Below are 57,245 nucleotides of genomic sequence, written 5' to 3'. Positions count from 1 at the left end.
AGGACCGCAGAATAGTTCCCGGAGAATCCAGCGATTCGGTTGCCGGGCCGTGGCCGCGTGGCGATAATCACGCGGTATGGGAGTTCGAGCCTTTTACCGCGTGATTGACCAGCCGCTGCAGGAGCAGATCCGTGGCGGTGGACTGAGCTACGAGGACATTGACCGGGCGCCGCATGCCGGGGAGTTTGACCTGGACCAGTGCTTCCAGGGGCTGCACTGGGTGCTCACCGAGGGCCTGGAGGCCGGGGAGCACGATGATTCCCCGGCCAGTTCCCTGATCCTGGGCGATGAGTGGTACCCGGAGGATGAGTCAGCGGCCTGGCATCTGGTGCCGGCGGAACGCCTGCCGTCGATCCACCGGGAGCTGTGCGCCTGGGACCGCGACATGATGGTGGACTTCGCCGTGATGAATCACCTGGAGGAACAGTGTCTCTACGCCTTTGACGGTGGGGACCCGGGCGAGCTGGTGCGCCGGGACATCTGGCCGTTCTTCACCCGCTTACGCGAGCGGGTCGGCGACGCCGCCGAGGAGGGGCGGGCGTTGATCATGCGGCTGCTCTGACCCGGGCTCAGCGGGTCCGCCGGGGCAGGGTGGTCACCGCCAGGCACAGAAAGGCCGCGCCGAAGATGAGACAGATCGCGATGTCGGTGATGACGGGTTGGTCCAGTCCCTGCGCGGCGGCGGTGAGGATCGCGTCGACCGCGTAGGACAGCGGGAGCACGTCGGAGACCCAGCGCAGCACGGCAGGCAGCTCCTCGCGGGGTGCCAGGAGTCCGCACAGCAGTATCTGGGGGATGATCAGCACCGGCATGAACTGCACGGCCTGGAACTCGGTGCGGGCGAAGGCGGAACTGAACAGCCCGAGGGCCACACCGGTCACGCCGGTGATCGCCGCCAGCAGGGTGGTCAGCCACCAGGGTGACTGATTGCTCACCCCCAGCGCGTAGTGGAGGACCAGGACGAGGATCACCGACTGCAGGACCGCCATGAGCGCGAAGGCCGCGGCGTAGCCGAGGATCAGGTCGGCGCGGTGCAGCCGGGTGGTCCAGAGCCGCTCCAGGGACCCGGTGGAGCGCTCCCGCTGCATGGTCACCGACGTGATGATGAACATCAACGCCATCGGGAAGACCACCGCCATCACCGGGGCGATCCGGGTGAACAGGGGCTGGTTGCCCTCGTAGATATAGTACATCAGGGCCAGCAGCAGCGTGGGCAGCACGAGGATCAGGGCGACCGACCGGGGATCGGCACGCAGTTGCCGGAGCACACGGCCGGCGGTCAGGAGAGCCAGCCGGGGATTCACGGTGTCCGCCTTTCCGCGGTCGGGCCATCGGCGGGATCGACTTCCCCGACCGCGGCCAGGAAGGCGTCCTCATAGGATCGTGCCCCGGTTTCGCCCAGCAGCTCGGCAGGGGCCCCCGACCAGATGATCCGTCCGGCGCGCAGCAGGAGGAGCCGGTCGCAGCGCGCGGCCTCGTCCATCACGTGGCTGGAGACCACCAGGGTGATGCCGTGGTCGGCGATCCGTCGGAACTGCTGCCACAGGGAGCGCCGGGTGGCCGGGTCAAGCCCCACGGTCGGCTCATCCATCACCAGAAGCTCGGGGGTTCCGACGAGGGCGCAGCCGAGGGAGGTCCGGCCCCGCTGACCGCCGGAGAGCGTGCGCACCGCCCGGTCGGCCACCTCGGTCAACGACAACTGCTCCAGAACCAGCTCAGAGTCCCCGCCACTGCCCAGCCGCGCGAAGTAGTCCAGGTTCTGCCGCACCGTGAGGTCCGGATAGACACTCGGAGACTGGGTGACGTATCCGATCCGGCCGCGCAGGGTGCGTGCCGAGGCCGGCTGCCCCAGGACCTCGAGTTCCCCCTCGTGGTGCTGGACCCCGACGAGGGCACGCATCAGCGTGGTCTTGCCGCTGCCGGAGGGGCCGATCAGCCCGGTGATCTCGCCGGCGGGCAGCTGGAAGTCAAGGCTCTCCAACACCGCTGAACGGTCTCGGCGGTGACCCAGGTGAACGGTGAGGGACCGGGCCCGCACCGCGGATGGCGCAGTGTTCATGTATCCATTGAACGCCCGGTCAGGTGACCTGCGCAACACTACGGTCCCGGCGCACACCGGGACCTGGGACGCCGGGACCTGGGGCACCGGGACCTGGGGCACCGACGAGACCGTCCGGACGTGGCCCGAGGTTCTGATCGTGGGCAGCCACGACACCGCGGAGCTGCACGGCAGCAACCCGAACCTCAGCGGTGGAACCTGCACTCAGTGCCGGGAACACGTGGCCGCCGAACAGGTCGTGGCGGAGCAGGCCCGGCGCACCGCCTGAAGCGGGCACCATCGGATTCTGATTCAGGGGCCGGAGAAGGTCGCCTGGACGGGGCCGGATGGCGTCGGAAAGACCCGGCTGCTGGAACCCCTGGTCCACGCTCTGCCCGGGCCGGTACCCGCCCGCAGGCACATCGACCGGATCGGCTACCTGCCGCAGCGGCTCAGCCACCCGGATGATCAAGCCACTGCCCCGGACTGTGTCTGCGCGGAAGTCCCGGTAGCGGGGCCGCAGCAGGTGCGGTCCCACCCGCCCAGTTCCTGTTCACCGGGGACGCGGTCAACCGGAAGGTTGCCGACCTCTCGGGTGGGGGACGCTTCCGTGTGGCGCTCGCTCAGATCCTGCTCGCTGAGCCACTCGATCAACTCCTGGTCCTTGACGGGCCGACGAATAATCTGGAACTGACCGCGGAAGGGGTGACACACCGGGAGGAGCCGGAGAGCTGAGCCGGCGGCCTAACCCTGCATGGGCCAGGAGGTGCTGACATCCGAGGCATCACGGCCCCGGCCCTCCAGATACTTCCGGAAGCCCACCCGGTCCTCGTAGTAACCCACGGCCTGGAACTCCATCAGCTCCTCGGCGGACATCTGTGTCAGCTCCGGCCACAGCTTCACCTGTTTCCAGGCGATCCGGGCCGCCGCCAGGGCATCGGAGGTGGCCTCGTGGGCGTTGTCGAGCCGTACCCCGTAGTGCTCGCACAGGTCCGTCAGGGTGCGCTTGCCCTTGCGGTAGCGGTCCTTGATCTTGTCGATGACGAACGGGTCGTAGACCGGACCGGTGACGGTGAAATCGCCGGTCTGGGCCCGCAGGATGGTCAGGTCATAGGAGGCGTTGTAGACGATCAGGGTCAACCCGTCCTCCCAGCCGCGGCGGATGCGTTGCACCGTCTCCGCCAGCACCTCATCGTGTGGTCTGCCGTGCTCCCGCGCGTACTCCGTGCTGATGCCGTGGATCTTCGTCGTCTCCTCCGGGATCTCGATGCCGGGATCGGCGAGCAGTTCCAGGGGATCGACCTCGCGGCCGTCGATACGCACCATCGCCGAGGTGACGATGCGGGCTTCTCTGGGGTTGCGGGAGGTGGTCTCGAGATCGAAGGTGAGCATGCGGGTGGCATCAAAGTTCGTCATGCCCCAAACCTTAGCGGCGACCCCGGACATCGCCCCGGCAGGCCAGCCCCCGGGCATACACCGACGGCGTGGCCGACGGCTCGTTAGAATCGGGGATCGTGACTGACAAAGACGTGGACCTGCGACGCAAGTGGAACGAGCTGGCCGAGGAGGTCCGCCACCACCGCGACCTCTACTACAACCAGCAGCCCGTCATCGCTGACGCCGAGTTCGACCAGCTGTTCACCAGCCTGCAGCGGCTGGAGGCCGAGCACCCGGAACTCGCGGTGCCGGACAGCCCGACGATGGAGGTCGGCGCACCGGTGGCGGCGGCCTCGACCTTTGAAAATGTCGAGCACCTCGAGCGCATGATGAGCCTGGACAATGTCTTCGACACCGAGGAACTGGCCGAGTGGTTGCAGCGCACCCCCGCGGAGCGCTACCTGACGGAGCTGAAGATCGACGGCCTGTCCATCGACCTGGTGTACCGGCAGGGCCGGTTGGACCGCGCCGCCACCCGCGGGGACGGCCGGGTGGGCGAGGACGTCACCGCGAATGCCCGGGTGATCGAGGACATCCCGCACGAGCTGACCGGCACCGGCGAGTATCCCGTCCCGGAGCTGCTGGAGGTCCGCGGCGAGGTGTTCATCGCCATCGAGGACTTCGCCGAGGTCAACGAGCAGCGCATCAACGCAGGCGGCAAACCCTTCGCCAACCCGCGCAACGCGGCGGCGGGATCCCTGCGGCAGAAGAACACCGAGGACGTGAAGAAGCGACGGCTGAAGATGATCTGCCACGGGCTCGGCGCCACCGAAGGTTTTACCCCGCAGTCCCAGTGGGACGTCTACCAGGCCCTGGGTGCCTGGGGGCTGCCGGTCTCGCCCTACACCGAGGCCGTGACCACCGCCGCTGAGGTCCAGGAGAGGGTCGCCTACTGGGCCGAGCACCGCCACGACGCCGCCCACGAGATGGACGGCGTGGTGATCAAGGTGGACGCGCGCTCCGAGCAGCGGGCGCTCGGCTCCACCAGCCGGGCCCCGCGGTGGGCGATCGCCTACAAGTACCCGCCGGAGGAGGTCACCACCACGCTGCTGGACATCCAGGTCGGGGTGGGGCGGACCGGGCGGGTGACCCCCTTCGCCATCATGGACCCGGTCTTCGTCGCCGGATCCACCGTCTCCATGGCCACCCTGCACAATCAGACCGAGGTCAAGCGCAAGGGCGTGCTGATCGGGGACACGGTGGTCATTCGCAAGGCCGGGGAGATCATCCCGGAGGTGCTGGGCCCCGTCGTGGAGAAGCGGGACGGCAGCGAGTACGAGTTCATCTTCCCGACCCTGTGCCCGTCCTGCGGCACCCGGCTGGCACCGCAGAAGGAGGGCGACGCCGACTGGCGGTGCCCGAACACCCGCAGCTGTCCGGCGCAGTTGTCCTCCCGACTGACCTATCTGGCCGGCCGCGGGGCCTTCGACATCGAAGCACTCGGTGAGAAGGGCGCCCAGGACCTCATCCGGCGCGGGATCCTCAGCGACGAGTCCGAGCTCTTCGACCTGACTGAGGAGAAGCTGCAGGACAGCAAGGTCTACACCACCAACACCGGCAAGGTGAATGCGTCGGGCAAGAAGCTGCTCGAGCACCTCGCGCAGGCCCGGGAGACTGACCTCTGGCGGGTGCTCGTGGCGTTGTCGATCCGGCATGTCGGGCCGACCGCCGCCCGCGCCCTGGCCTCGCGCTACCACGCCATGGACGCGCTCCGCGACGCCGAGGTGGAAGACATCGCGGACACCGACGGAGTGGGCATGGTCATCGCGCAGTCCTTCAAGGACTGGTTCGAGGTGGACTGGCACCGGCAGATCGTCGAGCGCTGGGCCGCCGCCGGTGTGACCATGGCGGAGGACGTCTCGGAGCAGGCCCCGCAGACGCTCGAAGGGCTGACGCTCGTGGTCACCGGCTCCCTGGAGGGGTTCACCCGGGACTCGGTCAAGGAGGCCATCATCTCCCGCGGCGGCAAGGCCTCGGGGTCCGTGTCCAAGAAGACCGACTACGTGGTGGTGGGCGAGAACGCCGGTTCCAAGGAGACCAAGGCCCGGGACCTGGGGCTGAAGATCCTCGACGAAGAAGGGTTTGTGCAGCTGCTGGCGCAGGGTCCGCAGGAGACCGCGGAGTCCTGACCCCGGGGCCCTGGTGTGCAGGACGGCGCTGCGGAGGCAGCGTTCCGGGGCCGGCGTCCCGCGGCGTCGATAAGTGGCAGGGGCCCCGCCTGACCTGGGGCCGTCAGTTCAGGATCGTGCCGACGATCTTCCCGAGGTTGCCGAGGTGCTCCACTTCGCTGGCCAGGAAATTCGGCCCGCCGGTGCGGCCGACGATGAGCACCATGTCCGTTCCCGTCAAGGGGGCGGCCGCCAGGGTCGAGTCCAGCAGCGCCCAGCTCTCCGGGATCCAGTCCTCGGTCTCCGGATCCAGCACCCGCGCCTGATCGACGTCGATGCTGGCGGGGGCGGAGCCGTCATCCGCCGGGGCCGCCAGCGACGCCGCCACCCGGGTCGTGTCGCTGTGGATGTCCAGAACGATGACCCAGGTCGCGGTCATCGAACGCGGCATCACCTTGACCAGCTCGCCCATGGCCTTGGTGACGTTGCGGCGGCGGGCGGCGACGTCGGCGAGCATGGTGATCTGGCCGCGGCGGTCGACCGTGCCCGTGAAGGGGCGGATGGAGTCGACCTCCGAGCCCTCCACGGTCCGGATCGCCGTGATGAGGGTGTCCGCCATCGCGGATTTCGGCAGGTGCACCACGATGTCATCGACCACCGTCTGGTCGGGTAACTGCTCGATGACGTCGACCGACTGGATATTGCCGTCCACCAGCCCGATGGCTTCCGCGAGTTCGCCCAGGCTACCTGGGGAATCGGGAAGCTGAACACGGATCAGGTAGGACATCGTGGGTTCCATTGTTCCTCGGCCATTCATTGTGGGGTCTACAACAGTTTTCATCGTATCCACTTTCGAAAGCCGGCGAGGCAACCACGGCCCACTGACCGTCCCGGTGCGGTGGCGGGCGGTCCCGGCAGGTGCAGTAGGATATGCAGGGATCGGGCCCCGTGCCCCGAACACCCCCGGAAGTCCACGATGCGAAAGAGGAAGTAGTACACGTGCCTGAGATTTCGCGTGACGAGGTCGCCCACCTCGCGAAACTATCCCGCCTGGCTCTGAGTGAGGAGGAACTCAAGGAGTTCGCCTCCCAGATCGACGACATCATCGGTTACGTCTCGGACGTGCAGCAGGTTGATGCGGCAGGTGTCGAGCCCATGAGCCACCCGCACGCCATCCAGACCAGCATGCGCGAGGACGTCGAGGAAAAGACGCTCACCGCGGAGCAGGCCCTGGACCAGGCGCCCGCCGTGGAGGACCAGCGTTTCGTCGTACCGCAGATTCTGGGGGAGCAGGACTAAGATGAGCACCAACTACGTGGTCGGCGATGCCGGCCTGACCAGCCTTTCCGCCGCAGAGCTCGCGGAGAAGATCCACTCCCGCGAGGTCACCTCCCGGGAAGTCGTCCAGGCGCACCTGGACCGCATCGCCGAGACCGACGACAAGCTCCACGCCTTCCTGCACGTGGGCGCGGAGGAGGCCCTCGCCGTCGCCGACGCCGTGGACGCGTCCCTGGACGCCGGCGAGGCCCCGGCCTCCCCACTGGCCGGGGTGCCACTGGCGTTGAAGGACCTGTTCACCACCACCGACGCCCCGACCACCGCCGGTTCGAAGATGCTCGACGGGTGGACCAGCCCCTATGACGCCACCGTCACCGCCAAGATCCGCGCGGCCGGTATCCCCATCCTGGGCAAGACCAACCTCGACGAGTTCGCGATGGGTTCCTCCACCGAGAACTCCGCGTTCGGCCCCACCCACAACCCCTATGACCTGGAGCGCACCGCCGGCGGTTCGGGTGGCGGCACCTCCGCGGCACTGGCCTCGGGCCAGGCTCCGCTGGGCATCGGCACCGACACCGGCGGCTCCATCCGCCAGCCCGCCGCGCTGACCAACACCGTCGGCGTGAAGCCGACCTACGGCACCGTCTCCCGCTACGGCATGATCGCCTGTGCCTCCTCCCTGGACCAGGGGGGCCCGACCGGTCGCACGGTGCTGGACACCGCCCTGTTGCACGAGGTCATCGCCGGCCACGACCACTTCGACGCCACCTCGGTCAACCGCGAGGTCGCCCCGGTCGTCGCCGCTGCCCGGGAGGGCGCCTCCGGCGACCTGTCCGGTGTGAAGGTCGGTGTGGTCAAGCAATTCAACCGCGATGGTTTCCAGGATGGCGTGGTGGACAACTTCCGTGCCGCCGTCAAGCAGCTGGAGAGCCAGGGCGCCGAGGTCGTGGAGGTGGACTGCCCGCACTTCAACGATGCGCTGTCCGCCTACTACCTGATTCTGCCCTGCGAGGTCTCCTCCAACCTGGCCCGCTTCGACGGCATGCGCTACGGTCTGCGCGCCGGGGATGACGGCAGCCACTCCGCCGACGACGTCATGGCCATCTCCCGCGCCGAGGGCTTCGGACCGGAGGTCAAGCGCCGCATCATGCTGGGCACCTACGCCCTGTCCGTGGGCTACTACGACGCCTACTACCTGCAGGCCCAGCGGGTGCGCACCCTGATCGCCCAGGACTTCGCCAGGGCCTATGAGCAGGTCGACGTCCTGATCTCCCCGGCCACCCCGACCACCGCCTTCAAGCTGGGGGAGAAGGTCGATGATCCGCTGGCGATGTACAACTTCGACCTGTGCACCCTGCCGCTGAACCTGGCCGGCCTGTGCGGCATGTCCGTGCCCGCCGGCTTCGCCGAGGACACCCAGCTGCCCGTCGGCCTGCAGATCATGGCCCCGGCATTCCAGGATGACCGCCTGTACAAGGTCGGCGCCGCCTTCGAGGCGGGCCGGAAGTAGTCCAGCCGACCTCCGGGAGCCCCGCCTTTCGTTCCCGGCCGACTGATTGCTGGTGGCCCAGCTGAACCCCTGCTCCCCGGAAGTTTCTTCCCGGGAGCAGGGGTTTTCGCTCGCCTGGGACGGGGTGTCGGGTAGGTAGCGGATACCGCGGGTTTGTGGCTTCCCGCGAGGGACAATTGCCCGGTTTCCGCTACCTACCCGACAGGGTGGCGCCGGATCCGTCCCCTGCGGAAAAAGAGCTGGGAAACAGCGGCGGGAAGACGCCGAGTGTCCCTACCTCCTTGGCGGGTCAGAAAATATAGGATAGCCTAACTAGTGTTGGTCCGGTGGGGACACCGGACCTGTTCTACCGCTGGCATCCAGCCACCTGTTTTTCAAAGAAGTGAGGACTTAGATGAGCAAGCCCGCACCGGGACGCACCGGTAATGACAAGGTCAAGAAGCGTCGCGCGCGTGAGGCGACAGTCACCGATGTCACCCGCCTCACGGAGGATCTGGTCCGGATCAGCTTCGACTGTCCGGGCATCCGGGGCGAGGAGCTGCCCCACACCGACCACTACATCAAGCTGCTCTTCGTGCCGGAGGAGGCGGACTACGCCTGGCCCTTCGACCTCGGTGAGATCCGGGACAACTATCCGCGTCACCTGCACCCGGTGACCCGTACCTATACCTTCCGCCGGGTGGACACCGAGACCGGCACCTTCGAGGTGGACTTTGTCACCCATGGCGCGGCCGGCCTGGCCGGCCCCTGGGCAAAGCAGGCGAAAGTGGGGGACACGATCATCTTCGGGGGCCCCGGGGGCGCCTGGCACCCGGAAGCCGATTACGGGCACTTCGTACTGGTCGGGGATGAGTCCGCCGCCCCGGCGATCGCCGCGGCCATCGAGAACCTGCCCGCCGGCGCCACCGCCGCCGCCTATGTGGAGGTGGCCGATGAAAACTCCCACTTCGAGATGCCCACCGGGGACGGGGTGGAGCTGACCTGGGTGCACCGCGACGGGGCGACCCACGGCCATCAGCTCTCGGAAGCGGTCCGGGCGGCCGGCATCCCGGAGCAGCGCACCAGCTGGTTCGTGCACGGGGTTGCGGAGATGCTCAAGGAGGTCCGCCGCTTCCTCTTCTTCGACAATGAGGTGGACAAGAAGGACGTGTCCATCTCCGGCTACTGGCGCATCGGGATGACCGAGGACCAGTGGCAGGCATCCAAGCGCGACTTCAACGCCGAGATCGAGGCCGAGGAAGAACGCCTCGCAGTGAAGTAGCCCGGACGAGCTAATGGCCGGCGCGAGGCAGCGCCGGGCATTCAGTACTACTTCATCGGGTGGGGCTATTTGGCGTCGGAGAGGACATAGGCGGCACCGGAGGCCACGGCGGTCACCGTCAGCACGGCCGGCCAGGAGCCGATCTTCTTCGCCAGCGGGTGGCTGAGCCCGAAACCGCCGACATATGTTGCGGCCAGGGCCGCAGTGGTGGCCGGGTTCGTCTTGGCCAACCAGGAGCGGCCGGCCCAGACGCCGGCGGCGGCGAGCACTGCGCCACCGAGCGGACGCATGCCGGTCTCCCGGGCCGACAGCCAGCCGCCGAGCAGGCCGGTGCCGATCACGAGGGCGGTATTTACTTCGGAAGGCTTCTTGATGTCCATCATTCCCATGCCCCATAGACTACCCGTGCGCCCCCGGAGCGCCATGGGCACCCGGCTCCGGCCGACCCCGCCCCGGACGCACCGTCACCACCTAGAATTGCTCCAATGACCCAGTCACAGCAGCAGTCCCTCGTCCTGCCGGAGCCCCAGGCCTGGCGGGCGCTGGTCGCGTTGTGCATCGGCTTCTTCATGATTCTGCTGGACCAGACCATCGTGGCGGTGGCCACCCCGGCCTTCCAGCAGGAGCTGGGCGCGTCGATGAACCAGGTGGTGTGGGTGACCTCCATCTACCTGTTGTTCGTCCTGGTGCCGATGCTCTTCACCGGCCGGCTGGGGGACCGGTTCGGGCAGCGCAATCTCTACCGCGTGGGCATGACGGTGTTCATCCTGGCCTCCCTGGCGTGTGGACTCGCGCCGACGGTTGAGGTGCTCATCGCCGCCCGTGCCGTCCAGGGAATCGGCGCGGCCATTCTGACCCCGCAGACCATGAGCGTGATCAACCGGGTCTTCGCCCGGGAGCGCCGCGGTGCGGCCCTGGGGGCGTGGGGCGCGGTCGGCGGCCTGGCGGGGGTGGTCTCGCCGACGTTGGGCGGGATGATCGTGGACTCGGTGGGGTGGCAGTGGATCTTCCTCATCAACATCCCGATCGGTATTGTCTCTCTGGTGCTGGTGACGCTGTGGGTACCGCATCTGCCCCGGCACGTCCGGCGTATCGACGCCCCGAGCGTGCTGGTGTCGCTGGTGGCGATGGGTGCGCTGGTCTTCGGTATCCAGCAGGGACCGGAACTGGGCTGGCCCTGGTGGATCTGGGTGTTGCTGGTGGCCGGTGGCGCGGGCCTGTTCGGGTTCCTGCGCCTGCAGCGCACCGCCGCCGCCCGCGGATCCGAGCCGCTGATCCCACTGTCGATCTTCCGCAACCGCAACTTCTCCCTCGGCGCGTTCTCGATCGCCACCATGGGCTTCACGGTGTCGTCGATGATGCTGCCGATCATGTTCTACCTCCAGGACGGCCAGGGTCTCAGCGCGCTGCAGGCGGGGTTGATGATGCTGCCCATGGCGGGACTGTCGATCGTCCTCTCCCCGCTGGTGGGCCCGCTCGCCGACAAGCTGCACCCCCGGATCCTGTCCATGGCGGGCTTCGGGGCGATGGCGGCGTCCCTGCTCGGGGTGTCGTTGGTCATGCGGGCCGGGGAGAGCATGTGGTGGTTCCTGGTTCCGGTGGTGGTCATGGGTTTCGGCCAGTCCCTCGTGTGGGCGCCGAACTCGGCGACGGCCATGCGGACGGTGGACACCACGCACATGGGCGCGGCGTCGGGGGTGTACAACACCGCCCGCCAGGTAGGGGCGGTCGCCGGCGCTGCGGCCGTCGGTGCCGCCATGCAGGCCGGAAGCATGGCCGCCGGGGTCAACGTCACGATGGCCAACGCCGTGCTGCTGCCCGGCCTCGCCCTGCTCGCCGGGTTCGTGGCGGTTTCCCGGTTCCGGGCCGAGGAGTACCCCGGGGAACCGGTTCCGGGCCGAGCGTGAAACCCCGGCCCCGACTACGATGAACGCCATGCGTATTGCGACTCTGACATCGGGTGGTGACTGTCCCGGATTGAACGCGGTCATCCGGGGAATCGTGCGGACCGCCAACGTGGAATTCGGTTCCACCGTCGTCGGCTACCAGGACGGCTGGGCCGGCCTGATGGAGGACAAACGCGTCCAGCTCTACGACGACGAGACCATCGACCGCATCCTGCTCCGTGGCGGCACCATCCTGGGGACCGGCCGGCTGCACCCGGACAAGTTCAAGGCCGGCCTGGACCAGATCAAACGCAATCTCGAGGCCGCGGAGATCGACGCCCTGATCCCGATCGGCGGCGAAGGCACCCTCAAGGGCGCGAAATGGCTCGCGGACAACGGCGTCCCCATCGTCGGGGTCCCCAAGACCATCGACAATGACGTCAACGGCACCGATTACACGTTCGGCTTCGACACCGCCGTCGCCGTGGCCACCGACGCCATCGACCGGCTCCACACCACCGCGGAATCGCATAACCGGGTGATGATCGTGGAGGTCATGGGGCGCCACGTCGGCTGGATCGCGCTGCACGCCGGGATGGCCGGCGGCGCGCACTACACCGTCATCCCGGAGTTCCCCTTCGACATCAACGAGATCTGCAAGAAGATGGAACGCCGCTTCCAGATGGGGGAGAAGTACGGCATCATCGTCGTCGCCGAGGGGGCAGAGCCCAAGGAAGGCACCCTGCAGTTCAGCGAGGGGGAGGAAGACCAGTTCGGCCACCGGACCTTCACCGGCATGGGACAGGTCATCGCCGATGAGGTGCACAAGCGGCTGGGGCAGGATGTGCGCACCACCGTGCTCGGCCACATCCAGCGCGGCGGTACCCCGACCGCCTTCGACCGCGTCCTGGCCACCCGCTACGGCGTGCGCGCCGCCCGGGCCTGCCACGAGGAACAGTTCGGCAAGGTGGTCGCCCTGCACGGCGAGAGAATCGAGATGATCACCCTGCAGGAGGCCGTCGGCGAGCTCAAACGGGTTCCTGAACGCCGTTACAACACCGCCCAGGCCGTCTTCGGCTGATCCCCGTCGTGCTCCACCACCGCGCCGCCGACTAGAGTTTCCGGCAGGAAACTGCGCGGTAGCCCCGACCCTCCGGTCAGTCCCACCCCGCGCCGACCCGGCGAGGCACCGCCGCCACCTTTCCGGCCTCCTGCCCGTCACCGTCCGCCGCCAGTTTTCCCTCGTGACCCGACAACTGACACTGCACGGAAAGACGACACACATGAGTGACACAACAACACGGACGGCCGCGGCACCGTCCCCCACCTCGCGTGATGACCGCGCCGCCTACATCGCGGCCCTGGGATTCCCGGTCCTGGTCATCCTCGGGGGCCTGATCGGCTTCGGCGCCTCAGCGGCGGTGCTCAACCTCTCCGGGTGGGTGAACCCGCTGCTCGGGGTGGTGATGTTCGGCATGGGACTGACCCTGAAACCGGTCGATTTCGCCCTGGTGGCCAAACGCCCGCTGCCGGTCATTCTAGGCGTCATCGCCCAGTATGTGATCATGCCGCTGACCGCCCTGCTGGTGGTCTGGGTCCTCCAGCTGCCCGCGGAGATCGCCGCCGGCGTCATCCTGGTCGGGTGTGCACCGGGTGGCACCTCCTCCAACGTCGTGTCCTACCTGGCCCGCGGCGACGTCGCCCTGTCTGTGACGATGACCTCGGTCTCCACATTGCTGGCGCCGATTTTCACGCCGCTGCTGACCCTGTGGCTGGCCGGACAGTACATGCCGCTGGACGCGGGGTCGATGGCGCTGTCCATCGTCCAGGTGGTGCTCATCCCGGTGATCGCCGGTCTGGCGGTGCGGGTGTTCCTGCCCCGTCTCGTCGAGGCGATACTGCCGGCCCTGCCCTGGATCTCCGTGATCGCGATCTCCATGATCGTGGCCATCGTCGTGGCCGGTTCCCGGGACAGCATCGTGGAGGCCGGACTGCTGGTGCTCGTCGCCGTCATCCTCCACAACGGTTTCGGCTACCTGTTGGGGTACCTCACCGGCCGGATCACCGGTCAGCCGGTCCCGTCCCGGCGCACCCTCGCCATCGAGGTGGGCATGCAGAACTCCGGGCTGGCCGCGGGCCTGGCCGCCCAGTACATGTCCCCGATGTCCGCCCTGCCGGGCGCCATCTTCTCCGTCTGCCACAACCTCTCCGGCGCCATTCTCGCCGCCCTGTGCCGTGGGGCCGACCGGCGCCGCGCCGCCCGCGGTTCTGTGGGCCAGGATGACTGAAAGCCCTGGCCAGCGGGCAGTAGGCTGACGGGAAAAGAACGGCCCGCGGGCGTCGGGCAGTCGACCGGCGGGAACACCTCCGACGGGAAGGCCCGGGGCAATGAACCGGATGGCCTGTCAACGAGGTCCAGGAACACTTCGCGTTCATGGGCTCCTTCACCGGGAAGCTGCGGAAGACCGGGGAATACGTGGACCGCCGCGCCCTGGCTCCCGCAGCCGAGCTCGTCTGCACCGGCGTGGGCGGCACGGCGCGGGGCCCGCGAAGTGGCCGCGGAACTGTCCGCCGCGCCAGGGGCGGGCGGGTCCCCTGTCGGGGAGGGGCTGGAGCTGCGGCCCTTTCTGGGCGGGGGCTGACACCGCGGCAACCCGATGACGGCGCTGCCCGGGCAGTCGGGTTAGAATCTGGCACATGACTGCCGCCACGTATGACCTGATGGACTTCGATGAGGTCCTCGAGAAATTTGATCCCGTCCTGGGCCTTGAGGTCCACGTCGAACTGGGCACGGAGACCAAGATGTTCTCCGCCAGTTCCGCTCACTTCGGTGCGGCACCGAACAGCAACGTCGATCCGGTCTCCCTCGGCCTGCCCGGGGCGCTGCCGGTGGTCAACGCCAAGGGCGTCGAATGGGCCATCAAGATCGGCCTGGCCCTGAACTGCTCCATCGCCGAGTCCTCCCGCTTCGCCCGGAAGAACTACTTCTACCCGGACCAGCCGAAGAACTACCAGATCTCCCAGTACGATGAGCCGATCGCCTATGACGGTTACCTGGACGTCGTCCTCGATGACGGCACCGAGTGGCGCGTGGAGATCGAGCGCGCGCACATGGAGGAGGACACCGGGAAGCTGACCCACCTGGGGGGCACCTCCGGCCGCATCCACGGCGCCACCGCCTCCCTGGTGGACTGCAACCGTGCGGGGATCCCGCTGATCGAGATCGTCACCAAGCCCATCGAGGGTGCCGGCGAGCGCGCTCCCGAGGTCGCGCGGGCCTATGTGACCGCGCTGCGTGAGCTGGTCAAGGCCCTCGGTGTCTCCGATGCCCGCATGGACCAGGGCTCCATGCGCGTGGATTCCAACGTCTCCCTGCGCCCGGTGGGCACCGAGCCCTTCGGCACCCGCACCGAGACCAAGAACATCAACTCCCTGAAGTCCGTGGAGCAGGCCGTCCGCTTCGAGATGCAGCGCCAGGCGCAGGTGCTCACCGACGGCGGCACGATCGACCAGGAGACCCGCCACTACCAGGAGACGGACGGCTCGACCTCCAAGGGGCGGCCGAAGGAGACCGCCGAGGACTACCGTTACTTCAACGATCCGGACCTGCCGCCCGTGATCGCACCGAAGGAGTGGGTCGAGGAGATCCGCGAGACCCTGCCGGAACTGCCGTGGATCCGCCGCGCGCGCATCCAGGAGGAATGGCAGCTGGGCGACGCCGAGATGCGCGACCTGGTCAACGCCGGTGCCCTCGAGTTGATCATCGCGACCGTCGAGGAGGGGGTCACCCCGGACGAGGCCCGTGCCTGGTGGGGCAACTACCTCGCGGCGAAGGCCAAGGAAGACGGCCGGGAGCTCGACACCCTGCCGATCACCCCGGCACAGGTCGCCGAGGTCGTGGGACTGGTCAAGGACGGCAAGCTGACCACCAAGCTGGCCCGCAAGGCAGTCGACGGCGTGCTCGCCGGTGAGGGCGATGTGGCCACGGTGGTCCGGGACCGCGGCCTGGAGGTCGTGCGTGACGACGGCGCGATCGAGGCCGCCGTGGACGAGGCGCTGGCCGCCAACCCGGACATCATTGAGAAGTACCGGGCCGGCAACAAGAAGGTCACCGGGGCCATCGTCGGTGCCGTGATGAAGTCGACCAAGGGCAAGGCCGATCCGGCCCAGGTCAACAAGCTGATCGCGGAGAAGCTGAAGTAACTGCGGAGAGCGCTACGGCGCCCCGGGGCCACGTGCCCCGGGGCGCCGTTTTCCGTGGGGCACCGGATCCCCGAAGCACCACATGGCCGGGAGGGGAGACACGCTTCCAGGGCCACATTAGTTGACGTGGCAACTAATGTCCCCTGGGGTGGAGGCTGTAGAAAGTTGAAGCTGAAAGTAAAGGGGCAAGACATGATTCTCTCGGAAGATCAGCAGCTCGGGCAGGCCACCAAGCTGGGGAGCGGTACCGGCATGGACGCGGTCACGCTGCGCGTGGGGGACCTGGAGAACATGTCCTCCTACTACACGCAGGCCCTGGCTCTGGAGCCGATGGCGGAAAAAGTCGCCAACAATGCCACCAGCGAGGTTCACCGGGTGCTCGGGCGCGGCGGGGTACCGTTCATCCGCCTGATCGCGACGCCGGATCTGCCGCCGGTTGATCGCCGCCAACCGGGTCTGTACCACACCGCGTGGTTGTTCCCGGACCGCGCGGGGCTGGCCGCCACCGTCTACCACGCCGCCCGGGGCCCGCGGAGCCGCTATGTGGGAGCCTCCGACCACCTGGTCAGCGAGGCCTTCTACTTCACGGACCCGGAGGGCAACGGCATCGAGCTCTACATCGACCGCGACCGCAGCGAGTGGATCTACAGGAACGGCGAAGTGGCGATGGACACCATCGGCATCGATCCGAACGCATTCCTTTCCGAGCACCTGACGGAGGATGCCGTCGACCATGCGGGCCGGTTGCCCGGAATGGTCGGCCACGTCCATCTCCAGGTCGGGGACATCGGTCGGGCCCGGGAATTTTACGTGGACGCCCTCGGTTTCGAGGCGACCCTGACGGGTCTTCGTGGCGCGCTGTTCGCTTCCGCGGGCGGCTACCACCACCACGTGGCCATGAATACCTGGCACAGCCGCGGGGCCGGGCCCCGGGCGGCCACGCTCGGCCTCGGCAATGTCGCCGTGAGCGTGTCCGGCCGGGACGAGCTCGACGCCCTGGGCACGCGGTTGCGCGACCGCGGCCTGCAGTTCCGGGACCACGGCAACACCATCAGCGTCGATGACCCGTGGGGCACGGTAGTGGATCTCTCGGTCACCGGCGCGGATGCGAGCGAGCTGCTGGCACGCTGACCGCCGGCGGGGAATCGCCGCCCGGGGCGTCGATAAGCCTCAGAACAGCGGGCGGAGTGAGGCCCCTACCTGAACCAGAGTGCCACGGAGCCGACGGCAAGCACGACCGCGACCACCAGCTGCACCAGGGCCCATCCGCGGGCCAGGAAGGGCTGCGGTGGGACGTGTCCGGACACCTCCCCGTTCCCAGGGGTCGATACGACCTTCCCCGGGAGCAGGATGTGGGGCATGAGCAGCACGCTGACCACGGTGAACACCGCGATGATGACGAAGGTGTTGCCCCAGGGCTGCATCCACAACGCCCAGTCGAGCTCCCGGTCCTGCGTATTCGGCAGGTTCCAGTGGGGCTGCAGGAGGCTGCAGGAGACCGTCAGAACGAGCACCCCACCCGCCAGGGCCCGGGCCACCCGGTCACCGCTGGCCCTGGTCCGCCAGACCGCTGCCCCCAGCACAATCGCGAGGGGGACCAGCCACACCCAGTGGTGCGACCAGGACACCGGGGAGCAGACCAGTGCCACGAGTGAATTGAGCACGACGAGGCCGACGGCGGACCCGCCTGGGGTCGCGGCGGCGCGGTGCACACGCACCATCGCCGCGATGATGCCGGCGAGTGCCAGCACCACCAGGACCAGCCACACCGGATCCACGACGTCCTCGGGTAGCACCCGGAACAGCAGCCCCTGGATGGACTGGTTCGCCGTGTAGGCGAGACCACCGATGCGCCCGGTGTCGCTGAGCGTGTCCAGCCAGTAGGTCCACGACAGGGCGGGGTTGACGGCAGCGGCCGCGAGGGTGAAAGCCACGCCGGAACCCACGGCGGTGGCCGCACCGCGCCAATCGCGGCGGACCAGGAAATAGAGGATGAACACCGCTGGCGTCAGCTTGACCGCGGCAGCCAGTCCGATGAACACCCCCCGCGGGAGCCATGGCCGGCGCGTCAGGGTGTCCACCAGTACAACTGTCATCAACAGCACATTGATCTGGCCGAAACTGAGGGTTTCCCGCACCGGTTCAAAGAGCAGCGCGACCGGCAGCAGCCAGGTGGCCAGGGTCCGGTGATCGGCGGCGGATCGTCCCGGGGTGCAGTGGCGCAGGACGATGACCATGCACCACCACAGAAGGGCGGCGGTGACCAGGGTCCACAATGCCGCGCCGACCATCAGCGGAAGCCACGTCAGGGGAATGAACAGGATCGCGGCCAGCGGCGGGTAGGTGAAGGGCAGCGTGATCCCGCGGACTTCATAGCTGCGCGTGTAGAGGTTGTCCCCGGCGAGCAGCGCCTGCGCGCCTTCCCGGTACACGTGGAAATCAATGTGATAGCGCAGTACCTCTCCGGCGGTGCCGGGGAAGATCCCCGCGCCAAAAACCCAGGGTGCCAGCACCGCAAGGGCGGCGATCACCGCCACCATCGTGCCTGCCCGGTGGCGGGGGCTGCTTAACCGTGGCTTCGGGGTGCCGGCGGTGCCGATGGTCGGGGAGAGGTTCACACGCACAGGACGAAACTATACCGGGGTGGGGTCAACACGCGGTCACTGAGAGGCGGTGGGGACCAGTGCCGCCCGGAACCAGGCCGGGGCGGTACCGGATCCGCAGCGTGGACAGTCCCCGGCGGGGTGTCGCTGAGTGCGGTGCTCCCGCGCGATCGGGCGTGTCCGGGCACAATGGGGCCCATGACCTACACACCTGCTGATGACCGATACGACTCCATGCAGTACCGCCGGGTGGGCCGCGCCGGGCTGAAACTGCCCGCCATCTCCCTGGGGCTCTGGCACAACTTCGGCGACGACAAGCCCCTGGCCACCCAGCGCGCGATCATCCGCCGCGCCTTCGACCGCGGAGTCACCCACTTCGACCTCGCCAACAATTACGGGCCCCCGCCCGGATCCGCGGAGCGCAACTTCGGCCGGATCCTCCGGGAGGACTTCTCCGGCCACCGCGACGAAATGATCATCTCCTCCAAGGCGGGCTGGGATATGTGGCCCGGCCCCTACGGCTTCGGTGGATCACGGAAGTACCTGATGGCCTCCCTCGACCAGTCACTGGAACGACTCGGCGTGGACTACGTGGACATCTTCTACCACCACCGGCCGGATCCGGACACCCCGCTGGAGGAGACGATGTACGCGCTGCGTGACATCGTGGCCTCCGGCAAGGCCCTGCACGTGGGCATCTCCTCCTATGGCCCGGAGTTGACCACCGAGGCGGCGGAACTGATGGCGGAGGAGGGCTGCCCGCTGCTGATTCACCAGCCCAGCTATTCGATCCTCAACCGCTGGGTCGAGGAGCCCGGAGAGGGCGGGGACTCCCTGCTGACCGCGGCCGCCGACAACGGCCTCGGCGTCATCGCCTTCTCCCCGCTCGCGCAGGGGCTGCTGACCGACCGCTACCTGAACGGCGTGCCGGGGGATTCCCGCGCCGCCGCGGGAAAGTCACTGCATGAGAGCATGCTCAGCGAGGCCAACCTGGAGATGGTGCGCCGGCTCAACGACATCGCGCAACAGCGCGACCAGTCCCTGGCACAGCTGGCCCTGGCCTGGGTGCTCCGTGAGCAGGGGGAGTACGGCGGAGAGACCGTGACCAGCGCGCTGATCGGAGCGTCCTCCGTGGCGCAGCTGAACACCAATCTGGACGCTCTGAACAATCTGGAGTTCAGCGCGGCAGAGCTGGCGGAGATCGAGCAGATCGCCCATGACGGCAACATCAACATCTGGGCCGGGGCCACGGCCTCGAAGCGGCGCGAGCAGAACTGACGCGGCAGCTCGTGGGCGTGGCGCGGGGAGCGTGAAACCGCCGGACTTCGGTGTGCTACATGGTCACCAGCTTGACCACCAGACCCACGAGGATCACGCCGAAGCAGAGATTGAGCACGCGCCAGACCTTGGGGTTGGACAGTGGCCGGGACAGCGCACCGGCGCCGTATCCCACACCGGTGAACCAGACCAGACTGGCGAGCAGGCAGCCGCCGATGAACAGCCACCGGCCCATGTCACCGTACTGGCTGGCGATTCCGCCGACCATGACCAGGGAATCCAGGTACGCGCCGGGGTTGAGCCAGGTGAGCGTGACCGCCGCAAGCATCGGCTTGACCCAGGTGTGGCGGGTGCGTAGCTGCGGGAGCTGCAACCGCGGCAGCGTCCGTTCCCGGGTCTTGAGGGCGACGCCGCCACCGCCCGCACCGCCGTCCACTTCCGGCCGTTCCCGCTCGCGCGGCTCACTGTCCTCGATGACGGTGGCACCCCCGGAGCGGGGGCGGAGCGCGTCCCGGAGGGATCTGAGAGCGAACCAGGCGAGATAGACCGCTCCGGCCCACCGCAGGATGTCGAGGAAGAGGGGGAAGGACTCGGTCAACACTCCGACCCCCAGGACCCCGGCGGTGAACAGGATGACGTCAGAGATGAGGCACACCAGAATCACCGCCGTAATACCCTCACGACGGATTCCCTGCTTGATCAGCAGAATATTCTGTGGCCCCATCGCAACGATCAGGGACATACCGAGAAGAAAACCCGCGAGCACAATGGACATGACCCCACTCTCTCGCTGCGCCCGGTTTAAGTAAACATAAACCATCTAACCTCGGTGAAGGAGAGCTTCATTTTTCCGCCGCGGCACGCCGTTCCCTCGGGCTCCGCCGTGTGCTCTGAGGAAACGGGTGGGAAAGATCATATGTTCCGCGGTGAGGAGCTGACCGCATGGGGTGTGAAGATCCCCCGGTCCCCGCCTCGGAATGCGTCAGCAGACCGGTGCTCCAGTCCTTGGCGCATAAGAAATGCTTCATTAATTTTGAGTGCGGTAGCCTGGCTTCATGAATCCGCATCACCTGCAGACTCTGCTCGCTATCCTGGATGAGGGAAGCTTCGAGGGGGCGGCCGGAGCGCTCGGGATTTCACCCTCGGCCGTCAGCCAGCGGGTCAAGGCGATGGAGAAGGAGGCCGGCCGCGTGCTGGTACGGCGCACCACTCCCGTGGGGGTGACGGAGGCGGGGGAGATCCTGGTTCAGTCGGCCCGGCGGATGTCACTGCTGCAGGCCGAGACGGATGCCCAGCTGCGCGGCCGCCTGGGGAGGGTGCCGCTCGCGGTGGCCGTCAACGCCGACTCCCTGGCCACCTGGTTCCGGCCGGTGCTCGCAGCCGCGGCCCACTGGGGCGAGGCGGCGCTGCGGTTGCGCCTGGAGGATGAGGCCCACACCCAGATCCTGCTGCGCCGCGGCGATGTGCTCGGTGCCGTCACCCGGGATGCCACGCCGGTGTCCGGCTGCGAGGTCATTGAGCTGGGGCGGATGCGTTATCTCGCGGTCGCCACCGCGGAGTTGCGCAGCCGCTACAGCACGGTCGAGGGGGTGGACTGGGCCCGGTTACCGGCCCTGCGCTTCGGCCCCAACGATGTTCTGCAGGACGCGGACTTGGACGGCCGCCTGGCCCCGGAGGTGCGGCGGCGCCGGCGCGTCAGCCATGTGCCCTCCTCGGAGGCCTTCGTGGAGGCGGCCCGGGTCGGCCTCGGTTGGGCGCTGCTGCCGGAGGCCCAGGCATCGCCGCTGCTGGAGACCGGCGAACTCGTGCGCCTTGATGATCGCGTGCTCGAGGTTCCGCTGCACTGGCAGCGCTGGCGGCTGGAGTCCGTCCTGCTGGACCAGCTCACCGACGCCGTGGTGACGGCGTCGGCGGTGCTCGACCGGCCCCGCTAGCTGTGGGTGCCCGCCTCGGCGGCGCTGCGACCCCGGGTGGGGGCGATGCCTTCGGCAGTCAGCGGGTTCTTGACCTGCTCGCCTTCCTTGACCGGCCCGGGAGGGGTGGCGCCCTCGGCGAAGGGGGACCCGCCCAGGGCCTCCCGGCCGTGCTCGGTGGTGAGTCCGGACAGGTCGGGCCCCACGGGCACGATCTGGGTCGGGTTCACCTCCTTGTGGACGATGAAGTAGTGCTCCTTGATCTCGGTGAGATCGGTGGTGTCGCCGAATCCCGGCGTCTGGTACAGGTCCCGCAGGTAGCCCCACAGGTTGGGCAGCTCCACGATCTTGTTGCGGGAGGCCTTGAAGTGGCTGTAGTAGACGGCGTCGAAACGCACGAGGGTGGGGAAGAGGTAGATGTCGGCCAGGGTGATGTGCTCGCCCACCAGGTAGCGCCGGGTGCTCAGGCGTTCCTCGAGCCAGTCCAGCGCGGTCCAGAGCCGGTGGTAGGCGTCCTCGTAGGCGTCCTGGGAGCCGGCGAAACCGGCGCGGTAGACACCGTTGTTGACCTCCGTGTAGATCCGCCTGCCCACGGTGTCGATCTCCTCGCGCAGCTCCTCCGGATAGAGGTCCGGGGCGCCGGTGCGGTGGAACTCGGTCCACTCGTTGTTGAAGTCGATCGGGATGGAGGGGAAGTCGTTGGTCACGACCTTCTTCGTGGGCACCTCGACGATCGCCGGCACGGTGATGCCACGCGGGTAGTCGGGGAAACGGTTGAAGTAGGCGTCCTGCAGGCGCGGCACACCCAGCACGGGATCCACGCCGTCCGGGTCCAGATCGAAGGTCCAGGAGCGCTTGTCGTGGGTGGGGCCGGTCAACCCCAGGGACAGGGCGTCCTCCAGGCCGAGCAGCCGGCGCGTGATGACTGTCCGGTGGGCCCAGGGGCAGGCCCGCGCGGCGACCAGGCGGTAGCGCCCGGCTTCCACGGGCCAGTGGAAGGTTCCGTCCGATTGTTGTTCGGGAGAGGAGCCGGCCGGTAGGCTGGCGACGATGTGGTCGTTGATGTAGGTGGTGTCGCGGACGAATTCTCCGTCCGGGGAGGCGTTCTCCGGATCGCCCGCCCAGTCCTGGTTCTGTGCGCTCATGCCGTGCTCCTTTTTTGTATGACGTGTCAACAATTGTACCCTCCCGGAACCGGATCCGCCAGTGGCATCTGTCCGCGCAGCACTCCCGGGCGGCCTCCCGGGCCGGGGTTCGGGGAGAAAACGGTGACAAGACGGGTTGAATGGCCTCGGGGTGCTGCCCCAGGGAGACGAGAATGCCGCCGGAAGGAAAGACGCGGCCAGATAACATTTCGACTTCCAAATCCACCGGCACGCGCCGTGAATCTCAAGTGGAGGTGTAAATTCACCTACTCTGGCAGGCATGAGCGACAACGACAAAACCCCCAAACCGGACCGCGCCGGTGCCGACGACTTCGACGTGCCCACCTACTCACCGGGCAAGGCTGAGGGCGACCGGACCAGTGACAATCTCTATAACCGCACCGGTCGGGCGGCCCCCCAGAATATTCCCCCGAAGCAGTCCGCGGACCGCTCCGGTGGGGCGACGGCCGCGAGCGCCGCCGGCGGTTCCGGCAGCGCGGAGACCACCGCCTTCTCGGTGCCCGGGAAGAACGCCGACGCCGAGAAACCGGCGGGGCAGGATCCCCAACCACTGCGTTCCGACGCCCCGACCACCGCCTTCGACCGGTCGGATCGGTCCGCACCGTCCTCCGGTTACGCCGACACCGATTTCGCACCGGTGGACAACTCCGTGTTCACCGAGCCGACGCCACAGCCGACTCCGCAGCCGACGAACCCGACGCAGTTCGAGGACCGGCCGACGGACACCGGGACCGGAGCGACGACCGCGGGAGCGGCTACTGCCGGGGCCGGCGCGGGTGCTGGCGCAGTCGGCCTCGCTCAGGCGGACGACAGGGCGGGACGCGAGGGCGCCGTCGCGGAGCCGCGCGAGCACCGCCGCGGCACCATCGACTTCGGGCTGCTGGTCATCCGCCTGTTGCTCGGCGTCTATCTGGTACTGGTCTCGGTGGCCACGTTCTTCCAGCTCGGCGGCTCGCCCGGCCTCTCGGACCTGCAGAACGAGTACAGCGCCTACACGGTGCCGGACATTCTGGCCATCGTCGTGCCTTCGCTGCAGCTGTTCGCGGGTGTCTTCCTGATCTTCGGCCTCATCACGCCGCTGTTCGCCGCCCTGGCGACCATCGTCACGTCCTTCACCGCCTTGCACGCCCTGACCGACAGCGGTGCTGGCCTCAACGTCTTCGCCTGGGAAGCAGATGTCATGCTCTCGGTGGTGCTGTTGGTCATCTCCCTGGCGCTGCAGTTCACCGGCCCCGGCCTGTACTCCTTCGACTTCGGCCGCCGGTGGGCCCGCCGTCCGCTGGTCTCCTCCTGGATCTTCGTGGTCCTCGGTATCGCCGGTGCGGTGGCCCTCTGGTGGTTCGGCGCGGGGGTCAACCCGCTGAACTGATGGCCCTTCCTTATATCTCGCTCTACCGACAATGCCCTGCGGGCCCGGTTCCACACCAGGAACCGGGCCCGCAGGGCATCTGTGTCAGGCGGTCGCGCGGTCCCGCACGGCGTCTCCCGTGATCGGCGGGATGCGCCGGGTCAACCACCACATCCCCACGAGGAACAGCAGGCCGAGCCAGACGAAATCGGAGACCAGGATCTTCTGCCAGACGGCGAGGGTGAAAACGTCGACGCCGTCCCCGAACCACCACTTCGGCGGGACAGTGACCACCAGCACCGCCCACACCCCGAGCACCGTCCCCAGGAAGATCCGGGCGCCACCGCGGGGAGCCCGCGCCAGCAGCCGCCACGCCATGACCGGCAGCAGGATACCCAGCCACACCCAGTGGTGCGACCAGGACACGGGGGAGATCAGCAGCATGACCACCGCGTTGACCAGCCACGCCTCCACCTGCATGCCCCGGCGGAACAACCGCAGCATGAGCAGGGCACCGCAGATGACGGTCAGCACCACCAGCAGCAGCCAGATGATGTTGAGCAGGGTGCCGTTGGCGTCCATGGCCTCCCTGGTGTCGAAGAAGCGCATCACCATGCCCTTCAGCGAGCTGTTGGAGGTGTATGTCGAGTCCACCCCGAACTCCGAATCCGTTCCCATACCCAGCAGCACGACGGTGAAGTACTCCCACGTGGCGTCCCAGCGGGCCAGGGCGGCGAGGACGGTGACCACGATGCCGGAGGCCACCGCGGTGAGGATCGCCCGGAAGTCCTTGCGCAACAGGAAATACAGGAGCATGGCCGCCGGGGCGATCTTGATGGCTGCGGCGATACCGATCAGCCAGCCCTGCGGCAACCACCGCTTCCGGGGCACCAGGTCCAGCACCACCAACGCCATGAGCACCACGTTGATCTGCGCGAAGGAGGCGTTCAGCCAGATCGGTTCGATCGCGAGCGCCGCGGCCCAGGACACCGCGGCCGCGGCCCAGACCGTGCTCTTCGACGCCGTCCCCAGCAGCGCCCGGAACACCAGGTACAGGCACAGCAGCACCAGCAGCCCGGAGAGGACGATCATGATGTTGCCGGCCTGGTCATCGGTGAACAGATCGAAGGCGGTCAACGGGGTCAGCACCAGTGCACCGAAGGGCGGGTAGATGAAGGGCAGCAGGAGATCACCCGCGGCCATCGGTTGGGAGTACATCTCCCCGCCGGAGAGGAACTCGCGCACGCCGGCCCGGTAGATCGCCATGTCGACCGGGAAGTCGGTGAGCTGGGTGTGCCGGAACAGCAGTCCGAGCCCGGTCAACAGCCCGAGCACCGTCAGCACCCGGTGGATCAGTGGCAGCCTCCCGGCTGTCGCGGGACCTCCCGGGTCCGGGGCGGCGGTGGGTTCTGCGGCGTTAGTGTTCACCCATTAGAGGTTAGGAGGTTCGCGGGAGCAAGAACAAAACCCGCGCCGGTGGGCACGGGTTTTGCTTGGTGAGGAGGAGAAAAATCAGTCGACCTGGCGCACCGCACCCTTGTCGGCGCTGGTGGCCATCTTGGCGTAGGCGCGCAGGGCCTTGGTCACGGTGCGCTTGCGGGCCACCGGGGTCCACGGCTTCTCCCGGGACTCCATCTTCTCCCGGCGGCGGACGAGTTCGGCGTCGTCCACGTCCAGCGAGAGCTGGCGGTTGTGGACGTCGATGGTGATCTGGTCACCGTTTTCGATCAGACCGATCAGCCCACCGTGGGCGGCTTCGGGCGAGATGTGGCCGATGGACAGCCCCGAGGTACCGCCGGAGAAACGGCCGTCGGTGATCAGGGCACACTTCTTGCCCAGGCCGGCCCCCTTGAGGAAGGCGGTCGGGTGCAGCATTTCCTGCATGCCCGGGCCACCTGAGGGACCCTCATAGCGGATGACCACGACCTCACCGGCCTGGACCTCGCGCTTGAGGATCATGGACACGGCGGCTTCCTGGCTGTCGACCACGCGAGCCGGGCCGGAGAAGTGCCACAGTTCCTCCTCGATGCCGGCGGACTTGATGACCGCGCCGTCCGGGGCCAGGTTGCCGCGCAGGATCACCAGGCCGCCATCGGCGGTGAAGGCGTGCTCGACGTCGTGGATGCAACCGTTCGCGGCGTCGGTGTCCAGCTCGTCCCACCGGTTGGACTGGGAGAACGCCTCGGTGGTGCGGATCCCGCCGGGGGCGGCGTGGAAGAGTTCGAGGGCCTCCGCCGAGGTCGTGCCGGAACGGACATCCCAGGCGTCGAGCCATTCCGCCAGCGTGGCCGAGTGGATGGTGTGGACGTCCTCGTTGAGCTTGCCGCCGCGGTAGAGCTCACCCAGGATGGCGGGGATGCCGCCCGCGCGGTGGACGTCCTCCATGTGGTAGTCCGAGTTCGGCGCGACCTTGGACAGGCAGGGCACGCGCTTGGACAACTCGTCGATGTCGGAGAGCCCGAAGTCCACCTCGCCCTCCTGGGCGGCGGCCAGGATGTGCAGCACCGTGTTGGTGGAACCACCCATGGCCATGTCCAGTGCCATGGCGTTCTCGAAGGCGGCCTTCGTGGCGACGCCGCGGGGCAGGACCGACTCGTCCTCCTCACCGTAGTAGCGGCGGCACAGCTCGACGACAGTCTCGCCGGCCCGCTCGAAGAGCTCGCGGCGGGCGGAGTGGGTGGCCAGCGTGGAGCCGTTCCCCGGAAGGGAGAGGCCGAGGGCCTCGGTCAGACAGTTCATCGAGTTGGCGGTGAACATGCCGGAGCAGGAGCCGCAGGTCGGACACGCGGCTTCCTCGACCTGGGCCAGACCGGCGTCGGACACGGCGTCGGAGGCGGAGGCGGAGATGGCGGTGATCAGGTCGGTGGGGGCGTGGGCCACGCCGTCGACGACCACGGCCTTGCCGGCCTCCATCGGACCGCCGGAGACGAAGACGGCGGGGATGTTCAGTCGCATCGCGGCGTTGAGCATGCCCGGGGTGATCTTGTCGCAGTTGGAGATGCACACCATGGCGTCGGCGGTATGGGCGTTGACCATGTACTCCACGGAATCGGAGATGATCTCGCGGCTGGGCAGCGAGTAGAGCATGCCCGAGTGTCCCATGGCGATGCCGTCGTCCACGGCGATGGTGTTGAACTCCTTGGGCACGCCGCCGGCGGCACGCACCGCGTCGGCGACGATGTCACCGACGTTCTTCAGGTGCACGTGCCCGGGCACGAACTGGGTGTAGGAGTTGACGATCGCCACGATCGGCTTGCCGAACTCGTGCTCCTGGGTGCCGGTGGCCCGCCACAGGGAGCGGGCTCCGGCAGCGTTGCGGCCGACGGTGGTGACTTTGGAACGAAGGGGGATCAAGGCGGTGTGCTCCTGGGAAACGGGCGTGAAGAGGAAGACCGGGGAAGGCCAACCTCGGGAAATCAGGACCGGGGGTCGGTGTCCGGGGTGTCGGCGGTGCCGGTTTCGGTCTGTTCGGCCGATTCAGCGGCGGCCTGACGGCGGGCCTTCTCGGCCTCGCGTCGGGCGTGCTCCTCCTTGGAGATGAGGGTGGGCTCGCCGTCGCGGTCATAGACCACGACCTTGTCGTCGGCGGCGATTCGACCTGCGGTCAGCACATCGGGGATCCGGCCGCGCGAGGCCTCCTGGAGGTGGGGCAGTGAGTTGAAGGTGACACCGGGCAGAGTGTGCTCCTGGCCGGACGTCGTCGACAGCAGTGCACGGGCGCGCTTGAAGGCGACGCCCGCGACGTCGTCCCAGGCGATGTGGCGCCTGCCGCGGAAGGCGTAGCGGATGTCGATGCCGTCCTCGCCGACCGTGGTCCGGGCCGTGAAGACCCAGTAGACGAAGGCGATCGGGAACAGCAGCAGCCAGACCAGATAGGGCGGATTGTGGCCGATCATGAGCAGAAGGATCAGGGTGATGACGAACGCCGCGAGAACATGGGTGCGCTCCGGTCGGAACGTATGCGTCTCACGTGCGGTCTCCGCCTGGTGGCCAGCCTTGGAACTCATGGCAGTAATAGTAGCCACCCGGCCCGCCGCCCCTAAATCCGGACCGGGCGGAGCCGGCGCCCGTGGGCCTAGAAGGTCGGTGCGGACTCGCCGGTCGCGGTGCCGGCGCCATTGGTCTGCCCGCCCGTGCCGGGCGTGGGCTCGACCTGCGGGCCCGGCTCAGCCGTCCCCAGCTGCGGGGCCTGGTTCTGCTGTGTCGGCTGTCCGGTTTCCGCGGTACCGGTCGCGCCCGTGGGCTCGGTACCGGGTTCCTGCTGCGGGGAGATGTCGGAACCTTCGGTCGGGGATGAGGTGCCCTCGGTGGGGAAGGTGGTGTCGGTCGGTTCCGAGGGCTCGGGCGTACCGGTGGGGGTAGTGGGTTCGGTGGGGCCGGTGGGTTCGGTGACGGTCGGCTCCTCTTCGGTGGGGGTGGTCTCGACCTGCTCGGCCCGCTGGTTCCGCTCCACCCAGTCCTCCGGCGGCTCAATTGCGAACACCCGCAGGAGCAGGAGAACGGCCAGCAGCGCCACCAGCACCGTGGTGGAGGCACGCACGCGGCCGTGCAGTGAGAGGATCCGCCGCCAGCGGCTCTGTTCTTCTTCCGGAACCTCGGTGGACGGTTCTTCCTCGTCCTCCTCTGCCGGGGACATGGTCTCGGACTTCGTGCGGGCGGGATCGCGTCCCTCCTCATCACTCAGGCCGGCCGGGACCTCGGGCATGTCCCCGGTCCCCGGGTTGACGGGCACGGGTGCGCGCAGCACTTCAGTGGGGGAGTCGTCCTCCCGCGCGCCGTCCGCGGGACTGATCCGCTCGGTGGCGGCGGTCTCCGTCGTGTCCTCCGGACGGTCGTAGGCGATGTCGATCAGCGGCGCGGCGGTCATCGCCTTCGAGGTGTCCTGGGACCGGCTCTGCGCCGGTGCCTCGGCGGTGGTCACCTCGTCCCGCAGCTCCCCGGAGACGGTGGTGGCCGAACCGTACTCGTCCCAGAACTCATCCAGGATCTCGGTGCGGACGGCACGTTCCACCATCCACTGGTTGCCGGCGGTTACCTGGATCATGAAGCGCATGTTCACCATCCAGGGCATGCCGACCACCGTCGGCGGGGTGATGTCCACGGCGGGCTGGACGTCGAGCTCACCGAGTAGCTCGGCGGCGATCTCGGGACGGGACAGGGCCCGGCGGGTGGCGGCCTCGGAGCGGTTGATCGCCTCGGTGGCATCGCTGGACCCCAGCAACGGCACCGGGATGACCACCACGGCGCGGGACCAGTAGTTGGAGGCGTTCACGCACACCCGGGCGGTGGAGTTCGGGATGATCACCGTCTCCTGGGCCAGGGTGCGGATGCGCGTGGCACGCATGGTCACCTGGATGATGGTGCCTTCCACCTCGATCCCGTTGCCCTCGAAGCGGACCCAGTCGCCCACGCCGAACTGTTTCTCCGTGAGGATGAAGAAGCCGGCGAGGAAGTCGGCGATGATCGACTGCGCGCCCAGGCCGATGGCGGCGGAAGCCACGGTCGCCGGGATCGCGGCACCGGTCAGCGAGAAGCCGAGGGTCTGCAGGAAGAGGACCGACAGCAGGAAGAAGGCGACCAGCTGACCGATGTAGACGGCCACGCCGGCGAAGGCCCGCTGGGTCTTGCCCTCGTCCGGACCGACCTCCTCCTCGTTCTTGTCGATCTGGCGGTTGATGAACCAGAGCACGAACCGGCCGACCCGGGGTATGAGCAGCGTGCACACAACGAGGATGGCGAGCGTCAGACCGGTGCCGGTCAACCACTCCCATCCAGCGGAGAGCAGGTATCTCAGTGACAACATAGTCCGTCATCCTAGTCCGGATCGACCACCTGTTCAGGGGGTGTCAATCTCCTGAGCCGTCGCTTTAACACGGTCGGGTCAGGGCCTGAGAATCGGCCATGCAACCGACCCTGACCAGGCACGCGGACGGGGCGGGCCGGGGATTGAACGGGTGATGGCCGGGTGTACCTGCCGGCACGGATTGTTGTGGAGTTCCGGGGGAGGGCCGTGTAGTGTCTGAACCATGATCATTATTCGACTTGTATCGGTACCCGCGCGGCGCCTGCCGTAACGGCTATACAAGTCGTCCCGACAAGCGCCCTCGACAGCACCCACCCACAGTGGCTGTTCGAGGGCGTTGTCATTGTGATCGTGGGATCCGAGCGGCGCACGTCGTGGTGGAAGAGTCCCAGACCGTGGTGACCTGTCGCTGCAGCCTCCCGGCGATCCCGGGGCCGGCGGGCGGTGGGACGCGATCCGGGCAAAACTTTGAGAACATGTGATCCTTCAAGAAAATTAGGAGACAGAAAGTCGTGAACGTGGCAGCTTCGCAACCGCCCACTCCGGCGACGGTCGCCCACCGCGGGCGCAGCGTCCCGGAGAAGATGACCGGCGCACAGGCCATCGTGCGCTCCCTCGAGGAGCTCGGCACCGATGTGGTGTTCGGCATTCCGGGCGGCGCTGTACTTCCCCTCTATGACCCGCTGTACTCGTCGGAGAAGTTGCGCCACGTCCTGGTCCGCCACGAGCAGGGCGCCGGCCATGCCGCCACCGGCTACGCGCAGGTCAACGGCCGCGTCGGCGTCTGCATCGCCACCTCCGGACCGGGTGCGACCAACCTGGTCACGCCGTTGGCGGACGCGAACCTCGACTCCGTCCCGATCGTCGCGATCACCGGGCAGGTGGGCACGGGACTGCTGGGCACCGACGCCTTCCAGGAGGCCGACATCCGCGGTGTCACGATGCCGGTGACCAAGCACAACTTCATGGTCACCGAGCCCAATGACATCCCGAAGGCGCTCGCCGAGGCGTTCCACCTGGCCTCCTCCGGCCGCCCCGGCCCGGTCCTGGTCGACATCCCCAAGGACGTCCAGAACGCCGAGGTCGACTTCGTCTGGCCCCCGACCATCGATCTGCCGGGCTACCGTCCGGTGACCACGCCGCACTCCCGCCAGGTCGCCCAGGCGGTCCGCCTGATCGCCGAGGCCAAGCGTCCGGTGCTCTACATCGGCGGTGGCGTCATCAAGGCCGACGCGCACGCCGAACTCCGGGAGTTCGCCGAGTACACCGGCATTCCCGTGGTCACCACGCTGATGGGGCTGGGTGCCTTCCCGGACTCCCACCCGCTGCACATGGGCATGCCCGGCATGCACGGCACCGTCCCGGCGGTCGGTGCCATGCAGAAATCGGATCTGCTGATCACCATCGGCGCGCGTTTCGACGACCGCGTCACCGGCGACGTCGAGAGCTTCGCGCCCGACGCCCGGGTCATCCACGCAGACGTCGACCCGGCGGAGATCGGCAAGATCCGTCCCGTCGACGTCCCGATCGTCGGCGACGCCCGGGAGGTGCTCGCCGCACTGCTGGACGAGTACCGTTCCGCCCGGGGCGTCGCAACGCCGCAGATCGGGGAGTGGATCGCCGAGCTGGGCGACCTCAAGGAGCGTTTCCCCCGCGGTTATGAGCGCTCGGACGACGGCATGCTGGAGCCCCAGTTCGTCATCGAGACGCTGGCCGAGCAGGTCGGCCCCGACGCGATCTACTGCGCTGGCGTGGGTCAGCACCAGATGTGGGCCGCCCAGTTCCTGAACTTCGAGCACCCCCGGACCTGGCTGAACTCCGGTGGGCTGGGAACCATGGGCTACGCCGTGCCGGCTGCTCTCGGCGCCAAGGCCGGTGCCCCGGACAAGGAGGTCTGGGCCATCGACGGCGACGGCTGCTTCCAGATGACCAATCAGGAGCTGACCACCTCCGCGGTTGAGGGCTTCCCGATCAAGGTCGCCGTCATCAACAACGGCAACCTCGGCATGGTCCGCCAGTGGCAGACCCTGTTCTACGAGGGCCGTTACTCCAACACCAAGCTGCGCGAGCAGAACGAGTACGTTCCGGACTTCGTCAAGCTGGCGGAGGCGCTCGGCTGCGTGGCCATCCGGGTGACGAAGGAGGAGGAGGTCATCCCCGCGATCCAGAAGGCGCGGGAGATCAACGACCGTCCGGTGCTGATCGACTTCATCGTCGGCGAGGACGCCCAGGTCTGGCCGATGGTCTCGGCCGGCTCCTCCAACTCGGATATCCAGTACGCCCGGGACCTGCGCCCCTTCTTCGATGACGAGGAATCTGCCGCCGAAACCCCGGAGGACATCCACGACGCCCTCGAGGCCCAGGCCGTCGAGCGCAACACCCAGGAGAACTAATGTCGAACACTGATATCACCCGCAACATCCTCAGCGTTCTGGTCGAAGACATTGAAGGCATCATCTCCCGTGTGTCTGCGATGTTCACCCGCCGTGGCTTCAACCTGGTTTCGCTGGTCTCCGCCAAGACCGAGACCCCCGGCATCAACCGCATCACCATTGTCGTCGATGCCGATGAGCTGCGGATCGAACAGATCACCAAGCAGCTGAACAAGATCGTCCCCGTGCTCAAGGTCGTCCGCCTCGACGATGAAACCACCATCGCCCGCGCGCTGATGCTGGTCAAGGTCGCGGCGGACGCCACGAACCGGCCGCAGATCGTCGACGCCGCGAACATCTTCCGCGCCCGCGTGGTCGACGTCGCCCAGGAGTCCGTGGTCATCGAGGCCACCGGCACCCCGGGCAAGCTGCGCGCGCTGCTGGACGTGCTCGAGCCCTTCGGCATCCGGGAACTGATCCAGTCCGGCCAGATCGCGCTGAACCGCGGTCCGAAGACGATGGCGCCCACCAGGTTCTAGCTGTCACCGGCCTGGCGCGGTTTCCGCGCCACCTCCCTGGAATCTCACCCAGTGAGATACGGAGGGGTGGGGTCGGAGATTTACCGGGAGGTTTCTGGAAATCGACCCCACCAACACCACGCACTGTCTCATTGTGCGATACTTGTACTCAAGGTCACCCCTGATCGACCGGTATGGTCGGCAGCGAGTGTACGAAGCAGATTTTCACACGAAAGGTGAGTTTCACCCCATGGCTATTGACGTGTTCTACGACGACGACGCCGACCTGTCCATCATCCAGGGGCGCAAGGTCGCCATCATCGGCTACGGCTCCCAGGGTCACGCCCACTCCCAGAACCTGCGCGAGTCCGGCGTCGAGGTCGTCATCGGCCTGCGCGAGGGCTCCAAGTCCGCCGAGAAGGCCAAGGAGGCCGGCTTCGAGGTCAAGACCACCGCAGATGCCGCCGCATGGGCTGACGTCATCATGATCCTGGCCCCGGACACCTCGCAGGCCCAGATCTTCCAGGATGACGTCGAGCCGAACCTGAAGGACGGCGACGCCCTGTTCTTCGGTCACGGCCTGAACATCCACTTCGACCTGATCAAGCCGGCCGACAACATCGTCGTCGGCATGGTCGCCCCGAAGGGCCCGGGCCACCTGGTCCGCCGCCAGTTCGTCGACGGCAAGGGCGTGCCCTGCCTGATCGCCATCGACCAGGACCCGAAGGGCAACGGCCGTGACCTGGCGCTGTCCTACGCCTCCGCCATCGGTGGCGGCCGCGCGGGCGTCATCCCGACCACCTTCGAGGCCGAGACCGTCACCGACCTGTTCGGCGAGCAGGCCGTGCTCTGCGGTGGTACCGAGGAACTGGTCAAGACCGGTTTCGAGGTCCTGACCGAAGCCGGCTACGAGCCGGAGATGGCCTACTTCGAGGTGCTCCACGAGCTGAAGCTGATCGTTGACCTGATGTTCGAGGGCGGCATCGCCAACATGAACTACTCGGTCTCCGACACCGCCGAGTTCGGTGGCTACCTCTCCGGCCCGCGCGTCATCGACGCCGACACGAAGGCCCGCATGAAGGACATCCTGAGCGACATCCAGGACGGCACCTTCACCAAGCGCCTGATCGCCAACGTCGAGGGCGGCAACAAGGAGCTCGAGGGACTGCGCGCTGAGTACGCCGAGCACCCGATCGAGAAGACCGGCTCCAAGCTGCGCGATCTGATGAGCTGGGTCAAGAACCCGCTGAACGAGACCGCTTAAGGTTTTCGCCGGCCAAGGGTTTCCTCGCGGGAGGAGATCACGGGATCGCACGCAGGCGCCGTGATCCCGCAGAAATCCCGCATCCGATGGCGCTGACATAAGCACGCTGGGTTCTTCCCGCCGTTTCCGGTGGAAGGCACTTCGCGGTGCTGGTCAGCGCCATCGTCTTGGTCCGTGCTCCTTGCGCAGTGTGAAACCTGGAACGGCGTCCTCGGCAGAAGAAACGATCTGCGAGGCCGCCCGTTTTTATCCCGCTGACTGTTCCTGCAACAGGCTTTGTACTGCCGGCATCATTTCATCGGCACATTGTTGTGTCGATCCGCTGGTGCCGTCGGTGAAAAAAGTCGTGCCCAACTGGTGAAGTGTGGCGTCTCCACATGATTCGACTGATTTGTTCATGACACTCGGTTGGGCGGCTCCCGGCGCTTCAGTCATTCCGATTATTGGAGCGGGGGCTACCGGCTCGGCAGCGGTCGAAGGTGCTCGGATGGCGGAAGCCGACTTTCCCTTCGCTTCCTTCGCCGAGGCCTGCCCGCTCGGCCGACCAGGTCAGTGCCGCCTCCGGGGTGCATTGCTACGCGAGCCTCAGCCCCTGTCGCCCCCTTCAGCAACACGAGCGACCCCGCTGTGAGATGGGACTTGCGGGTGGAGCGCGCTCAGTGGTCGTTTTCGGCCTGTGAGACTTCAAACAGTGCGGGTTCAGCCGGCGCCATCGAATGGGAACAGGGGTGGCTGAGCGGGCGGGGTTTCGTTGAAGGAATGCTGCCCACCCGGCCGTGCGGGTGGCGGAGCTGTGTGGGGCGGAGGCGAAGACTCGTGCCGGGTAGCCCCAGCCCCCGGAGGGGCCGGCGGTGACTCCCCGGAGGCACGTGTTCCCTGGTCGGCTGCGGCGGTACCGGCTTCGGGCACAGGTCTCCCGCGGTTCGGGTACCGGGGAGGGCCGTCCTGGGGCTTTTCCACTGTCTCTTCTTCGCCCCGCGTGGTCGTCGTGGGATCGCCATCCGGCGTCTCCGGCCCCTCGCCCGGCCACTGTTGTTTCCGGATCTTTGCTCCACCGGAGTGTTCCTGCCGCTCCGTGTTGTTGACTTCCACCGCAGGGTGCGGATTACCGGGTCGGGGTGGAGGCTGGTAGCCCACCCTGCCGCTGTCCGGGTCACGGGCGACGTGGCCGCGGGCGCCCTGGCCGTCCCGCTGGTCGCGGTTATCGGAGTGATGACGGATGCACACGGCCGCGAGATTGAAGATATCCGTTTCACCTCCCTGCCCATAGGGTTCAATGTGGTGGATTTCGCAGTTGCAGAAAGGCTCGGTGCAGTCCGGGTTCGTGCACACCAGGTGGGACGCGAGCAGCGCCAAGCGCTGCTCCACGGTGGCCAGGCGCTCCGTGCGGCCGATGTGCAGGGGATCACCGCTCTTCGGATGGTGGACGACCACGTAGTTGTACTTGGTGGCGCCCAGTCGCAGGATGTCAGCGGGTGTCATCATGGCCCGGGTATTCGTCGGATAGCGGTGGTCCGCCTCGGGGTTGGTCATGTCCTCGATATCTTTGGCGGAGATGCTCACCACCACGGTGGCCACACCGGTGCTCTTGAGTCGCTCGGCACTGTGGTTGTGCAGGATCACCGATAGCCCGTCGAGCCGGCGCTGGGCCATGGTGCGGGTGTCCTTGTGGCCGGGGTCGTCAACCAGGTGGCCGGACGTCCTCGCGGGAGAAAGCGCGGCCTCCAGCAGCGCCAGCGTGTCCGCTGGCGCGTAGCCGTGGAACTCGGCCCCGCCGTGGCTGTCCTGGCGCCCGATGGTCAGTCGGCGCCGCTTGAACGCGGCGTGCGGGTCGGTGCTCGCACGGTTCGCCTTGACCACCTGGGTGCGGACCCAGTCCCGAAGATCCTCGGGCGTGCGTTTGCCCGCCTCGGTGACTGCCCGGACGTAGAGGTCATTGTGACTGTGCTTGGCATCCCCGTTGAGGTTGTCCAGCTCGCGTTCGATGACGCGGAGCTTCTCCTGACTCAGCCGGGATTTCCGGGCCTGCTCCCGGGCCTTCTCCCGTTGGGCTTCCTGCCGCCGCTGATGCTCCTCAGCCCGCCTGCGCCGCTCCTCCTCCAGGCGGCGACGTTCTTCCGCCGCGCGGCGCTGCTCCTCCTCACTCCGGCCCTCATCCTCTGGCTCCGGCTCCGGTGGTGGGACGGGGGACGGGTCGATGATCTCCCCGTGGTTCTGGTGGCCGAGGCGCAGCCGGTTCATCGCCTCCGGATAGGACAGGTCGAGTTCCCTCATGAGGTAGTCCACGGTGCGGGAGGAGCCGACCCGGTCTCCGGCGCGCGCCCGGTCGGCGGCATAGGCCAGAGCGGCATCGATACCGGATTTGAGGTTGAAGGCCCGCTCCAGGGCCGGGATCACGTCCGCGTTCACGGTGAAGAGAGCGGCATCGGGCTCAGCGACGGCGTCGGCGACCGCCGACGCATGGTGCTCAATGGCCCTGACGTGTTCATGAATGCTGCGCACCTCGGTTCACCCCCGTGTCTGTCCTCGGTGTGGCACCCATCCTAATCCATCTATTCGAACACGTGTACTAATTCCTGGTTAACAGTCAGTCACGATCACGGCACAAACCGCACCACCGACCTCACCCGCAACAGATTTTCAAAAGGCTTTCAATAAGGGTCAGGCTGGGCTAAGCTGCGGGCATGAAGGACTCACGTCACGAGGGGGAAGATCCCGGATACGGCGCCGGCCACCAGGAACCGGCGCAGGGGCACAGTCACGACCACGACCACAGTCATGTGCCGCAGTCGCTGCGGGCTCTCGTCCTGGTGATCATCCTGACCTCCGTGATCTTCTTCGCGGAGCTCATCGGCGGGCTGGTGTCGGGGTCGATGGCGCTGTTGGCGGACGCCATGCACATGCTCTCGGACTCCACGGGCCTCATCATCGCCCTGGTGGCCATGCTCATCGGCCGGAAAGCCGCCTCGGCCTCGGCCACCTACGGCTATCGCCGGGTGGAGGTCTTCGCGGCGATGATCAACGCCACCGTGGTCTCGGTGATCTCGGTCGGCATCGTCATCCAGGCGATCTCCCGGCTGGGCAGGGGTGCGGAGATCAACACGGGGCTCATGCTGCTCGTCGCGGGCATCGGCTTCGTGGCCAACGGCATCTCCGCCCTGGTGCTCATGCGCCACCAGCACGGCAACCTGAACATGCGCGGTGCCTTCCTGCACGTGCTCAGTGACATGCTCGCCTCCGTCGCGGTGATCATCGCGGGCCTCGTGATCCGTTACACCGGGTGGGAGTTCGCGGACACCATCGCCTCGCTCCTCATCGCCGCGATCATCCTCCCGCGTTCGTTGCAGCTGCTCCGCGACGCCGTCGGAGTGCTCCTGGAGCGGGTCCCCCGCGGCGTCGACACGGACCGGATCGCGGCGGAGCTCACCGACCTGGACGAGGTCGAGGCCGTCCACGACCTGCATGTGTGGAGCCTGGACGGCAATGACATGCTCGCCACCGTGCACGTGGTGGTCCATCCCGCTGCGTTGGAGGGCCGCAACTGCGGCGTGCTCGACGCCGCCGACGCCGTGTTCGCGCGCCACGGCATCGGCCACTCCACCGTCCAGCTGGAGCACCCCGCCCACAGTGAACACGAGACCGGGTGCATCGCGGAGCCGCCGGGGCGGCACTAGCTTCCCCGGACAGCTCCCGTCAGTCCGGAATTGTGTCCCGGCACGCGGGGCGCCGTGGCGTCGCTGCGGCCATTCTTTCCGCGGGGGAGGGGGAACCGGGCCCTTTCGTGGCATAAAGTAGGACTGATGCGTTCGTAGTGAACTCGATCGCCCCACGAATCGGAGAGGTATTCCTGTGCAACATTCCCCGTCCCGTGTCCGTCGGCTGACCGCACTCATGGGTGCGGTGGTACTGGGCACAACCCTGCTCGTCGCCTGCTCGAATGAAGATCAGGGTTCCTCGGATTCCTCGACGGTGAGCGGTGCCACCACCGGTGCCGAGGCCGAGGAGCAGGGCATCTACGCCCAGGCGCGGGCAGCCAACCGGGGGCGCAACGTCGCCGAGGAGTTCGGTCAGGCCCCACAGGTGATCCCGGACGAGGCCGGCATCGCCTCCAGCGAGCTCTTCTTCCCGTCCTCGGAGACCCTGATCGTCGCCGGCCCCTCGGACGCGGCCCAGTTGCGCGCAGCGTCGATCGGGGTGGTCACCCACGCCCCGATGCTGCGCTTCGTGCCCGAGCAGCGGGACGCGATCGTCGCCGAGGCCGAGCGGCTGGGCGCGACCCGGATCCTGACGGTCGGCGAGGTCGATCTGCCGGACATCGAGGGGGCGGAGATCTTCGCCGACGACGGCTCGATGGAGGGGCTGGGCGAGATCACCGCCAAGCAGTTCACGGAGCAGGAGGTCACGTCGCCGGCGGAGATGGCGGAGGCCACCGCCGCGTTGGACCCGGACAGCAACACGCTGCTCACCGCCGCGTGGGAGGAGTTCCCGGTCAGCCGGGAGGAGGACGCCGAGAAGCTGCCGGCGCTGCCCGCGGGATCGCGTCGCGACGCCGACGCGTCCCCCGTCATCGTCGCCAGCCCGGAGAGCTCCACGATCGACGTCGCCAATGTCCGTTCCTACGGCGGCGAGGTCCGGTTCATGTCCTTCCCTGACCCGCGGCTGAACGCCGAGACGATGGAGATGGTGGCCGGTCTGGCTGATCAGCCGCTCATCGCACTCGGGGAACAGTTCGGCACCGCAGAGGAACTGGTGGAGAAGATCCAGCTGGGGGAGACGGTGACCACTGAGCTGCCGGGCGGTGGTGGTCTGGTGTTCCCGGGTCGTCGGATGGTGGCGTTGTACGGCCACTACACCGGTCCGGCCCTCGGCGCGATGGGGGAGCAGCCGCCCGCGGAGGCGGTGGCCCGCGTGCAGCAGATGGTCGACGAGTACCAGCAGTACTCGGACGAGCCGGTGATCCCCGCTTTCGAGGTGATCGCCACCGTGGCCTCCGAGTTCTCGGGCGAGGACGGCGACTACTCCAATGAGTTCACCGTGGAAGAGATCCGCCCCTACGTCGATGCCATCGTGGATGCCGGCGGTTATGCCGTTCTGGATCTGCAGTCCGGGCAGGCGTCCTTCCTGGAGCAGGCCAAGCTCTACGAGGAGCTCCTCAAGCACCCCAACGTCGGTCTGGCGCTGGATCCCGAGTGGAACCTGCACCCGGGCGAGCAGCCGATGCAGCGGGTCGGGCATGCGGAGGCCGCGGAGGTCAATGAAGTGGCCACCTGGCTCGCGGATCTCACCCGGGAGAATGAGCTGCCGCAGAAGGCCTTCGTCCTGCACCAGTTCCAGCTGCAGATGCTGCGCGACCGCGAGCAGATCGACACCTCCCACCCGGAGCTGGCCCACGTGCTGCACGCCGACGGCCACGGTGAGCCGGGGCAGAAGTTCGACACCTGGAACGTGATGAAGGAGGGACTGGACCACAACGAGTGGTTCATGGCCTGGAAGAACTTCTATGACGAGGACTTCCCGACCTTCACCCCGCAGCAGACCTACGAGGAGGTTTCCCCGCGGCCGTGGTTCGTGTCCTATCAGTGACACATTCCGGGGGTGTCAGGGCGCGCCTCTCTGTGCATACCTGTAGAGCGATAGGGTAAGCTCAGCTTCTGTCGCACGCCACTGTGTGCCGGCGTGGGCCAGCCCCGGTAGCGACGCGGTCGTGCCGCCCGGGGGCCGAACTTCACCAAATGTCAGGAGATCTCACCTGTGAGCCGTCCCGTAGTTCTCATCGCCGATAAGCTCGCGCAGTCCACCGTGGACGCCCTGGGAGACGCCGTGGAGGTGCGCTGGGTCGATGGCCCGAACCGCCCGGAGCTCCTCGAGGCCGTCGCCGACGCCGACGCTCTGCTCGTCCGCTCCGCCACCACCGTCGACAAGGACGTGCTGGATGCCGCGAAGAACCTGAAGATCGTGGGCCGTGCCGGCGTCGGTCTGGACAACGTCGACATCGACGCCGCCACCGAGCAGGGTGTCATGGTCGCCAACGCGCCGACCTCCAACATCCACTCCGCCTGTGAGCACGCCATCTCGCTGCTGCTGTCCACCGCCCGTCAGATCCCGGCGGCGGACGCCACCCTGCGCGAGGGGGAGTGGAAGCGTTCCTCCTTCAAGGGCGTGGAGATCTTCGACAAGACCATCGGCATCGTGGGCTTCGGCCACATCGGTCAGCTTTTCGCACAGCGGCTCGCCGCCTTCGAGACGACCATCATCGCCTACGACCCCTACGCCAACCCGGCCCGCGCCGCGCAGCTGAACGTGGAGCTGGTCGAGCTGGACGAGCTGATGAGCCGCTCCGACTTCGTGACCATCCACCTGCCGAAGACCAAGGAAACCGCCGGCATGTTCGACGCCGAGCTGCTGGCCAAGTCCAAGAAGGGGCAGATCATCATCAACGCCGCCCGCGGCGGTCTGGTGGATGAGCAGGCCCTGGCCGACGCCATCGATTCCGGCCACATCCGGGGTGCCGGTTTCGACGTCTACGCCACCGAGCCCTGCACCGATTCCCCGCTGTTCCAGCGTCCGGAGGTCGTGGTCACCCCGCACCTGGGCGCCTCCACTGTCGAGGCCCAGGACCGGGCGGGCACCGACGTCGCCGATTCCGTCCTCAAGGCCCTGGCCGGCGAGTTCGTCCCCGACGCCGTGAACGTCTCCGGCGGCCGCGTGGGTGAGGAGGTCGCCGTCTGGCTGGATCTGTCCCGCAAGCTCGGCCTGCTGGCCGGCAAGCTGCTCGAGGAGGCCCCGAACACCCTCGAGGTCGTCGCCCGCGGCGAGCTGTCCACCGAGGACGTCTCCGCTCTCGGCCTGTCCGCCGTCCGTGGTCTGTTCTCCGGCATCATCGAGGAGTCGGTCACCTTCGTCAACGCTCCGCGCATCGCCGAGGAGCGTGGCCTGAACTTCCTGGTGGACACCGCCAGCGAGTCCATCAGCCACCGCAGCGTCCTGGAGGTCACCGCCATCTCCGCCTCCGGCCGGAAGGCCAGCGTGGTCGGCGCCCTGACCGGCCTGGAGCGCGTGGAGAAGTTCGTGCGCATCAACGGCCGCGGCGTCGATCTCCGCGCGGAGGGCCGCAACCTCTTCCTGCGTTACACCGATGCCCCGGGTGCCCTGGGCAAGGTCGGGTCCAAGCTGGGCGAGGCCGGCATCAACATCGAGGCCGCCGCCATGACCCAGGCCGCCAAGGGGGATGGCGCCGTCCTGATCCTGCGTGTCGAGTCCGAGGTTCCGGAGGCGGTCGTTGACGAGATCGCCACCGAACTGAACGGTAACGTCATCCAGTTGGACCTGGACTAGCAGCAGGTGCTCCGCAACCGCCCCGTCGCAGGCTGCGACGGGGCGGTTTTGTCATCTGGCCGCCCGGGTTGCGACGCCCCGCGGAAGGCGGTCAGCCCAGGGCCCGACGGCGGTACTCCGCCGGCGTGCAGCCCTCGACCTTCTTGAATACCTGCCCGAAGTAGGAGACATTCTGCACGCCCCAGCGCTGGAGGATCTGTTCGATCGGGACCCGGGCCAACTGGGGGTCGGTGAGGTCCGTCCGGACCCTTTCGAGGCGCCGTTGCCGCACGTACCGGGAAACGGTGGGGCCGGCGCCACTGAACAGCTGATGGAGGTAGCGGGTGGAGATGAATGCGGCCGCTGCGATCTTGTCGGGGGACAGATCGGGATCCCGCAGGTGCAGCTCAATATAGCGCAGGCAGTTTTCCCGGAGGGTGGCCGCCGTCTCCTCCACCGGTTCCGGATGCGGCGCCTGCTCCCGCAACATCTGCTCGACCATCCCGATGACGTGGTGTGACACGCCCGTACGAGAGTCCCGGGTGAGGGCGGCTGCGCCTACTAACAGGCGTTCGATGAAGGTCCATACCGCCGGGGCGAGACCCCGGTTGGCGTCGAGGGCGGTCGCACTCAGCTGGTGCAGGGTATCCGCCGGGTCGCGGAATCTCGCCAGCGGGATCTTCACGCCGATGGAGCGGTAGTTCCGGGAGCCCTCGATCTGAACCGGGACGTCTGAGGTGTACATGATGAACTGCCCCGGGCGGATCGTGGTGTTCCGGTCGGCCTGCATCAGCCGGAAGTACCCGGACAGCTGGACACTGAGGATCACCTGCGCCTCCGGCAGCAGGTCCACGTCCGCTGCGGTCCGTTCTCCGCCGTGGATCCCGCTGGTCATCTCGAAGATGCTGGCGTCCAACAGGCCGGTGGCGTTGATGCGACCGCTGAATTCGGTCCCCGGGGGCACGTCGATCCCGAACGGCAGGACGGTCTGCTGGACCAACTGCTGCCAGCTCTGCCGGTCCAGGGCCTGCCGTGTCCCGGGAACCGCGGTGCCTACGTCGGGTCCGCCGGAAATTCGCGGATTCAGTGCCACTCGCAACTCCCTTCTGCGGGACCGGTGCTCCTGAGCGCGGCGGGGCGCCGCCGGGCAGTTCAAAATGGTCCGGAGGTGATTTCCCTCAATGTACGCAGCGGGGAAACGTAGTGCAACGCACGACACAATGAAACATGAAAGTGTGATGAATCACTGTGCGCGGAAGTGAGATCGGTATGCACTCCAGTGATATGCGGCACAAAAATGGTGCCATAGAGTGTGGTCAGGTTCACAGCACGGCCGGCAGACCGGCCCCACAGAAGGAGAAGAGCACCATGACCTACCTGCTTGGCTCACACCACGTCACCCTGTCCGTCGCCGGCGCCCAGGAGGACGTGGATTTCCACACCCGTGTGCTCGGGATGCGGTTCATCAAGAAGACGGTCCTCTATGACGGTGCGACACCGGTGTACCACCTGTACTACTCGAACGCGAACGGCGACCCGTCCAGCGTCATCACCACCTTCCCCTGGGCCCAGGCCGGGCTGTACGGCCAGCGGGGCACCAACCAGGCCCGCGAGGTGCTGCTCGCCGTGCCCGCCGGGTCCCTTGATTTCTGGGCGAAACGCCTGGCTGACCACAACGTCCAGGCTCAGCAGCTGGAGGTCTTCGGCGAACGCCGCGTGGCGTTCACCCACCCCAGTGGCATCGAGTACCAGCTGGTGGGCACGGAGGGGGACCCCCGGGTCGGGCACACCGGAAACGGGGTGACCCCGGAAGCTGCGGTCCACGGCATCCACGGAGTGGGCATGCACGTCTTCGACCAGGACCGGATGGTCGACTTCGGAAACGAGGCGTTCTTCTCACAGGGGGAGATCACCGAAGAGGGCGACCGTGCCCGCTTCCGGATCGGCAGCGACTCCCACGGCAACTGGGTGGAACTGACCGGCAACCGCACCGATCCGCAGGGCACCTGGCGCTACGGCGCGGGCACCTACCACCACTTCGCGTGGAACCTGGACACCCTGGAGAACCAGGAGCAGGTGAAGTTCGACATCGAGGGCGCCGGCTACACCGACATCTCGGAACTGAAGGACCGCACCTACTTCAAGTCCCACTACGTCCGCTCGCCCGGCGGAGCACTCTTCGAACTGGCCGTCACCCACGCCGACGGTGGCTGGGACTGCGACGAGTCCCCGGAGGAGCTCGGCTCACGGTTCATGTTGCCACCGCAGTTCGAGTCGGAGCGCGATTCGATCATGAACCAGTTGGAGACCATCACCACCGACGCCGCGATCGACGAGACCGACGGAAAATAATGCCCACCCCACAGCCGGAGGCATACGGAGCAGCCGCCGATGACGCCGCGCTGATCGTCTACGGCGTCCACGGACGGGGCCAGTCGCCGGAATTCATCCGGGGGCTCGCTGACCGGGTCGGAGACCTGGACCGGATCCGGTGGATCATCCCCGCCGCTCCCGGCGGCACCTGGTACCCGACCGGCTTCCTCGCCGATCCCGCGGCGAACCAACCGGCGTTGGATTCCTCGTTGCAGACCGTGGGGGAGCAGTTGGCCACCCTCCTGGACCATGCCGATGTTCCCGTGGTCGCCCTCGGCTTCTCACAGGGCGCCTGCCTGCTGGCAGAGCATCTGCTGACCCACCGTCCCCGGGTGGCCGGCATCATCCTGCACACCGGCGGCTACCTCGGGCCGGAACCCCGCCACTTCGCGGCGCAACCACAGTTCCCGCACACCCCGACGGCGGTGCTCACCGCCCGCGAAGACGAGTGGGTCCCGCTGCAACGCACCGAGGACACCGCCGACGCCCTGTCCGCCGCCGGCGCACAGGTTGCGCTGACCGTCTACGACGACCCCGAACACCACATCAACGACGATGCGGTCGACCGCATGCGGGAACTGCTGACCACGCTCAGCCCCGTCCCCGACGCCGGTTAACCGCACCATCCCACTCAAGGAGAGCCGAACCATGACCGCCACCATCCCCACCACCCACCAGGACGTCCGCCTCAACCCGGGCCCGGAATTCGACGCCCTCATGGAACGCATCGACACCATCCTCCCGCTGCTCGACGAAAGCGGCGAACAGAACGAGGCCCAACGTGCACTCACCGACGACGTGGTCCAGGCGCTGCACGAGACGGGCGTGTTCCGCATCGGAATCCCGGAAGCACTCGGCGGCTACGAGCTGACTCCCCGGCAGACGATCGAGGTGCTGGAGAAGGTCTCCTACGCCGACCCCTCCACCGGGTGGGTGCTCATGGCGCTGCAGATGATCACCGGCACCACCGCCGCCTACCTCCCGGAAGAGACCCAGAACGAGCTCTTCGCCGACGGCAACTACCCGCTGGTGGCCGGGCAGGGCACCCGCGAGGGCGCCGCGGTCCGCGTGGACGGCGGCTACCGGGTGACCGGACGCTGGGGCTTCGGTTCCGGCATGCAGCTGGCCACCCACATCCACTCCGCCGCCTATGACGCGGAGAATGACCGCCACATCGTGGTCACCCATCCGAAGGAACAGGCCACCCTCATCGACAACTGGGACGTGATGGGCCTGCGTGCCACCGGAAGCATCGACTACACCGTCGAAGACCTCTTCGTCCCGGAGGCCTACGTGTATGAGCCCACGACCACCGCGCCCCTGGCCGGCGGCGCCGTCTACCGGCTGGGCCTGGCCAACATGTCAGGCATCTGCCACACCGGCTGGGCCCTCGGCATCGGCCGCCGCGTACTTGACGAGATGAAGACACTCGCCCAGAAGAAGCACGGCGCCCCGGGGGCCGCCGTGGACACGGATCACTTCCACGCCGAGTACGCCCGCGCCGAGGCGCAGCTGCGCTCCGCCCGGGCCTGGGTCATGGAGGTCTGGGCCGACAACGAAGCCACCATCGACGCCGGTGACCTGCTGGACACCCAGCAGGAGACGCTCACCCGTCTCATGCTCAACAACACCACCTGGACCGCCCACGAAGTGGGCAACATCGCCCACCTCTGGTCCGCCACCGCCATGGCCCGCCGCGGCAGGCTGCAGCAGCTGTTCCGGGACCTGAACGTGGGCACCGGTCACATCACGAGCGGCCCCGTGGTCATGCAGGCCTGCGGCAAGTACCTGGCCGGCCTCGCCCCGGAAGCCTTCTGGGCGTTCATCACGCTGATCGAGCCCGGCAAGTAGCAGTCATGAAGGATCCGAGAAACAGGAGGAATCACCGATGACCGCAGCAATCAACCGCGCCGACCCGTCCGCGACCACTCCGGAGGAGATCGCCCGGCATCTCAAGGACGCTTTCCGCAGCCACCCGGCGGGCGTGGCCGTGGTCACCGCCGACCCCGGCGACGGCCCCGTGGGGCTGACCGCCACGAGCGTCAGCTCCGTGTCCGTCGATCCACCGGCCGTCGCATTCTCCCTGTCCGCCGCCTCCACCTCCGCGCCCCGCATCCGCGCCGCAGAACACGTGGTCATCCATCTGCTCAGCGCCGATCAGCTGGAGCTCGCCCAGCTGTTCGCCACCAGTGGGGTCGACCGCTTCGCGGACACCACGAAGTGGGGTCGTCTGCCCACCGGGGAACCGTACCTGCTCGACGCCGGGGTCTGGCTGCGCGGCAGGATCACCGGAGTGCTCGACATCAACGGTTCCATCCTCGCGGCCGTCGAAATCGTGGAGTCTCGCTGCCGGCCCGGGGAAGAACGGACCCCACTCGTCTACTGGAACCGCTCCTGGCACCAGTTGTCCGAGAACAGCACTGTACCGAAAGAGGCGAAATGACCAACCAGCAGGCGCCCCACCGCGACACCGGAGTTCCGGCGGTGACCAGCCGCCGTGGCCGATTCTGGCTACCCGGCGAGGTGGTGGACACCGGTTCCGGCCCCGCCCAGCGCGCTCCGCTCTATGTGGAATGGGAGGTGAAGGACCCGGAGACCACCAGGCCACCGCTGGTGCTGATCCACGGCGGGGGAGGACAGGGCACCGACTGGTTGACCACTGTCGACGGCCGACCGGGCTGGGCCCACCACCTGGTCGAGCAGGGCTACCCCGTCTACGTCATCGACCGCGCCGGGCACGGCCGTTCGCCCTATCACCCGGAAGTGGTCGGTCCCATGGGGCCACCCTTCACCTATCCCGCGGCTCAGGGACTGTTCGCTCCACCGGAGCGGGCCGCTGAGCAGACCGCCTGGGTCTGGGGGAGGGACCCGGGGGACCCGGAGTTCGACCAGCTCACTGCGGGATTCGGGCCGCTTCCGGCTGATCTCGGTTACTCCCAGGACCTCGACGCCACCCGCATCGCCACTCTCCTCGACCAGATCGGGCCAGCCATCCTGCTCACCCACTCGGCCGGCGGACCCGTCGGTTGGGTGGTGGCGGACCGCCGTCCGGACCTGGTCACCGCCATCATCGCGGTGGAACCGATGGGACCCGCCTTCGTGGAATTTCCCGGCATCGGGCGTCTCGACTGGGGGCTGACCGCCGCGCCGGTCACCTATGAACCACCACTGGATTCCCCGGTGGCCGTCGAACAAGCTCGGCCGGAGACCCGTCGAATGCCGGGACTGGCGGGCAAGGAGGTGCTACTGGTCACCGGTGGCGCATCCATGTTCGCCGATTTCGCGGACGACATCGTCACTTTCCTCAACCACGGTGGAGCCGACGCCACCCGGGTACATCTTCCGGACCACGGCATCGACGGCAACGGCCATGCACTGATGAATGAATCCAATTCCGCTGACACGGTCCAGCCTGTCCTGGACTGGCTCAACGCCCGGTAAAACCACGGAAAGCACCCGGCCATGCCACTGTCCTTCACGCACCGCTCCCGCCCCCAGAAAGTCTGTTTCGGTGCTGGCGGGGCGCGGGACCACCTCGCGGTCGAAGTGGCCCGGCTCGGTGCCACCCGGATCCTGCTCATCGCCACCGGCAGCGCCCACGAGTCTGCCACGGCACTGACCGCCGGACTGCCCCTCGTGGCCCGCACCGACGGTGTCATCCAACATGTCCCGGCGGAGGAGGTGGAGGCCACCCGGCTCACCGCGGCCAGGTGTGGTGCGGACCTGCTGGTCAGCATCGGCGGCGGTTCCGCTGTCGGGCTGGCCAAGGCAGTGGCGGTGGCCGACGGCCTCCCGGTCATCGCGGTCCCGACCACCTACTCCGGTTCGGAGGCCACCAGTGTCTGGGGGATGACCGTGGCGGGTTTCAAGGAGGTGCGGCTCAGCGACCGTGCGCTGCCGACCACCGTCATCTACGACCCCGACCTGCTCGCCACCCTGCCCACCGAACTGGCTGGGTTGTCCGCGCTCAACGCCGTGGCCCACTGCGTCGACACGATGTGGGCGAATTCCGTCAGTCCCATCAGCCAGGCACTGGCGATGGAGGGACTGCAGGCGTTGGCCCGCGGTGTCCCGCTTCTGGCCAGCGGGCAGTCGCGGGGACGCGAACTGGGTCTCTACGGCGGTTATCTCGCGGCCACGGCCTACGCCGGCGTCGGCAAGGCTCTGCACCACGAGATCGTCCACGTGCTCGGCGGCATGTGCGGGTTACCCCATGCCCGTACCCACGCCCTCATCCTGCCGTACGTGGCCGCCGTCAACACCCCGGCGGACCCCGGGGCGGCCCGCCGGATCGCCCGGGCCCTCGGCGCCGGGCCGGACCAGGTGGACCGGAATCCGGCGGCCGCGACGGTGGAGCATCTGCTGGCCCTGCGGGAGCCCCTTTCCGGACCCTGGTCGCTGGCCGAACTCGGTGTCTCCGGGGAACATCTTGACGTCCTGGTCCCGGCGATCCAGGCAGAGGTGCCGACGACGAATCCGCGTCCCGTCACCCCGGAACTGCTCCAGCTGATCCTCCAGGCAGCCCGTTCCGGGGCAGACCCCCGCGGACTTCTCCCGCGAGGAACGTACCCCGGGGCCAAGGTGCACCGGGGTGATCGCTGATGGGGGACGCGGTCAGCTGCTAAACTCAGGGAAAGTTCACCTGGTGAGAAAGGAATCCCGCAACATGAAACTTGGAGTTATCGGCGGCGACGGTATCGGTCCCGAGGTCACGGCAGAGGCCCTCAAGGTCCTGCAGACCGTCCGCGATGACATCGAGGCCACCGAGCTCGATCTCGGTGCCCAGCGTTACCTGCGCACCGGCGACATCCTCACCGATGAGGACCTGGCCGCCCTCAAGGAGTTCGACGTCATTCTGCTGGGCGCCATCGGTGCCCCGGGTGAGGTGCCGCCCGGAATCCTCGAGCGGGGTCTGCTGCTGAAGCTGCGTTTCGCCCTCGACCACCACGTCAACCTGCGCCCGTCCAAGCTGTACCCCACGGCCACCAGCCCGCTCGCCGATCCCGGCGAGATCGATTTCGTCGTCGTCCGCGAGGGAACCGAGGGACTCTACGCCGGCAACGGCGGTGGCCTGCGCGTGGGCACCCCCCACGAGGTCGCCTCCGAGGTCTCCCAGAACACCCGCTACGGCGTCGAGCGCGTGGTCCGTGACGCCTTCGCCCGCGCCCAGTCCCGCCGCAAGCACCTGACCCTGGTCCACAAGACCAACGTCCTGGTCAACGCCGGTGGTCTGTGGCAGCGCACCGTGGACGAGGTGGCCACCGAATTCCCGGAGGTCACCGTGGAGTACAACCACATCGATGCCGCGACCATCTACATGGTCACCGATCCGGGCCGCTATGACGTCATCGTCACCGACAACCTCTTCGGCGACATCCTCACCGACCTCGCCGGCGCCGTCACCGGCGGCATCGGCCTGGCGGCGTCCGGCAACATCGACGCCACCCGCACCAACCCGTCCATGTTCGAGCCCGTCCACGGCTCCGCCCCGGACATCGCCGGCCAGGGCATCGCCGATCCGACCGCCGCCATCCTCTCCGCCGCGCTGCTGCTGCGTCACGTCGGGGACGAGGCCAACGCGGCCCGCATCGAGGAGGCCGTGGCCGCTGACGTCGCCGCACGTGGCGACGCCCCGGTGAAGACCACCGAGGTCGGCGACCGCATCGCCGCTGCCCTGCGGTAGTTCCGCACCACACAGTCCCCGGTTGGATGCATGCGTCAGCCGGGGCCTAATGATGTGGCCTAGAGCGCGCGGGGGAAGTCCTGGACCTTGACGATTTCGCCGGTGACGAAATCCCAGGCCTCCACCCGCACGCGATCGGAATAGACCTTGGCGCGCAGGCCGGAGCTGGCGGCGCCATCCAGGATGGCCTCGTCATGATCGCCGTCCGGCAGGTAGGCGTTGAGGATGGCACCGGTGTTGACCACCGGGAAGCCCTGCCGTCCGGCAGCGCCGGTGCCGTCGTAGCGACGCATGCCCCACCAGTCGTTCTGGTGCAGGATCGACGCATGGGAATGGCCCGTGAACATGATGATGTTGTTGTATTTGTTCAGCACCTCCGACAGTGCGGCGAGGTCCTCGAAGTCGTTCTGGTACCAGGCACTGTGCGACATGGAGACGGTCTGCGGCAGCACGTAGTGGGTGAACACCAGGGCGGGCGTGCCCTCGGTCTCCCAGTGGGCCAGGCGGGAATCCAACCAGTCCAGCTGTTCCCGGGAAAGTCTCACGAACGGTTCCTTGCCGCCCCGGTCCACATCCGAGTAGTACTCCGAATTGATGGTGAGCAACGGGACCCCGTCGATCACTGTCTCGCTCCACGCGTTGTCCTGCCCGGAATACTCAAGGAAGCGGTCATTGTAGGTTTCGAATCCTTCTGGACCGTACAGCTCGTGGTTCCCCGCTGTCAGGATGGTGGTGCCGGACCGGTGCGGCGTGCGTGCGGTGGCGGCGTTGAATTCGTCCCACAGTTCCCGGGCGCCGGTGTCCACTTCATCACCGTTGATCACGAGGGCGCCGGCCGGGTCGGGGAGCGCGTTCAGTTGGGATACGGCGTCCTCGTAGTCGGGGATGTCGCCCTGGATGTCCGAGATGATGTCGATGACGGCTTGCGGTTCCCCGCTCACGTCGCCGAGCGGGGAGGTCACCGCGACGTTGTCCACGGCCCAGAACCAGTCATCGTTGCCATTGGAGTAGGTGAAGGTGGCGGTCATCGTGGATGCGCCTTCCGGGACGTTCAGCTCGATCGCTTTATGCGAGGAGAGGCGGTCCGCGTCCAGGCGTAGGACTTCCTGGGAAACACCGTCGAAGGACACGGAAACCTCGGCATACTGTTCCGGTCCGCCCTGCCGGTAGTTCGAGTCGAACTCGAGCATGACCCGGTCCCGTCCGGAGACGTCGATGTCAGGCGTGCCCAGGGAAGCCGCCATGGCATCGGTTCCGTTGAGCCGCTGCTGCCGGGAATCGATGATGGCCACCTGGTCATGTCCCCGGGTGAAGTAGTGGCGCATGTCCGTGCCGGACGCCCAGGTCCAGTCACGGATGGTCGCCAACGTCCAGCCGTTCCACCGCTCCTCGCCTGAAGTGACACCGGTCGTCGTCGACTCCCAGCCGGCTGGCATCTCGTGGGTGAACTTGGCCGGGTTCGGCACATCATCGAAGCCTTCGGTGAACAGCACCTCCTTGGTCATCGGGGTGGCCATCTCTGGATCTTCCGGGCCGCGGTGGTCCTGGGCGGCGGAAGACAGGGAGGAGCCTGAGGTGCCGCCAGAAGACGACAGGACACCGGACTGAGCCGTTGCAGATGGAGCCGCCAAGGAAATTACGAGCACGGCTGTCATGCTGACCTTCAGACGTGAGCAGATGCGGGACATGGTTGCCTTTTCAGAAAATGAGGACGCCCGGTCTCCGGGCGTGAGAACTCGGTCCAGGTTGCCCGACTCATTCGAACGCCACGTTAAAAACGGATGCAGGCCAGCTGAACTTCAACCGAACACCTGCCGGGGTTCACACGTCGCCGGACGCACCCCGCACCGCGGTACTACCGGGACGTCGCAAAGCGACCCCGACGGGACCGGCCGGGCGATAAGCTCGACACCATGTCGGTAGAACTCGAGGAGATCCGCGATTTCCTGGCGGACAATGAACCCTTCACCCGGTTGCCGGCGGAGGAACTGGATGTGCTGCCGGGGAAGATGACCATGGTCTATGCCCGCCGCGGGGAAGAGATCCTGCGCTACGGGCAGACCAATGACCGGCTGCGGATCATCCGTTCCGGTGCCGTCGACGTGCTCGGGGAAGACGGGATCCTGCTGGACCGCCGCGACGCCGGCCGGTCCTTCGGCTATTCCTCGCTGACCGGTGACCCGGTCTCCCGCTACACGATGACCGCGGTGGAGGACAGTCTCCTGCTGTCCCTCCCACGGGCGGACTTCCTCGACCTGGCCGAGCGCTACCCCGACCTCGAGCGGTACTTCTCCGGCCAGTCCCGCCGGATCCGCACCGTGGCCGATGAACTCCGGGAGGATTCCTCCGCGGCCGTCCTGCGCACCCGCCTGGGGGCCTTCAAGATCCCCGAGCCGGAGATCCTGCCCGGCCACACCGCCATCCAGGAAGCTGCCCGCCACATGAACTCGCTGCGGGTGTCCTCGCTGCTGATCGGCACCCCCGCGCACTTGGAGGGCATTGTCACCGACCGGGACCTGCGCGGCCGCGTCGTGGCGGAGGGACTCGACATCTCCCGCCCGGTCGCGGAGATCATGACCGGACACCCCCGCACGGTCTCCTCGGGAACCCTGGCCTTCGAGGCGATGCTCCTGATGGCCGAGCTGCGCATCCACCACCTCCCCGTCATCGACGGCGGCATGGTCACCGGCATCGTCACCGCCGCAGACATCATGCGACTGATGGGCCAGGACCCCATCTACCTGACCGCGGACGTCTCCCGGAAGGAGTCCGTCGCGGAACTGGAGGGGTCGTTCACCCAGGCCTCGGAGATCGGCGTGCGGTTCATCCAGCGCGGCGCCTCGCCGGAGGAGACCGCCGGACTGATGACGATCGTGGCTGATGCACTGGCCCGCCGCCTGCTCACCCTCGCCGAGGAGAAGCTCGGCCCATCCCCGGTGCCCTACGCCTTCGTGGTGCTCGGTTCCCAGGGCCGTCACGAGATGGGCTTCGCCTCCGACCAGGACAACGCACTGATCCTGGACGACACCTATGACGACTCCGAACACGGCGCCTACTTCGCCGAACTCAGCGAGTTCGTCTGTCTGGGACTGGCCCGGGCCGGACAGATCCTGTGCCCGGGAGACATGATGGCCATGAACCCGGAGTGGCGTAAGACGGTCAGCGCCTGGGAACAGACCTTCCACATCTGGGTCACCGCACCCGAACCGGACGCCCTGCTGCACGCCCAGACCTTCTTCGACCTGCGCCCCATCCACGGGGAGCTGGCGCTGGGGGAGCGGGTGCACCGCTCCGCGGTGGCGATGGCCGCCGCCTCCCGCCGGCTGCAGGCCCACCTGGCCTCGCTGGCCGCGCGCCGGGAACCACCCCTGGGGTTCTTCCGGGGTCTGGTCGTGGAGCGCTCCGGCGATTACACCAACACCCTCAACGTGAAGAAGGGCGGGACGGCCGGCATCGTCCAGATGGGGCGGCTGTTTTCGTTGGCCGACGGCATCACCGAGCTGGGGACCCGCAGCAGACTGCAGCTGGCGGCGGGCGGCACGGGCGTGTCGCAGCGCGGCGCCCATGACCTGCTCGACGCCTTCGAGTTCCTCCGTTCGGTCACCTTCCGCCATCAGGCGGAGCAGTTGCGCCGCAAGCAGCAGCCCGACTACCAGATTGATCCGAAGCAGCTGTCGAAGATGGATCGTGAGCATCTCCGGGATGCCTTCCAGATCATCAAGTCGATGCAGACGGCGCTGGCCACGAAATACCCGGTCCGGAGCATCTGATGTTCCGTCGGCACCCGGCCACACGGGCCCGCGGACCGCTGCGCGAATTCTACGGGGTTCCGCCGCCCGGCCCGGACACCCCGGTGGAGGACCTGCCGCTGCTGGCGGTGGACGTGGAGACCACTGGGCTGAAGCCGCGCCAGCACCAGCTGGTCTCCATCGGATGGGTGCCGGTCAACGGACGGTCGATCGACCTGTCCGGGGCCGGATACGTGATCCTGCGGGGAAATGTGGGCTTCACCGTCGGTTCCTCGGCGGTCATCCACCAGCTGACGGATGACGAGATCGCCGCGGGCATCGACCACCCCAGTGCACTGGCCCAGCTGCTGCAGGCACTGTCGGGACGGGCATTGCTGGCGCATTTCGCCGGGATGGAGGCGGACTTCCTCTCGCACGCCTGCCGCCGTCATTTCGGGGCGGAGCTACGGGCACCGGTGGTGGACACCTTCGCACTGGAGCGCCGGCACCTGGAACGGATGGCCACCTATCCGCGGGGGGAGGACCTCCGGTTGGCCCGGGTCCGGCAACGCTACGGGCTGCCGCGCTACGGCAGCCACAAGGCCCTTTCTGATGCGCTGGCCTGCGCGGAGCTGTATCTGGCCATGAGCTCACGCGCGCCCGGGGCGTCGCTGAAGAGCCTGCAGGTTTAGGATGGGGGAGAGGTTGTTAAGTTGAGGGTTCACATAGTTCGCAGTGTGAACCCCCGTTCGTCATCGGAACCCCTCAGCGCGACCGGGGGCGCTGCGGGCTGTATCATGGCAGGCATGCGTTTTGGACGAATTGCCACCCCTGAGGGAATGTGTTTCTGCACGATCGAGGGTGAGGGCGAGGATCACTCCCAGCTCACCGCCAAGGAAATCAAGGACACCCCCTTCACCGAACCCGAGTACACTGGCCGTGAATGGCGGCTCAGCGACGTCAGGCTGCTGGCCCCGGTGCTTCCCAGCAAGGTTGTCGCCATCGGGCGCAACTACGCGGACCACGTCGCCGAGGTCTTCAAGAAGTCCGCGGAATCCCTGCCGCCGACCCTGTTCCTGAAGCCGCCGACATCCGTCGTCGGTCCCGGCGCCGCCATCAAGATCCCGGACTTCGCCACCAAGGTTGAATTCGAGGGTGAGCTGGCCGTCGTCATCGGCAAGCCCTGCAAGCACGTCAAGGCAGATGACTGGAAGTCCGTCGTGCGCGGCCTCACCATCATCAACGACGTCTCCTCCCGCGACCTGCAGTTCGCGGACGGCCAGTGGGCCCGTGCCAAGGGCATCGACACCTTCGGTCCGATCGGCCCCTGGATCGAGACCGACCTCGACAAGTTCGACCTGGACGACCAGAAGATCATGGCCCGCCTGACCCACGAGGGCGAGACGGAGCTGCTGCAGGACTCCAACTCCAACCAGATGATCATGAAGATGGGCGAGATCATCGAGTTCATCACCGCCTCCATGACCCTGCTGCCGGGCGACGTCATCGCCACCGGTTCTCCGGCCGGCACCCAGGCCATGGTGGACGGTGACTACATCGAGATCGAGGTCCCGGGGCTCGGCAAGCTCGGCAACCCGGTCGAAAACGCCTGAGACACGCCGGAGGACACCATGGCTCACGAGGAACACCACCACCACCAGACCCCGCAGGAGGCCGAGGCCTTCTACACCGGGGAGGGCAACCGTTGGTCGGGAAACCCGAATGAGTCGGTGGTCCGCGAGCTGCAGGACCTGACCCCGGGGCGGGCGCTCGACATCGGTTGCGGCGAGGGTGCTGATGTCCTCTGGCTCGCGCAGCAGGGCTGGGACGTGGTCGGCATCGACCACGCGCCCACCGCCGTCCAACGCGCCAAGGAGCTTATCGACGCCGCGGTACCCGACCTGCCGGCCCGGGTCGAGGTGGCCGGCTTCCCCGGTTTCGCCGGCACCGACTTTAACCTGCTCACCTGCGCCTACGGTCAGCTGCCGCGCAGCGCGGACACCTTGTCGGCGCTGCGGGGCAGTCTGCGGGTGGGTGGCACCCTGCTGCTGGTCCACCATGACTTCCCGGATGAGGACGCGGAGAAGACCGCCGACATCATCCTGCCCCGGTGGGCGGCCGAGAATCTCGGCGAGGCCTTCCGGGTGGAGAAACTGGAGCAGGCCACGCGTACCGTCACCGAGGGAGCCGGCGCCCACCACATGGCCGACGTGATCCTGGTGGCCACGCGGGTGAGCTAGTCCAGGCTCCGGGAGTCCCCGGTTCTGTCCGAAGAAACCCGCCACACCTGATGGGTGGCGGGTTTCTTCAGCTTTTCGTGTGGAACGGGGGAGCTGGGGGCGAACGCGGATGTTCCCGGCCGATCACCCCCGGGCAGCCCTCTGCTCCCGGACGACGTTCTTTCCCCCCGGTCAGAGCCCCAATGAGCGCATGATCGTCTGCAGCTTCGCGGTGGTTTCGTCGAACTCCTGCTGGGCGTCGGAGTCGGCCACGATGCCGCCGCCCGCCCAGGCCCGTGCCGTCGTGCCATCCGCGGACACCTCCGCACAACGGATGGCCACCATGTACTCACCGTCGCCGGCCGCATCGCACCAGCCGACGGCACCAGCGTAGAAACCACGGTCCGATTCCGCGAGCCGGATCACGTCCTCCGCGGCGTCGGTGGGCGTGCCGCAGATCGCCGGGGTGGGGTGCACGCGCAGAGCGAGTTCCAGGGCGGAGGTCTTCGGGTTGCGCAGCGTCCCGGTGATCGGAGTGGCCAGATGCCACATCTCGTTGGTGCGCGTCAGTTCCGGGTGGGCGGGGATGTCCAGTCGCGAACACAGTGGCGCCAGGCTGGCCCGGAGATGATCGACCACGTAGAAGTGCTCCTCGATGTCCTTGGCGGAGGAGCGCAGCTCCTGGGCGATCACGGCGTCGCGGTCCCGGTCCGGGTGCCGGGGTGCGGAACCTGCCAGGGGGTAGGCGGTCACCGTCGATCCCTGCCGTTTGATCAGCACCTCCGGGGAGGAACCGACCAGCATGCGACCGGCGAACTCGTTACCGGCGGGGGACAGGTCGGCGATGAAACCGTCCCGGTTGCGGGAGTTGTCGATCAGCCGGGCGGCCACCAACAGCGGATCCACGGCCGGTTCGAAACCGATCTCCACGGCGCGGGCCAGCACCACCTTCTGCAGCCGGGAATTGCGGATCGTCCCGATTGCGGCGTTGACCCGGTCCAGGTGCTCCTCCGGGGGAGGATCCAGCGTCAGCAGACGGGCGTTGAGACGGCTGCCCGGTCCGAACCGGTAGTAGGAGTGCGGCTCCAGGGGACCGTCCTCCCGGATGATCGTCTCCGGCACGGTCAGGGCCGCCGGGTCCTCCCGGGCAAACGGCAGAGCGCCGACGACCATCTCCAGCTCACCACGGTGCAACGTGTCGACGGCGTCCCAGGGGTTGGTGAAGGTGCGCTTGGCCCCCTGGGTACGGACCGATCCGTGTGCCCGGGAAAGGAGGAAATCGGGCGCGGTCGACGGTCGCTTTTCGTGCATGGTGATCCAGTTTAGCGAGTGGGTTTTGCAATCCCCAGATCAGTCGCCGAACATGCTGGAGTGACTCATATTCGTCTCATCTCCGTTTTATCCGTCGGCCTACTGACCCTGGGCACGGCAGCCTCCGCGTCGGCTGCGGCGTTCCCGCTGTCCTCCGATTTCCCCTTGCCCGCGACGGTGTCGGGGTCCTCGGGTTCCCCCGGTTCCTCCGGGCCCAGTCTGCCGGGGTTGTCCTCGCACGAGGCGGAGCCGATCGACTACCCCGGCTATCCCAGGATCGTCCCGGACACCACCCAGCGGCTTGAGGTCCCGGTACCGGGGTACGGCACCCGCGACGTGGTGATCTCGCTGCCGGAGGACTACGACCCGGCGCAGTCCTACCCCGTGTGGCTGGCCTACCCGGGACGTTTCATTTCCCCTGAGCACATGTCCACCGACACCGGACTGCAGGTGGCCTCGGACGCGATCGTCGCCTACGCGCGCGGCAAGGGCGGCGCGTTTGCCGGCTCTTCCGGTTTCGGAGTGCGTAGCGGGGTGAAGGAGGCCACGGCAGGTTCAGCGGGTCACCACAACATATAGGGGTCCCCGGTGTGAAGATGAAAGTTCCTACACAACCATCTGCACACACCAG

49 protein-coding genes and 1 pseudogene are annotated in these 57,245 nt (G+C 67.5%); 34 read left to right on the top strand and 16 right to left on the bottom strand.

The window, feature by feature from the left end; all coding sequences use genetic code 11:
• Positions 1-100 precede the first annotated feature (100 nt).
• Entirely contained in the window at positions 101-562 is a 462-nt protein-coding gene (locus ACQCVD_RS07550) for a DUF1877 family protein (RefSeq protein ID WP_426823123.1), read from the top strand.
• Positions 563-569: 7 nt separating this feature from the next.
• Here ACQCVD_RS07550 and ACQCVD_RS07545 read toward each other — a convergent pair whose 3' ends face one another.
• Positions 570-1,304 carry an ABC transporter permease gene (locus tag ACQCVD_RS07545; RefSeq protein ID WP_426823122.1) on the bottom strand — a complete coding sequence of 245 codons (735 nt, stop codon included), beginning with the start codon at positions 1,302-1,304 and terminating at the stop codon, positions 570-572.
• Positions 1,301-2,059 carry an ABC transporter ATP-binding protein gene (locus tag ACQCVD_RS07540; protein WP_426823121.1) on the bottom strand — a complete coding sequence of 253 codons (759 nt, stop codon included), beginning with the start codon at positions 2,057-2,059 and terminating at the stop codon, positions 1,301-1,303. Before ACQCVD_RS07540 ends, ACQCVD_RS07545 begins: the two co-directional genes overlap by 4 nt.
• Between ACQCVD_RS07540 and ACQCVD_RS07535 the strand changes: the two genes are divergently transcribed.
• Together ACQCVD_RS07535 and ACQCVD_RS07530 are read left to right on the top strand one after the other, a co-directional pair.
• Complete coding sequence (locus ACQCVD_RS07535; protein WP_426823120.1) at positions 2,058-2,327, top strand: hypothetical protein; 270 nt, start codon at positions 2,058-2,060, stop codon at positions 2,325-2,327. The genes ACQCVD_RS07540 and ACQCVD_RS07535 overlap by 2 nt on opposite strands.
• Positions 2,328-2,650: 323 nt before the next feature.
• A complete protein-coding gene (locus ACQCVD_RS07530) occupies positions 2,651-2,773 on the top strand; it encodes a hypothetical protein (protein WP_426823119.1) in 123 nt (40 codons plus the stop codon).
• 9 nt (positions 2,774-2,782) lie between these two features.
• Here the strand turns inward: ACQCVD_RS07530 and ACQCVD_RS07525 are convergent, their stop codons facing one another.
• Positions 2,783-3,454, bottom strand: coding sequence for a 3'-5' exonuclease (locus ACQCVD_RS07525; protein WP_426823118.1), 672 nt, complete (start codon positions 3,452-3,454; stop codon positions 2,783-2,785).
• 98 nt (positions 3,455-3,552) lie between these two features.
• On the opposite strand from ACQCVD_RS07525, the gene ligA reads away from it, so the two are divergent.
• Positions 3,553-5,604: an NAD-dependent DNA ligase LigA gene (ligA, locus tag ACQCVD_RS07520; RefSeq protein WP_426823117.1), complete on the top strand. Its 2,052-nt coding sequence runs from the start codon at positions 3,553-3,555 to the stop codon at positions 5,602-5,604.
• Positions 5,605-5,707: 103 nt separating this feature from the next.
• On the opposite strand, the gene ACQCVD_RS07515 is transcribed toward ligA, so the two are convergent.
• Positions 5,708-6,370 (bottom strand): amino acid-binding ACT domain protein, encoded by a 663-nt coding sequence (locus ACQCVD_RS07515; RefSeq protein ID WP_426823236.1) that lies wholly within the window; start codon positions 6,368-6,370, stop codon positions 5,708-5,710.
• Positions 6,371-6,582: 212 nt separating this feature from the next.
• Between ACQCVD_RS07515 and gatC the strand changes: the two genes are divergently transcribed.
• The 3 genes from gatC to ACQCVD_RS07500 all read left to right on the top strand — a co-directional run bounded on the left by gatC (position 6,583) and on the right by ACQCVD_RS07500 (position 9,632).
• A complete protein-coding gene (gene gatC / locus ACQCVD_RS07510; RefSeq protein ID WP_426823116.1) occupies positions 6,583-6,882 on the top strand; it encodes an Asp-tRNA(Asn)/Glu-tRNA(Gln) amidotransferase subunit GatC in 300 nt (99 codons plus the stop codon).
• A gap of 1 nt (position 6,883) precedes the next feature.
• On the top strand, positions 6,884-8,371 hold the full coding sequence (gene gatA / locus ACQCVD_RS07505; RefSeq protein WP_426823115.1) for an Asp-tRNA(Asn)/Glu-tRNA(Gln) amidotransferase subunit GatA: 1,488 nt from the start codon (positions 6,884-6,886) through the stop codon (positions 8,369-8,371).
• Between the two features lie 394 nt (positions 8,372-8,765).
• Complete coding sequence (locus tag ACQCVD_RS07500; protein WP_426823114.1) at positions 8,766-9,632, top strand: siderophore-interacting protein; 867 nt, start codon at positions 8,766-8,768, stop codon at positions 9,630-9,632.
• A gap of 65 nt (positions 9,633-9,697) precedes the next feature.
• Here the strand turns inward: ACQCVD_RS07500 and ACQCVD_RS07495 are convergent, their stop codons facing one another.
• Entirely contained in the window at positions 9,698-10,021 is a 324-nt protein-coding gene (locus tag ACQCVD_RS07495) for a hypothetical protein (RefSeq protein WP_426823113.1), read from the bottom strand.
• A 96-nt stretch (positions 10,022-10,117) separates the two neighbouring features.
• Here ACQCVD_RS07495 and ACQCVD_RS07490 point away from each other — a divergent pair, with 96 nt between their 5' ends.
• From ACQCVD_RS07490 to ACQCVD_RS07465, 6 genes and pseudogenes are all read left to right on the top strand, one after another.
• Positions 10,118-11,539, top strand: coding sequence for a DHA2 family efflux MFS transporter permease subunit (locus tag ACQCVD_RS07490; RefSeq protein WP_426823112.1), 1,422 nt, complete (start codon positions 10,118-10,120; stop codon positions 11,537-11,539).
• Positions 11,540-11,567: 28 nt separating this feature from the next.
• Positions 11,568-12,599: a 6-phosphofructokinase gene (locus tag ACQCVD_RS07485; RefSeq protein ID WP_426823111.1), complete on the top strand. Its 1,032-nt coding sequence runs from the start codon at positions 11,568-11,570 to the stop codon at positions 12,597-12,599.
• 202 nt (positions 12,600-12,801) lie between these two features.
• Positions 12,802-13,806, top strand: a complete 1,005-nt coding sequence (locus ACQCVD_RS07480; RefSeq protein WP_426823110.1) for a bile acid:sodium symporter family protein — start codon at positions 12,802-12,804, stop codon at positions 13,804-13,806.
• Between the two features lie 255 nt (positions 13,807-14,061).
• Positions 14,062-14,160, top strand: a pseudogene (locus tag ACQCVD_RS07475) (YciI family protein); the annotation flags it as partial.
• Positions 14,161-14,215: 55 nt separating this feature from the next.
• Positions 14,216-15,721: an Asp-tRNA(Asn)/Glu-tRNA(Gln) amidotransferase subunit GatB gene (gene gatB / locus ACQCVD_RS07470; RefSeq protein WP_426823109.1), complete on the top strand. Its 1,506-nt coding sequence runs from the start codon at positions 14,216-14,218 to the stop codon at positions 15,719-15,721.
• Positions 15,722-15,913: 192 nt separating this feature from the next.
• Positions 15,914-16,852 (top strand): VOC family protein, encoded by a 939-nt coding sequence (locus tag ACQCVD_RS07465; protein WP_426823108.1) that lies wholly within the window; start codon positions 15,914-15,916, stop codon positions 16,850-16,852.
• A 65-nt stretch (positions 16,853-16,917) separates the two neighbouring features.
• On the opposite strand, the gene ACQCVD_RS07460 is transcribed toward ACQCVD_RS07465, so the two are convergent.
• The gene (locus tag ACQCVD_RS07460) at positions 16,918-18,345 is read right to left on the bottom strand and encodes a glycosyltransferase 87 family protein (RefSeq protein WP_426823107.1); all 1,428 of its coding nucleotides are present in this window, start codon (positions 18,343-18,345) and stop codon (positions 16,918-16,920) included.
• Between the two features lie 168 nt (positions 18,346-18,513).
• Between ACQCVD_RS07460 and mgrA the strand changes: the two genes are divergently transcribed.
• A complete protein-coding gene (gene mgrA / locus ACQCVD_RS07455; RefSeq protein ID WP_426823106.1) occupies positions 18,514-19,602 on the top strand; it encodes an L-glyceraldehyde 3-phosphate reductase in 1,089 nt (362 codons plus the stop codon).
• A 55-nt stretch (positions 19,603-19,657) separates the two neighbouring features.
• Here mgrA and ACQCVD_RS07450 read toward each other — a convergent pair whose 3' ends face one another.
• Positions 19,658-20,377 carry a LysE/ArgO family amino acid transporter gene (locus tag ACQCVD_RS07450; RefSeq protein WP_426823105.1) on the bottom strand — a complete coding sequence of 240 codons (720 nt, stop codon included), beginning with the start codon at positions 20,375-20,377 and terminating at the stop codon, positions 19,658-19,660.
• A gap of 280 nt (positions 20,378-20,657) precedes the next feature.
• Here ACQCVD_RS07450 and ACQCVD_RS07445 point away from each other — a divergent pair, with 280 nt between their 5' ends.
• Entirely contained in the window at positions 20,658-21,536 is an 879-nt protein-coding gene (locus ACQCVD_RS07445) for a LysR family transcriptional regulator ArgP (protein ID WP_426823104.1), read from the top strand.
• Here the strand turns inward: ACQCVD_RS07445 and ACQCVD_RS07440 are convergent.
• On the bottom strand, positions 21,533-22,660 hold the full coding sequence (locus ACQCVD_RS07440) for a glutathione S-transferase family protein (RefSeq protein ID WP_426823103.1): 1,128 nt from the start codon (positions 22,658-22,660) through the stop codon (positions 21,533-21,535). The genes ACQCVD_RS07445 and ACQCVD_RS07440 overlap by 4 nt on opposite strands.
• 280 nt (positions 22,661-22,940) lie before the next feature.
• On the opposite strand from ACQCVD_RS07440, the gene ACQCVD_RS07435 reads away from it, so the two are divergent.
• Positions 22,941-24,050, top strand: a complete 1,110-nt coding sequence (locus tag ACQCVD_RS07435; protein ID WP_426823102.1) for a DoxX family protein — start codon at positions 22,941-22,943, stop codon at positions 24,048-24,050.
• 84 nt (positions 24,051-24,134) lie between these two features.
• Here the strand turns inward: ACQCVD_RS07435 and ACQCVD_RS07430 are convergent, their stop codons facing one another.
• The 4 genes from ACQCVD_RS07430 to ACQCVD_RS07415 all read right to left on the bottom strand — a co-directional run bounded on the left by ACQCVD_RS07430 (position 24,135) and on the right by ACQCVD_RS07415 (position 29,832).
• On the bottom strand, positions 24,135-25,457 hold the full coding sequence (locus ACQCVD_RS07430) for a glycosyltransferase family 87 protein (protein WP_426823101.1): 1,323 nt from the start codon (positions 25,455-25,457) through the stop codon (positions 24,135-24,137).
• A gap of 84 nt (positions 25,458-25,541) precedes the next feature.
• The gene (ilvD, locus tag ACQCVD_RS07425) at positions 25,542-27,383 is read right to left on the bottom strand and encodes a dihydroxy-acid dehydratase (RefSeq protein WP_426823100.1); all 1,842 of its coding nucleotides are present in this window, start codon (positions 27,381-27,383) and stop codon (positions 25,542-25,544) included.
• 62 nt (positions 27,384-27,445) lie between these two features.
• Positions 27,446-28,036, bottom strand: coding sequence for a PH domain-containing protein (locus tag ACQCVD_RS07420; RefSeq protein ID WP_426823099.1), 591 nt, complete (start codon positions 28,034-28,036; stop codon positions 27,446-27,448).
• Between the two features lie 68 nt (positions 28,037-28,104).
• Positions 28,105-29,832, bottom strand: a complete 1,728-nt coding sequence (locus ACQCVD_RS07415) for a mechanosensitive ion channel family protein (protein ID WP_426823098.1) — start codon at positions 29,830-29,832, stop codon at positions 28,105-28,107.
• A gap of 512 nt (positions 29,833-30,344) precedes the next feature.
• On the opposite strand from ACQCVD_RS07415, the gene ACQCVD_RS07410 reads away from it, so the two are divergent.
• From ACQCVD_RS07410 to ilvC, 3 genes are all read left to right on the top strand, one after another.
• On the top strand, positions 30,345-32,225 hold the full coding sequence (locus tag ACQCVD_RS07410; protein WP_426823097.1) for an acetolactate synthase large subunit: 1,881 nt from the start codon (positions 30,345-30,347) through the stop codon (positions 32,223-32,225).
• The gene (ilvN, locus tag ACQCVD_RS07405) at positions 32,225-32,743 is read left to right on the top strand and encodes an acetolactate synthase small subunit (protein WP_426823096.1); all 519 of its coding nucleotides are present in this window, start codon (positions 32,225-32,227) and stop codon (positions 32,741-32,743) included. Before ACQCVD_RS07410 ends, ilvN begins: the two co-directional genes overlap by 1 nt.
• Positions 32,744-32,972: 229 nt before the next feature.
• Complete coding sequence (ilvC, locus tag ACQCVD_RS07400) at positions 32,973-33,986, top strand: ketol-acid reductoisomerase (RefSeq protein WP_426823095.1); 1,014 nt, start codon at positions 32,973-32,975, stop codon at positions 33,984-33,986.
• 699 nt (positions 33,987-34,685) lie between these two features.
• Here ilvC and ACQCVD_RS07395 read toward each other — a convergent pair.
• Positions 34,686-36,488 (bottom strand): DUF222 domain-containing protein, encoded by a 1,803-nt coding sequence (locus ACQCVD_RS07395; RefSeq protein ID WP_426823094.1) that lies wholly within the window; start codon positions 36,486-36,488, stop codon positions 34,686-34,688.
• A 182-nt stretch (positions 36,489-36,670) separates the two neighbouring features.
• On the opposite strand from ACQCVD_RS07395, the gene ACQCVD_RS07390 reads away from it, so the two are divergent.
• From ACQCVD_RS07390 to serA, 3 genes are all read left to right on the top strand, one after another.
• Entirely contained in the window at positions 36,671-37,660 is a 990-nt protein-coding gene (locus tag ACQCVD_RS07390) for a cation diffusion facilitator family transporter (protein ID WP_426823092.1), read from the top strand.
• 175 nt (positions 37,661-37,835) lie between these two features.
• The gene (locus tag ACQCVD_RS07385; protein ID WP_426823091.1) at positions 37,836-39,569 is read left to right on the top strand and encodes an MBL fold metallo-hydrolase; all 1,734 of its coding nucleotides are present in this window, start codon (positions 37,836-37,838) and stop codon (positions 39,567-39,569) included.
• 159 nt (positions 39,570-39,728) lie between these two features.
• The gene (serA, locus tag ACQCVD_RS07380) at positions 39,729-41,321 is read left to right on the top strand and encodes a phosphoglycerate dehydrogenase (RefSeq protein ID WP_426823235.1); all 1,593 of its coding nucleotides are present in this window, start codon (positions 39,729-39,731) and stop codon (positions 41,319-41,321) included.
• Positions 41,322-41,412: 91 nt separating this feature from the next.
• On the opposite strand, the gene ACQCVD_RS07375 is transcribed toward serA, so the two are convergent.
• Positions 41,413-42,393 carry a helix-turn-helix domain-containing protein gene (locus tag ACQCVD_RS07375; protein WP_426823090.1) on the bottom strand — a complete coding sequence of 327 codons (981 nt, stop codon included), beginning with the start codon at positions 42,391-42,393 and terminating at the stop codon, positions 41,413-41,415.
• Between the two features lie 275 nt (positions 42,394-42,668).
• On the opposite strand from ACQCVD_RS07375, the gene ACQCVD_RS07370 reads away from it, so the two are divergent.
• The 7 genes from ACQCVD_RS07370 (at position 42,669) to ACQCVD_RS07340 (ending at position 49,356) form a co-directional block, all read left to right on the top strand.
• The gene (locus ACQCVD_RS07370; RefSeq protein ID WP_426823089.1) at positions 42,669-43,652 is read left to right on the top strand and encodes a VOC family protein; all 984 of its coding nucleotides are present in this window, start codon (positions 42,669-42,671) and stop codon (positions 43,650-43,652) included.
• Complete coding sequence (locus tag ACQCVD_RS07365) at positions 43,652-44,290, top strand: alpha/beta hydrolase (RefSeq protein ID WP_426823088.1); 639 nt, start codon at positions 43,652-43,654, stop codon at positions 44,288-44,290. Before ACQCVD_RS07370 ends, ACQCVD_RS07365 begins: the two co-directional genes overlap by 1 nt.
• A gap of 31 nt (positions 44,291-44,321) precedes the next feature.
• Positions 44,322-45,524, top strand: coding sequence for an acyl-CoA dehydrogenase family protein (locus ACQCVD_RS07360; protein WP_426823087.1), 1,203 nt, complete (start codon positions 44,322-44,324; stop codon positions 45,522-45,524).
• Positions 45,525-45,561: 37 nt separating this feature from the next.
• On the top strand, positions 45,562-46,116 hold the full coding sequence (locus ACQCVD_RS07355; protein WP_426823086.1) for a flavin reductase family protein: 555 nt from the start codon (positions 45,562-45,564) through the stop codon (positions 46,114-46,116).
• Positions 46,113-47,114 carry an alpha/beta fold hydrolase gene (locus ACQCVD_RS07350; RefSeq protein ID WP_426823085.1) on the top strand — a complete coding sequence of 334 codons (1,002 nt, stop codon included), beginning with the start codon at positions 46,113-46,115 and terminating at the stop codon, positions 47,112-47,114. The genes ACQCVD_RS07355 and ACQCVD_RS07350 overlap by 4 nt, the downstream gene beginning before the upstream one ends.
• Positions 47,115-47,135: 21 nt before the next feature.
• Positions 47,136-48,275: an iron-containing alcohol dehydrogenase gene (locus ACQCVD_RS07345; protein WP_426823084.1), complete on the top strand. Its 1,140-nt coding sequence runs from the start codon at positions 47,136-47,138 to the stop codon at positions 48,273-48,275.
• A 64-nt stretch (positions 48,276-48,339) separates the two neighbouring features.
• Positions 48,340-49,356, top strand: a complete 1,017-nt coding sequence (locus tag ACQCVD_RS07340) for a 3-isopropylmalate dehydrogenase (RefSeq protein WP_426823083.1) — start codon at positions 48,340-48,342, stop codon at positions 49,354-49,356.
• 59 nt (positions 49,357-49,415) lie between these two features.
• Here ACQCVD_RS07340 and ACQCVD_RS07335 read toward each other — a convergent pair whose 3' ends face one another.
• Positions 49,416-51,011 carry a metallophosphoesterase gene (locus tag ACQCVD_RS07335; protein WP_426823082.1) on the bottom strand — a complete coding sequence of 532 codons (1,596 nt, stop codon included), beginning with the start codon at positions 51,009-51,011 and terminating at the stop codon, positions 49,416-49,418.
• Positions 51,012-51,269: 258 nt separating this feature from the next.
• Between ACQCVD_RS07335 and ACQCVD_RS07330 the strand changes: the two genes are divergently transcribed.
• From ACQCVD_RS07330 to ACQCVD_RS07315, 4 genes are all read left to right on the top strand, one after another.
• Entirely contained in the window at positions 51,270-53,126 is a 1,857-nt protein-coding gene (locus tag ACQCVD_RS07330) for a DUF294 nucleotidyltransferase-like domain-containing protein (RefSeq protein ID WP_426823081.1), read from the top strand.
• Positions 53,126-53,776: an exonuclease domain-containing protein gene (locus ACQCVD_RS07325; protein ID WP_426823080.1), complete on the top strand. Its 651-nt coding sequence runs from the start codon at positions 53,126-53,128 to the stop codon at positions 53,774-53,776. The genes ACQCVD_RS07330 and ACQCVD_RS07325 overlap by 1 nt, the downstream gene beginning before the upstream one ends.
• 114 nt (positions 53,777-53,890) lie before the next feature.
• Positions 53,891-54,697, top strand: a complete 807-nt coding sequence (locus tag ACQCVD_RS07320) for a fumarylacetoacetate hydrolase family protein (protein WP_426823079.1) — start codon at positions 53,891-53,893, stop codon at positions 54,695-54,697.
• An 18-nt stretch (positions 54,698-54,715) separates the two neighbouring features.
• Complete coding sequence (locus ACQCVD_RS07315; RefSeq protein WP_426823078.1) at positions 54,716-55,324, top strand: class I SAM-dependent methyltransferase; 609 nt, start codon at positions 54,716-54,718, stop codon at positions 55,322-55,324.
• Between the two features lie 171 nt (positions 55,325-55,495).
• On the opposite strand, the gene ACQCVD_RS07310 is transcribed toward ACQCVD_RS07315, so the two are convergent.
• Positions 55,496-56,614 carry an isochorismate synthase gene (locus ACQCVD_RS07310; protein WP_426823076.1) on the bottom strand — a complete coding sequence of 373 codons (1,119 nt, stop codon included), beginning with the start codon at positions 56,612-56,614 and terminating at the stop codon, positions 55,496-55,498.
• A 60-nt stretch (positions 56,615-56,674) separates the two neighbouring features.
• Between ACQCVD_RS07310 and ACQCVD_RS07305 the strand changes: the two genes are divergently transcribed.
• Positions 56,675-57,193: a hypothetical protein gene (locus ACQCVD_RS07305; RefSeq protein WP_426823075.1), complete on the top strand. Its 519-nt coding sequence runs from the start codon at positions 56,675-56,677 to the stop codon at positions 57,191-57,193.
• Positions 57,194-57,245 lie beyond the last annotated feature (52 nt).

This window comes from Corynebacterium halotolerans (assembly GCF_050107895.1).
GTDB classification, from domain to species: Bacteria; Actinomycetota; Actinomycetes; order Mycobacteriales; family Mycobacteriaceae; genus Corynebacterium; species Corynebacterium halotolerans_B.
This window is presented reverse-complemented; position numbering and strand designations above follow the sequence as displayed.

What these genes read in the sequence shown, in the direction of transcription:
- ACQCVD_RS07485 (WP_426823111.1), top strand. Translation starts at nt 11,568, where the DNA reads ATGCGTATTGCGACTCTGACATCGGGTGGTGACTGTCCCGGATTGAAC.
- ACQCVD_RS07325 (WP_426823080.1), top strand. Translation starts at nt 53,126, where the DNA reads ATGTTCCGTCGGCACCCGGCCACACGGGCCCGCGGACCGCTGCGCGAA.
- ACQCVD_RS07435 (WP_426823102.1), top strand. Translation starts at nt 22,941, where the DNA reads ATGAGCGACAACGACAAAACCCCCAAACCGGACCGCGCCGGTGCCGAC.
- ACQCVD_RS07315 (WP_426823078.1), top strand. Translation starts at nt 54,716, where the DNA reads ATGGCTCACGAGGAACACCACCACCACCAGACCCCGCAGGAGGCCGAG.
- ACQCVD_RS07420 (WP_426823099.1), bottom strand. Translation starts at nt 28,036, where the DNA reads ATGAGTTCCAAGGCTGGCCACCAGGCGGAGACCGCACGTGAGACGCAT.
- ACQCVD_RS07390 (WP_426823092.1), top strand. Translation starts at nt 36,671, where the DNA reads ATGAAGGACTCACGTCACGAGGGGGAAGATCCCGGATACGGCGCCGGC.
- mgrA (WP_426823106.1), top strand. Translation starts at nt 18,514, where the DNA reads ATGGGGCCCATGACCTACACACCTGCTGATGACCGATACGACTCCATG.
- ACQCVD_RS07535 (WP_426823120.1), top strand. Translation starts at nt 2,058, where the DNA reads ATGTATCCATTGAACGCCCGGTCAGGTGACCTGCGCAACACTACGGTC.
- ACQCVD_RS07490 (WP_426823112.1), top strand. Translation starts at nt 10,118, where the DNA reads ATGACCCAGTCACAGCAGCAGTCCCTCGTCCTGCCGGAGCCCCAGGCC.
- ACQCVD_RS07365 (WP_426823088.1), top strand. Translation starts at nt 43,652, where the DNA reads ATGCCCACCCCACAGCCGGAGGCATACGGAGCAGCCGCCGATGACGCC.
- ACQCVD_RS07540 (WP_426823121.1), bottom strand. Translation starts at nt 2,059, where the DNA reads ATGAACACTGCGCCATCCGCGGTGCGGGCCCGGTCCCTCACCGTTCAC.
- ACQCVD_RS07495 (WP_426823113.1), bottom strand. Translation starts at nt 10,021, where the DNA reads ATGGGAATGATGGACATCAAGAAGCCTTCCGAAGTAAATACCGCCCTC.
- ACQCVD_RS07355 (WP_426823086.1), top strand. Translation starts at nt 45,562, where the DNA reads ATGACCGCAGCAATCAACCGCGCCGACCCGTCCGCGACCACTCCGGAG.
- ACQCVD_RS07515 (WP_426823236.1), bottom strand. Translation starts at nt 6,370, where the DNA reads ATGTCCTACCTGATCCGTGTTCAGCTTCCCGATTCCCCAGGTAGCCTG.
- ACQCVD_RS07445 (WP_426823104.1), top strand. Translation starts at nt 20,658, where the DNA reads ATGAATCCGCATCACCTGCAGACTCTGCTCGCTATCCTGGATGAGGGA.
- ACQCVD_RS07320 (WP_426823079.1), top strand. Translation starts at nt 53,891, where the DNA reads ATGCGTTTTGGACGAATTGCCACCCCTGAGGGAATGTGTTTCTGCACG.
- ACQCVD_RS07525 (WP_426823118.1), bottom strand. Translation starts at nt 3,454, where the DNA reads ATGACGAACTTTGATGCCACCCGCATGCTCACCTTCGATCTCGAGACC.
- ACQCVD_RS07465 (WP_426823108.1), top strand. Translation starts at nt 15,914, where the DNA reads ATGATTCTCTCGGAAGATCAGCAGCTCGGGCAGGCCACCAAGCTGGGG.
- ACQCVD_RS07500 (WP_426823114.1), top strand. Translation starts at nt 8,766, where the DNA reads ATGAGCAAGCCCGCACCGGGACGCACCGGTAATGACAAGGTCAAGAAG.
- ACQCVD_RS07335 (WP_426823082.1), bottom strand. Translation starts at nt 51,011, where the DNA reads ATGACAGCCGTGCTCGTAATTTCCTTGGCGGCTCCATCTGCAACGGCT.
- ilvN (WP_426823096.1), top strand. Translation starts at nt 32,225, where the DNA reads ATGTCGAACACTGATATCACCCGCAACATCCTCAGCGTTCTGGTCGAA.
- ACQCVD_RS07340 (WP_426823083.1), top strand. Translation starts at nt 48,340, where the DNA reads ATGAAACTTGGAGTTATCGGCGGCGACGGTATCGGTCCCGAGGTCACG.
- ilvC (WP_426823095.1), top strand. Translation starts at nt 32,973, where the DNA reads ATGGCTATTGACGTGTTCTACGACGACGACGCCGACCTGTCCATCATC.
- ACQCVD_RS07310 (WP_426823076.1), bottom strand. Translation starts at nt 56,614, where the DNA reads ATGCACGAAAAGCGACCGTCGACCGCGCCCGATTTCCTCCTTTCCCGG.
- ACQCVD_RS07450 (WP_426823105.1), bottom strand. Translation starts at nt 20,377, where the DNA reads ATGTCCATTGTGCTCGCGGGTTTTCTTCTCGGTATGTCCCTGATCGTT.
- gatA (WP_426823115.1), top strand. Translation starts at nt 6,884, where the DNA reads ATGAGCACCAACTACGTGGTCGGCGATGCCGGCCTGACCAGCCTTTCC.
- ACQCVD_RS07345 (WP_426823084.1), top strand. Translation starts at nt 47,136, where the DNA reads ATGCCACTGTCCTTCACGCACCGCTCCCGCCCCCAGAAAGTCTGTTTC.
- ACQCVD_RS07360 (WP_426823087.1), top strand. Translation starts at nt 44,322, where the DNA reads ATGACCGCCACCATCCCCACCACCCACCAGGACGTCCGCCTCAACCCG.
- ACQCVD_RS07440 (WP_426823103.1), bottom strand. Translation starts at nt 22,660, where the DNA reads ATGAGCGCACAGAACCAGGACTGGGCGGGCGATCCGGAGAACGCCTCC.
- ACQCVD_RS07370 (WP_426823089.1), top strand. Translation starts at nt 42,669, where the DNA reads ATGACCTACCTGCTTGGCTCACACCACGTCACCCTGTCCGTCGCCGGC.
- ACQCVD_RS07330 (WP_426823081.1), top strand. Translation starts at nt 51,270, where the DNA reads ATGTCGGTAGAACTCGAGGAGATCCGCGATTTCCTGGCGGACAATGAA.
- ACQCVD_RS07480 (WP_426823110.1), top strand. Translation starts at nt 12,802, where the DNA reads ATGAGTGACACAACAACACGGACGGCCGCGGCACCGTCCCCCACCTCG.
- gatB (WP_426823109.1), top strand. Translation starts at nt 14,216, where the DNA reads ATGACTGCCGCCACGTATGACCTGATGGACTTCGATGAGGTCCTCGAG.
- ACQCVD_RS07350 (WP_426823085.1), top strand. Translation starts at nt 46,113, where the DNA reads ATGACCAACCAGCAGGCGCCCCACCGCGACACCGGAGTTCCGGCGGTG.
- ACQCVD_RS07415 (WP_426823098.1), bottom strand. Translation starts at nt 29,832, where the DNA reads ATGTTGTCACTGAGATACCTGCTCTCCGCTGGATGGGAGTGGTTGACC.